Raw genomic sequence first — 55067 nt, forward strand, 5'->3', positions numbered from 1 at the left:
ATTCAGCCGAACCCAAGGGCTGAAACCATCCATGATGCGTGAAGACCTCTCGGTTCGGCCTGATGAACCTTCAGTTCGCGTGAACTCTGAGAGATCAGCGGGTGCCACCGGAATACGGCGGAAACGGGTCGGAACGGCGGGCGTCGTGACGCCCTGCTTGAACGATCGCTGCTCGAGCAGGTCGAGCTCGATCGGCACGTCGTAGTCGTCGGACAGCGGCCTGCCGAAGCCGAGGATCGCGGGATGGGTGAAGAGCGGCAGCTCGTCGAGAAGCCCCGCCCGGAGCAGCTGCGTCGCGAGCGCCGCGCCGCCCACACTGATGCTGCCGTCGGTTCCGGCCCGCAGGGCGGCGAGCTGCTCGATCGTGTCGTCTCCGCCGATGATCCGCGCGCGATGAGGGCCCGGCGTTCGTCGAGGAGCTCATGGACGAGCTTCGCGTCCGCCACCTCGGCGCCCCGCCGAAGCCGCACAACGGTCCAGGCCCGTTCGAGCGCCTCGACGCCGCGGCTGCTGAGCAAGAACACGTCGATCAACGGTGACGGAACGGCCCCCCGCCCTACCTTCCTGGGCTCAGGCCCGCACCGCCGCCCAGGGCGCGCGGAGCCCCTCGGATGCGGGCGGCCAGGGAGGAGTGCGGGGCGTGACGTACGGAGATAGGCGAGGCCGGCCGGTCACGACGTGACGGAGAGAACGATCTTTCCCGTAGTGTGGCCGGCCTCGCCCAATGTGTGGGCGGCGGCGGCGTCCTCCAGCGGGAAGACCGCGTCGGCGATCACCCGCAGGCGGCCGTCCTCGACCAGCTTGGCGATCTCGCGCAGGCCCTGCTGGTCGGGCTCGACGAGCATGAACCCCGCCCATACCCCGGCCGCCTCGGCCTCCTTGTAGGGGAAGGTGTCGTCCGGAGGCAGCAGCGAGACCAGCTTTCCGCCTGGTCGCAGGGTGCGCAGGGAGTCGGCCCAGCCGGCGCCGCCGATCGTGTCCAGGACGACGTCGGCGTCGCGGATGGTCTCGGCGAAGTTCTGGGTGCGGTAGTCGATCAGTTCGTCCGCGCCCAGGGAGCGCAGCAGGTCGTGCTTGGCGGCGCTGGCGGTGCCGATCACATGGGCGCCGCGGGCCTTGGCGATCTGAACGGCCAGGTGGCCGACGCCGCCCGCGGCAGCGTGGATGAGGACGCGCTGACCGGGCCGGACCCTGGCGGTGTCGACGAGGGCCTGCCAGGCGGTGAGCGAGGCCAACGGCAGGGCGCCCGCCTCGATGTGGGTGAGGCCCCGGGGGCGGGGGGCGAAATGGCGGGCCGGGGCGACGACGTACTCGGCGTAGGCGCCGGCCGGGTGCGGGAAGCACGGCATCCCGAAGACCTCGTCGCCCGGCTGGAAGAGAGTCACACCTTCGCCGGTCTCCTCGACCACCCCGGAGACGTCGAATCCCAAGGTGAAGGGAAGCTGCGTCCCGTCGGGGAACACCCCCCGCTCCCGGGTCTTCCAGTCGGCCGGATTCACGCCGGCCGCGTGCACCTGGACCAGGATCTCGCCCCGGCCCGGCTCCGGTCGCCTGGTCTCGATGACCTTGAGGACGTCGGGGGCTCCGGCGATCTCTTGGGAGACGGCACGCATGGTGAGGGCGCTGGTCTGGGACATGATGACGTTCTCCTTCTGGGTGCTTTTCCAGCGGTTTGCGCCGGTTCTCTCGGGCGCGTCACAAGACTGCCGGGGCCCAAGGGTCCCCAGTAGCGGCGTGATGGCCACCTCCTGAAAAGATCTGGCCATGCACCACGTTGGCGTTCTGGCACTGGACGGCGTCGTCCCCTTCGAGCTCGGAATCCCCGCCCGCATCTTCGGTGCCGCCCGCGACCGGGCGGGCAACCAGCTCTACTCCGTGACCACGTGCAGCCTCGACGGTGGCCCGGTACGGGCCGAGGCCGACTACGGCCTCACCGTCACCCATGACGCCTCCTTGCTGGCCGGCGTCGACACGGTCGTCATCCCGCCCTCCCACGCCCTCGGGCCCATCCGCGAGGAGGGCCGCCTGCCCGCCGCCTTGCGCGACGCCCTGGCCGCCATCCGCCCCGGCACTCGGATCGTGGGCATCTGCACCGCCACGTACGTCCTGGCCGCCGCGGGGCTCCTCGACCACCGTCGCGCCACCACGCACTGGCGCGAAGCGGAGCGCCTGCAGCGGATGTTCACCACCACCCGCATCGACCCCGACGTGCTGTTCGTCGACGACGGCGACATCCTCACCTCCGCCGGCGTCGCCGCCGGGATCGACCTATGCCTGCACCTTGTCCGCCGCGACCACGGCAGCCGGATCGCCAACGACGTGGCCCGCTCCTGCGTGGTGCCGCCCTGGCGAGACGGCGGACAGGCCCAGTACATACAGCGCCCCGTCCCCGACCCGACGGCCACCGGCACCGCCCCCACCCAGGCATGGGTCATGGAACGACTCACCGAACCCCTCACCCTGGCCGACCTCGCCGCCCACGCCAACATGAGCGTGCGCACCTTCACGCGCCGCTTCCGCGACGAGACCGGCACCACTCCCAGCCAATGGCTGATCCGCCAGCGCGTCGACCTGGCGCGCCACTATCTGGAGACCACCGACTGGCCCGTCGACCTCGTCGCCCACCGTGCCGGGTTCGGCACCGGCGTCTCCCTGCGCCGGCACCTCCACGCCGCTATCGGCGTCACCCCCCAGGCGTACCGCCGCACCTTCCGCCCCGCCACCACGGCCGCAGCCGGCTGAACGGCGAGTGGCGGGTCAGGTGGCGTGCTGCTGCATCCCGCAGCACGACCCGCACGCAGGAGTCTCCCACGACAGACGGATGATCACGTTCCGGATCCCCGGCTCATCCTCGGACAACATGACGCCGCCCTGGCCCTTGCTGTCACGGCGTGCCGTTCTGCCCCGGATGCGCCCCCTGTGGCGCATCCGGGGCGGTCGCCGTCAGGCCAGTGCCGGGTCGAAGGCCGCCGCGCGGTGGGCGGCCCACTGGGCGTAGGTGAACGCCGGTCGCCCGGTGACCTCCTCGACCGCGGGTGAGATCTCGGCGGTCCTGCCGTCCCTGGCGGCGAATCCATCGATGAGCTCGTCGGCCACCGGCGCGGGCATGCCATGGCGCAGCAGCTGCTCCCGGAACTGCTCCCGGGGTACCTCCTCGAACCGCAACGGCCGCCCGATGGTCTCCCCGATGATCCGCACGCGCTCGACCTGGGTCAGCGACTGCGGCCCGGTGAGCAGGTATGCCTCCCCGGCACGCTCGTCGAGCAGGGCGCGTACGGCCACCGCGGCGATGTCGCGCGGATCGACCGGGGCCAGTGCGGCATCGCCGTACACCCCGTGGACGACCCCGCCGTTGATGATCTGGGGCGCCCAGGAGAGGTCGTTCGTCATGAACGCGTCGGGACGCACGAAGGTCCACGGCAGCCCGGACGCTTCGACGGCCCGCTCGAGCCGCAGGTGCTGTTCGCCGATCAACCCCGGTGTGGAGTACGTGACGGACGAGGACGACAGCAGCACGACATGCTGCAGGCCGGCTTGCCGTGCCGCGTCGAGGAATCCGTCGACCCCGGTGAAGACGGGGAACAGGAATGCCCGTTCGATGCCGGACAGCGCCTCCGGCAGGGTTTCCGGCCGGGTGAGGTCGCCCGGCACGACCTCGACGCCGTCCGGGAATGAGCGATCGCTGGGGTTACGGGTCATGACGCGTACCTTCTCGCCCGCGTCGAGCAGTTGGCGGACGACGTTGGCGCCGACGTTTCCGGTGCTACCGGTGACCAGAATCATGGTGGAGATTTCCTTCTCTTCTTTCCTTTGGTGGCAGAGCGGTCCAAGGGCCGGTGCCACAGGCCCGGATCGAGCCGGCCGTCCCCGGGCCCGGATGGGGTGGTCATGGTGCCCCGACCTTCCTTGGTGCGTCTGCTCTCGAGAGATTGACGAGGCAGGCCTGTGGGATGTGAGGCCGGCGCCTCGCCTCACATTCCACGGTGCTGTGTCGTCGTCCTGCTGAAGGCGAACAGCATCCAGCTAGCAGGAACGCTCGATCGACACCATGACCGGCATCACCTCACCGGCCCCACGCCGTGGGCTGCCACCACCGTCCCGCAGACAGCCTGCGTGGCCGACATCGATGAGACGGACACCCATGACCGATATTCAAGCCATCGTTGACCGCGTCGAGATCGAGGCGCTGCGCGGCGAGTTCACCGACGCGGGGATGATGCGCGACCACGACCGCTTCGCGTCGCTGTTCACCCAGGACGGCGCGTGGCGGATGCCCCACATCGGCGTCGAGTTCGTCAGCAGAGAGGAGATCCGCGCCGCGATCGAGCGGCTGCAGGGCCTCTGGGAGTACTTCGTGCAAACGGTGCACCCAGGCACGATCCAGCTGGACGGCGACACCGCAGCCGGCCGTACCTACATCGCGGAGTTCGGACGCATGCGCGACGGCCGCTCGCACCTGAACTACGCCCTCTACCACGACCGCTACCAGCGCACCCCGGACGGCTGGAGGTTCGCCGAGCGCGTCTATGAGGTCAAATACCTCGACTCCACTCCCCTGGCCGGATCCGCGCCGCAGGACTGACCACCTCATTTCCCTTCAGGAGTGACCAAGCATGTCAACCACGACCAGGCTTAGCGAGCTGACCGGCGATTACGTCCTCGACACCGCCCGCACGCGAATCGGGTTCGTCGCCCGGCACACGATGGCCACCAGAGTGCGCGGACAGTTCGACGAGTTCGAGGGCGGCGCGTACCTGGACGGCGACGACCCGTCGAAGTCCCGCGTCCGGCTCACCGTCCAGGCCAAGAGCATCCAGACGCGCAATCGGCAGCGCGACGACTACCTGCGCCGCACGTTCTTGAACGTGGACGACCACCCGGCCCTCATCTTCACCTCGACCAAGGTGGAACAGACCGGTGGAACCGGCTTCGAGGTCACCGGTGACCTCACCATGCGCGGCGTGACCAAGCCGGTGACCGTGAACTTCGAGCTGACCGGCGTCGAGAACGACCCGCGCGGCGAGCTCCGGGTCGCCTTCAAGGGGGGCATCACGATCAACCGCAACCACTGGGGCGTGAACTGGAACGCCGCGACCAAGGCCATGGTCAGCCCCAACGTGGTGCTGGAGCTAGACGTGGCCGCGATCCGGCGGTCCTGAGACGCTCAGCCGTTCCTGCGGCTCGCCATTCCCCTGCTTGATCGCCGCCCGTGTCCGGCCCGGACGGGAGCGCTTCCCCGCCCGGGCCGGGCCGCGCATCACCGTCAATCACCCGCCTCCCCCGGAGGTGAGGTGCGTACCCGTACAGCCACGACAAGGAGACGGAAGGTATGGCACAGGAGAGTGACCAGCGGTCCAGGCCGGGAAGGCGCTGGGTCCGCCGGACGCTGACGACCCTGGTGACGTTGCTGGCTCTCGCCGTCACCGCCACGTCGCTGATCGCGTATGTGTGGCAACCTGCAGAAACACGCGGCTCGCGCGCCTCCCCGCTGAGCCAGTCGCGTTATGTCGACACCGCCGTCGCCCGTTTCCACTACACCAGGACCGGCGACGGGCCCCCCGTCGTCCTGCTTCCCGGTGGCACGCTGTGGATCCACACCTACCGCGACGTCATCCCCGCACTCGCGGTCGACCACACCGTGTACGCGGTGGACCTGCCGGGCAACGGATACACGACCGTTCATGACGACGACTTCAGCTACGACCTTCCGGCGATGACCGGCGCGCTGCGGGAGTTCATGGACGCCGTGGGGCTTCCTCGTGCCTCCGTCGTCGCCCACTCGCTGAACGGTTCGGTCGCGCTGTCCTTCGCCTGGCAGGAACCGGAACGGGTGGACCGGCTCGTGCTGATGGCGCCATTGGCGCTCGACACCGATCTCAACCCGAACCTGCGGCTGATGCGCATCCCGATGATCGGGGAGGCGATGACCAAGCTGATCACTGAGGACCTGTACGTCTCCGGGCTCAAGGCGGCCTACGTCCATCGTGAGCGGCTCACCCCCGAAACCGCCCACGCCTACTGGGTGCCGCTCAGTCGCGCACAGAACCGCGAAGCGATGTGGAAGCAGGTCCGCAACCTCGACCTGTCGCTCGTCGACCGGCACCTGGGGCAGATCAGCGCGCCCACGCTGGTGCTGTGGGGCGAGCGAGACACCGTCGTCCCCCCGTGGCAGGCGAAGGTGCTCGGCTCCCGAATCCCCGGCTCTTCGGTGTACGTCGTTCCGGGCGCGGGGCACAACGTCCATGAAGACGATCCCGTCACGGTCGACGCCCACCTGACCGCCTTCCTGCATCCCACGCCCACGCGACGAATTGGGTGACCGGTGGAGGCGCAGGGGGCCCGATGACCTGATTTCGGCGGCACTGAAATCATCCAGTCCCTGCAGGACATGTGTGGGTGTCGGATACCCCTGGTCCTGTGGAGAGGAAGTGAGTTCGTGCGACCACCTGACACCAGGCGTCGCCGCTTCGAGGAGTTGTACCAGGCCAACCATGATCCGGTGCTCGGGTACGTGGTACGGAGGACGGCGAACGGCCATGATGCGGCGGACATCTTGGCCGAGACCTTCATGACCGCATGGCGGCGGCTGGACGACGTGCCTGCAGGCGTAGAAGGCGCGCCCATGGCTGTTCGGAGTGGCGCGCCGGGCCCTGGCGAATCATCACCGTGGTGAACGGCGGCACACGGCACTGACCGCCCGGCTGGCATCCGAGCTGAGCGCCGTCCAGCGGCAGCCGAGGGAGGAGCCGGCCGACATGGATGCCCTGGCGAAGGCATTCGCGGACCTGTCCGACGGCTACCGAGAAGTGCTGTCGCTTGCGGATTGGGAGGGCATGTCCATCGCCGAGATCGCGGTTGTGCTGGGCTGTTCGGCCAACGCCGTACGGATCCGCCTGCATCGGGCCCGTCGCCGCCTGGCCCGCGCTCTCTCGGTAGACCCTCCACGGCGTGCAGCGCGCACCCAGGTACCGGAAGGAGACTCCGCATGACCAAGATTTCGATCAGCCGTCTCAACCCCGTCACCGACGACGAGATCGCCGCGCTGGTGAGCACAGGGGCCAGGGACGAGCTGGCAGAGCACATCACGGCGGCCCTCCCGGAACCTGCACCCCGGTCTTGGTGGCGCCGGCGCCTGATCGTCGGCATTCCGCTCATGGGGGCGGCGACGGCCGCCGCAGTGGTCGCGTTCTCGTCCGGCTGGGTCGGGCCGCAGCGCGCCGAAGCGGCGGCCCTCTCCTTCCAGCGAGAGGGCGCATACCTCGTCGTCCGCGTGCAGGACCCGAACGCCGATCCCGAGCGTTACCGGGAGGAGTTCCGGCAGCGAGGAATGGACATCGACCTCAAGCTAACGCCCACCAGCCCGGACAAGGCCGGCAAGGTCCTGTTCATGGAGGACGGCGACGACCCGGCCGGCCGGCTCGAGGTGGTCGAGGGCTCGTGCGGGGAGCGCGCCTGCGCGGTGGCCGTCAAGGTGCCGGTCAGCTACCGGTCCCACGCCAGCATCGTCTTCGGCCGTGCGGCGGAGCAAGGGGAGATGTACGACACGGGTGAGGGCGACGAGCCAGGCGCGGGCATCGGCCTGCCCGGCATCGACAAGTACACCGTGGCGGAGGCGACCGCCATCCTCCGCGCGCGTGACGTGCCCATCGAGTACCGCTACGAATACAGAGGTTCCGACCGGCCGTATCCAGATGGGATCCCCGCCGACAAAGTCGATCCCCACTGGTACATCCACGACGGTCTGCGGGGCTCGGAGAACCAGGCCATTCTTTTCGTAGGCCCGGAACCCAAGGGTTGAGGCCGCCGCCGATATCGTCATCGATGCCCCAGTCCCGCGGGAGCTGTAGGCGGCCATGATGGACTGGCAGGTCGCCGATGCTGCCGCAGTCGCGGGCGGGGCCGGTGATCCGACCGTCCGGTCGTCTTCTCGGTTCCTGCCCGCGGTCTACGCTCGATCAGCCGATCGGTGGTGCGAGGTACTCCAGCGCGTAACCGTCGCCGGAGGCGGTTACGCGGGCGATGCCGGGTGAGTCGAGGTGGGCGCCGGCTACGAAGTGGTGTGGTCGGGTCAGTTGCTCGAGGAGAGCCGCTCGCGCGGCGCGGGCCTGGGACTGGTTGCCGTCGAGCTCCCAGGACACGTTCGGCTGATCGAATTGGAGCGTGGGAACGTGAACGGTGTCGCCCCAGGCGAGAAGGTGGCCGATGCCGCTCCTGACGTCGTAGATGGTGTGACCGGGTGTGTGGCCCGGTGTCGGGATCGCCGTGATCCAGTCGTTGATCGCGACCTTCTCCGACACGGGCACGACCCGGTCGCGGATCGGCTCGAGCCGTCCGGTGAACACCGAGGTGTCGCCCGCGCCGATCCACACACGCTCGAGTTCGGTGAACGCCTCTGAACCGTCCGGCGCGATCAGGCCGCTCACGTGGTCTTCGTGCCTGTGGGTGATGGCCACATCGGTGATATCCGCGCGGTCGATTCCCGCTTCGTCGAGCGCGTCGTAGATCAATCCCATGGTGGGGTCGTGCCAGTTGTCGGACGCGCCGGTGTCGATGAGCACCGATCGCGTGCCGTCGGTGACGAAGAAGGCGTTGACCGACAGCCGCAAGTTGTCGCCGGCCAGCGGGACGGCGGCCGGCAGCTCGTCGAGCGTGCACCCATCCTCGTCGCGGAGCCGTGTCGGCGGCATGTCGATGTACCCGTCTCGCAACGAGATCACCTGCAGATCACCGAATTCGAACGTGGCATGGTGCCGGCCACTCGAGATCAAACGCATGGAACCTCCGTCATGTCGGGCGCCCAGCGCGCCCGTCTTCGATAGAAGACTATGTCTTCTTTAGGAGAAACCATACACTGTGGGCGAGCGAGGTACTCATCGATCGAGGAGCACGGTGGTCGAGCAAGACGGGAACGCGGCCGAACTACAGCACGGTGACGACCTGGCCGGCGCGTTCGGCGGTAACGTGCGGCGACGCCGCGAGGAGGCGGGTCTGACGCTGGAGCAGCTGTCCACACGAGCGTCGGTCAGCCGGGCGATGCTGTCCAAGGTCGAACGCGGTGAGAAGAGCCCGACGATCGGCGTCGCGTCCAGGATCGCCCACGCGCTGGACGCGTCGCTCTCGGAGCTGGTCGGTGCGCCGGCTGCTGCCGCGTCTGGTGTGGCCATTGTCATGCGCAAGAACGATCGCCCCGTTTTCCGTGACCCGGAAACCGGCTTCGAGCGGCACATGGTGTCCGCGGCCCCGGGCGCGGGAGGAGCCGAGATGATCGTCCACTACCTCCCCGCGCAGGTCTCCACCGGGCTGCTGCCCGCGTATCCGCCGGGCACGGAGAAGCAGCTCGTGGTGCTCAAAGGCACCCTCACCGTCGCGATCGGCGGGATCAGCGAGACCTTGGACGCAGGCGACTCCCTGTTCTTCCAGGCCGACGCGGACCACGGCTTCGCCAACCGGACGAACGCTCCCTGCGAATACATCATGTTCATCTCGCGCAGAACCTGATCGGCCGCACCAGAGTGCGCGCGAGGTCATCCCCGCGCCGTTGCGGTGTATCCGCGGGTGCCGAGTTCGTACAGGTCGGCGTACAGGCCGTCCAGGGTGAGCAGGTGCTGGTGGCTTCCCGTCTCGCGGACCCGGCCGCCTCGAGGACGACGACGAGATCGGCCGTGCGGACCGTCGCGAAGCGGTGGGACACCAGCACCGTGATCGGCGCGTCCCGGTCGCGGGGGGCAGCCGAGGCCTCCCGGTCGCCGCCGGCGACCGTGGCGTAGGGGGCGAACAGGGCGTGCTCGGACGCCGCGTCGCGGCTCGCGGTCGGCCCAGCCGGCCGCCCGGTGGACGCTGCGCATGGAGACCGGCCCGCCGAACAGGAACTCGTCCGGCTCGTAGGCGCCGCCGTGCCAGTCGGTCAGCAGGCCGTCCCGCCGCCAGTCCCCCGGGCGCCGGCGCAGCAGCTCGTCGAGGGCGTCGGCCCGGTCACCGTCCGTCTGGAACCGCACCCGAAGTCCTGGAGGCTTGTGCATGAAGAAGAACTCCGTGGCGTCCCCCGCCTCGGGCGCCTCCACGGCCGTGCCGCGCAGCTCGCCGTACAGGGGTGTGTGCCGCCCCCGCGCCGGGACCACCCCGTAGTGCACCCACGTGCCGAGAAGCCGCTGCGGGGTCGGTACCACCATGTCGTACCCGCCTCTGGGTTCATGCTCATGCCGCACACCCTTGAGGCGTTCCATCCAGTTACATCCGGGGACTGGATGGTTCACGCCTCGGCGGGCGCGAGGACTGCTCGCCACGGTGATGCCGCCGCCGCGCTTCCCCCCGGGCGCTGCGGGTGCCCGACCGTCTTGGCCCGCTGCTCAGCGTGTCGAGGCCGGTGGTCTGGCGCACTCTCCACTCAATAGGCTCGGATGCGTCGCTCTACGCCGAGAACATGAGGGAGCCCACATAATTGGTGATCATCAATCAGGAGACGTCGTTCGACGAGGCAGAGGTGTTCGAGCTCTACGACTCGGTCGGCTGGGCCCCGTGGACTCGCGACGTCGCCCGGGTGTGCCGGAGCCTGGCCAACTCGCACCTGGTCGTCACCGCCAGGGACGAGTCGGGACGACTGCTGGGCCTGGCACGGACGGTGTCCGATGACGAGATCGTCTGCTACGTGCAGGAACTGCTGGTCAACGCCCGACACCACGGCGAGGGCGTCGGTCGTCGGCTGCTGGAGCACCTCAAGGACCGGTACGCGCATTGCCGCTACTTCGTCCTCACCACCGACCACGAATCCACCTCGGAAGGCGCCGCCAACCACGCCTTCTACCGCCGCCTCGGTCTGATCGAGCACCACGAGCAGGGCTTGTCGGCCTTCGGCCTGCGGGTGCGCGACCCGCGGAGCCTCTAGCCGTATTGAGCCCTGGCCACCAGCCGCGGTCGCCGGCGCTGCGGGGTCACTCCCGATGGGCGACGTAGACGGAGATCGAGCCGGTGGCCGTGGGCACCATCTCGGCCTCGCGTACGTCGTGGAAGCCGGCCTCGGACATCAGGCCGGGAAGGGCGCCGTCGGCGTTGGGCTGGGTGTCCTCCTTGCCGTCCGCGAACTGCACGAACCGGAACGCCAGGCGCATCGGCCGCGTCCGCTGCAGCCCGCAGTCGGCGATCACCAGCTTCCCGCCCGGCCGCAGCACCGCCGACATGGACGCGAGCACCGCCCGTTTCACCGCGACCGGGCACTGGTGGAGCCAGCACGTCAGGATCGGGATCCAGGCCCACTATCCTGGCGTGCCGCTCCACACGGGCCAGCAACAGCGCCAGTGAGCCGGTGCCGCACCCCACGTCGAGGATCACCTCATCGGGGCGCGGCGCCACGTACATGGCGGCGAGAGCCCGCCACAGACGCTCGCGCGTCAGTGCGATCACGTGGTCGTAGAACCGGGTAGGGGCGAAGCGGCCCAGGGCGGGGGTGAAGGTGTTCTCGCTCATGCCCGCAGTCTCGACCGCGCGACGGAGCCCGGTCTTGAACGAACCGCTCGTCCTGGCCGGCGGTAATCCCGGGCGTGAGGAACGGTGAAGCCGGTGCCGCGCCGGCGGAGACGGATTCCGAACAGAGCCCGCGGCGCCATGTCGAATTCCGTCATCGGGACGTCGGTGGCTGGAATGCACTGGAGTGCGCCAGCAGCCTGTGAGCCATGAGCGAACGCGACATCGACCGGATCGACCACTCCGTCCTCTACACCACTGACATGGACGCCACCGCCACGACATACGAGGCACTCGGTTTCACTCTCACGCCGCTGTCCATGCACATGGGCTCCGATCGCCCCGGCGGCGAGCGCAAGCCGATGGGCGCCGGCAACCGGTGTGCGCTGTTCGGCCGAACCTATCTGGAACTGCTCGGCCTCTTCGGGGACGGCTCGGCCGATCCGTGGAACATCCGCCCCCTGATCGCCAAGTACGAGGGCCTGCACGGCTGTTCGTTCGGCTGCGGCGACGCCGAAGCCGTCGAGAAGCGGCTGCGCGAGGCGGGGCTGTCGTCGTCCGGAGTGCTGCCGTTGCAACGGGACGTGGAAACCCCCGACGGGACGGCGACGGCGCGGTTCCAGGCGATCCACCTCGACCGCGCGCTCACTCCCGAAGGCCTGATCCACATCGCGCGCCACCTGACGCCCGAGGTGATCCACCAGCCCCGCTACCTGGACCACGCCAACGGCGCCACCCACCTGCACAGTGTGCTGCTCGTCGTGGACGACGCCGACCTTACGGCCACCGTCGCCCGCTACGCCCGCACCCTGGACATCGAGCCGGTGACCGAGGGGCCCCGGCACGTCCTTTCCCTTCAGGTGGGCCGGATGGAGATCGTCCAGGTCTCCGCTTTCGACGAGGTCCTGCCTGGCGAACCGGTGCCCGCGCTGCCCTACCTGGCGGGACAGGCGGTGGCGGTCCGAGACGTCAGTGCGGCCCGCGCCCTCGTGGAAGGCAACGGATTCGCCGTCCGTGGGCTGCCGGACGGATTCTTCGTCGGGGCCGGTCAGGCCCGTGGTGCGGCGATCGCCTTCCTGAGGGCCTGACGGATGACCGGCCTCGTTCACGCGCCCGCCGGGGCACCGCGCGGCGTGCCCACGGCACGGTCACGGCGTATCGGGTATCCCGCACGGCAGCGCCGGGCGGTGACCGCCCCAGGACGAGGACTGCCTGTCCTTGAACGTCTGGACTCCGGGCGGTGCCCGGTTGCCGGTGCTGGTCTGGCTGCACGGCGGCGGCTTCCGGCATTCCCCTGCTGATCGGTACGACCTGCGACGAGGCCTGGGCGTTCTTGCCCGGCGCACCGGCCGAGGTGACCGCACGGCTGTTCGGCGAAGGCAGCCTGCACCTGGCCCGGCGGGCCCGTTCGGCCGTCGTCTTCCCGTTCGACCGGTCGCCACCTGGCAGCCCCTTCGGCGCCTGCCAGGCACTTCACCTGAGCACGAATACCCTGAAGTGGGTGAATTCCCTGATCCTGGACGAGCTCGACCGCTCGATCGTCCACGCACTGCACATCGACGGGCGTGCACCCTTCAGCCGCATCGCGTCGGTGCTGGGCGTGTCCGATCAGACGGTCGCCCGGCGCTACCGCAGACTTCGCTCCGCCGGATCGCTCAGAGTGATCGGCCTGCCGAACGCGCGGCCCCTGGGCTGGGTGGAATGGTTCGTCCGGGTCCAGGTGACACCCGACGCGGCGGTGCCCGTCGCCGACGCGCTGGCCCGCCGCCCGGACACCTCCTGGGTCTGCCTCACCTCCGGTGGCACGCAGATCGTCTGTGTCACCCGGGCGCGCAGTTCGCACGAACGCGACGCGCTACTGCTCGGACAACTACCCAGGACACCGCGAGTCACCGGCGTCACGGCGCACTGCCTGCTGCGCGTCTTCGCAGGCGGCCCGTCCGGCTGGCACGGCAGAGCCGACTCGCTCACCCCGGAGCAGGCCTGCGCCCTCGCCCCCGAACCACCCCAGCACCCGCAGCAGCGGGTGGTCCTGCAGGAAGGCGACGAGCAGATGCTGGCCATCCTGGCCCGGGACGGCCGCACGACCTATCCCGACATGGCCAAGGTGACCGGCTGGTCGGAGGTGACGGCCAAACGCAGACTGGCGCACCTGGTCCGGCGCGGCGCGCTCTTCTTCGACGTCGACATCGACCCGCTGCTGCTGGGATTCGAGACGCTCGCCATACTCTGGCTGACCGTCGACCCGGCCCGGATGCGCCGGACAGCCGAGGTGATCGCCGCGCGTCCCGAAGTCGCCTTCGCCGCCGCCACCACCGGCCCGACTAATCTGCTGGTCTTCGTCGCCTGCCACGACGTGGATTCCCTGTACGACTTCCTGGAAGACGGGATAGGCAACCTGCCGGGGATCCGCCAACTGGAGAGCGCACCCGTCATCCGCAGCAGCAAGCGTGTCGGCGCGGGTGACGGCGCGACGACACCCGTCGGCCGGCGTCCCGCTACGACACGATGACGGCCTGGCACCGGGCCGGTCATGCGGCGCCGAGCGAGATCCCTCCGTCCACGACGAGTTCGATGCCGGTGATGTACTCGGACCGGTCGTCGAGCCCGGTTTCGTTGAGCAACTGGAAGCGGATCGGCGGCCCCTGCCGGTCGCAGGCCCGCAACGCCACCTGCGCCGCGAGCCCAGCCAGATCGCGAGGACCCTGGGCATCGACCTCACCGAACCCACCGGGCTCGCACGGGCCGGACTCGCCCTCACCGCCTGGCGGCCACTTCACGACTGAGGCACCATCGGGACGCGTCCGGGTGGCCCGGCGTCGCCGGCGAAGTGCGGCAGGACCATCTCGGTCAGGGCGGTGACGTCGGCGTCGGCCATCGGCTCGCCGGTCATGCCCATCCGGTGGAGCAGGGTGCCGACGACGACGTCGATGAGGAACAGGATCCGGTTCTGCGGCTCACCGAGCGCGTCCTGGAGCGCGAGCCGGTAGGGGTCCTGCAGCCGCGCGGACAGGACCTGGCGCAGGGCCGGGTCGCTGACGGCGTCACTGAACACGCCGGCGAAGGCGTCGCCCACGCCGGGCTCGCCGATCTTCGCCGCGATCCAGCGGATGGCCGAGGAGATCAGCTCGGCTCTGCCGGTGCCCTCCAGCGGCACCGGGCCGAACGCGTCGAGGAGGCAGTCCACGATCAGTGCGCCCTTGGACGGCCAGCGACGGTAGATCGTCGTCTTGGCGACGCCGGCCGCGGCGGCGATGCGGTCGACGGTGGCACGCGCGTAGCCGAGTTCGTGGACCGTGCTCAGCGTCGCGGCGAAGACCACGGCGTTGACGCCGGTGCGCGGGCGGCCGGGAGGTCGGGCGGATGTGGGCGCTGGGGTCATGCCCCACACGATAGCCGGTTACGCTACTGTAGGTATCGATACCTCCGGTAGCGAAATAGTAGATCGAGGAGCGACATGAGCGAAGTCACCGGTAGGGAACGGCCGCCACTGGGCATCCGATTGCTGAGTGCTCTGGGAAAGGAACCGGACTGGCTGGCGATGACGGCCGAGGAACTGGTCGCCTTGCGTGAGGCGGAGAACCGCAAGCGAGCATCCCGTCTGGCACGGGTGATCACCGGGTTTCCGGACCGCGGCGCCGAGATCCAGTGGCAGGAGCTGGCGCTGCCCGGCCGCAGGCTCCCGGTCCGGGTGTACCGGCCCTCGGGCGAGCGCGCCGCCCTGCCGCTCGTGCTCCACGTGCACGGCGGCGGGTTCGTGGGCACGGCGGTACAGAGCGACTGGGTCAACAGCCACCTCGCCGCCCGGCTGCCCGCGGTCGTCGTCTCGGTCGAGCACCGCCTGCTCGACGCGCAGACCCCGCTGCCGGCCGCTGTCGACGACGGCTGGGACGTACTCCAGCATGTAGTGCGGCACCCCGCACCGTGGGGGATCGACCCGACACGGACGGCCGTCTTCGGCGAGAGCACCGGCTCGATGGTCACCGCCCTGGCCGCGATCCGGGCTCGAGAGTCCGGCCTGCTCCTGCGGGCGCAAGTGCTGGTCAACGCCGCCGTCGACCTGACCGAGACGATGTTCGAGCACGACTCGGTCACCCGGCACGCCCACAGCCCGACCCTCACCATGCCGCAGATGCGGTTGCTCCACCGGTTCGCCGTCCCGCCGGGGACCGATCCTCGTGAGCTGTCACCGCTGTATGCCGACGACCTGAGCGGGCTGGCCCCAGCGCTCGTGGTGGTTCCGACCATCGATCCGGTGGCCGACCACGGCCGCACCTACGCAGAACGGCTACTGGCGGCCGGGACGCCCGCCCGGCTCGTCGAGTACCCCGGAGCGACACACGCGTTCCTCAGCATGCCGGGCCTGGTGCCGCAGGCGAAGGCCGCGCGAGCGGAGATTTTCGAGTTCCTCCGCGGGACCCTCACCGGGCGATGAGCGGTTCAATACCGGAAACCATCCCATCTGTCGACGTAAGGAATGCCTCGATGACCGACCAGGCGCACGCCACCACCACTGCCGCTGCCGAGCACTCCCGGCTCACCGCCTTCGGCGACCATCTGATCGCCCTGCACGACGAACTCCGCCGCGACATCGCAGCCCTGCGCGAGGAGGCGTCACACCTGCCCGCCGACGGAGAGACCGCCGGCCCGCTCACCCTGCCCCAGCGGCTCCACAGCCACTGCCTGTCCTTCTGCGAGGCCCTGGACGCCCACCACACCACCGAGGATCGGACGGTCTTCCCCTTCCTGGCCCAGGAACACCCCGAACTGTCGGAGGTACTGGACCGCCTGACCTCCGACCACCGGGTCATGGCGACCCTCCTGACCGACCTTCGCGAGGTCGCCGCGACCCCCTCCGCCCCCGGCTTCCACGCGGACCTGGAACGCCTGTCGGTCGAACTCCTCACGCACCTCGACCGTGAGGAGCACTACCTCGTCCCGGTCCTCAACGCCGTGACACACTCCCCGACCACTGAGACGCCACTGGTCCGCCACGCACCCGCAGCCCTCGGCGGGCAGATCCCGCAGGCGGGGGCGGGATCTCGCGAGATGGGCGATGTGCGACTTTTCCGTGAACGGTCCATGCGGACAAGCGACGACGGCCCGGCAAAGTTCACCTGCGGGGCAGGAGCCCGACCACCGAGAGACCGACTCAAAGATCACGCAGAAACTCGAGGCCCAACCGCAACCGCACGGGTCAAGGCGGCATTCGACCGCGGGTCGGGATGAGGAGTACCCGACCGTGGATAATTTTGGACGCGCTCGATCAAGTGGCGAGGGGCCTGCCCGCCCCCACCGCCTGACCGTCCGACTTCCACTTGGCCGACCGGTGCTGCCGGTCGGCCAGACGTACCTGAATCACCCGAGCTTCCCGCCCGCCCGATGCGCTTCCTCGGTCACGCACCGCGACCATCGCCGCGGCTGCGTCACTCGCGCTCGCCATGCCAGGCCGCCTCCGCGGCCGGCGGCTTCCCAAGTAATCCAGAAAGGACCACAGATGGACATCGCTACCGGCACGGTGCACACCGAAGGCGCCGACATCGTCTACGACTATCAGGGCGACGGGCCCCTGCTGCTGTTGATCGCGGGCGGCGGCGGGCACGCCGCCCGGCACTACCGCCTGATGAACGTGCTGGCCGAGCGGTACACAGTTGTCACTTACGACCGCAGAGGCAACTCCCGCAGTGTCGTCGACACCGAAACCGACCTGGACATGGCCCAGCAGGCGCGGGACGCGGCCGCGGTCATCAAGGCCATGGGACACGACAAGGCCTTCGTGTTCGGCAACAGCGGCGGCGCGAACATCGCCCTGGAACTAGCCGCCGACCACCCGGAAATGATCACCGCCATGGTGGCGCACGAGGGACCCACCCTGCTCATCCTGCCCGACGCGGAGGCGTGTCTGGCGTGGGCCGAGCGGGTGCACAAGACCTACCTCACCGAGGGAGCCACAGCGGCCATGGAGGTATTCAACGAGTGCCTGGTCGGCTTCGACCCGCTCCCTCCCGCCGGCGCCATGCAGAACGCGGACTTCTTCATGGCCAGGGAGTTCCTGCCGATCAGCACCTATCGGCCGGACTTCGACGCCATCCGCGGCAACCGTGTACCGCTGGCCACGGCGGCCGGACACGACAGCGCGGACGCCTACTACGCCCGAACCGCCCGCCTCCATGCGGACCTTCTCGGCTGCGAGTACGCCGAGTTCCCCGGAAACCATCTTGCCTTCATCTTCGACCCACCGGCCTTCGCCACCGCCCTCACCGATCTCCTGCACAAATTGGCGGGCGACCGGACCGAGTAGCCTCTCCCGCCGAATGCCCGTCGGCTCCACATGAGCCCTCGGACCGTTTCATGACGGCGGCCCGGGACGAGGCTCCACGCTCCCCCGCTGCCACCTTCGGCCTGCGCGGGCTTCCCGGGGACCGTTCATGACGACTGCGTCCCACTGCATATCGGCCCGGTGCCCAACCGTCCTGGTCACGATCACTCGCCTCGAGTACTCCATGGTTCCCCGTGCCATCGCTGTGCCCTGGCCACCCGATGCGCATCCAGCACCGGCATGTCCGCGGAAATCTCCCACGAAATCGACGGCGTCGTGCAAGGCGGCGCTGGAGTAGGTCTCAGCCGCGTGCAGCGTAGCGTTCGATGGCGGTGATGAACAGGTCCTCGGCCAGGGCGTAGAGGTGGTCGATCTCCTGCGGGGCGGCGGTGAAGCGGCCTCCCGCCTCGGAGGCGGCCAGGCCCATGCCGACCGTGTCCAGCAGGCGCTGGAGCGGGCGGACGATCTCCTCCGGCACGCCGGCGTCCCGCAGCATCGCTTGGACGGCGTGGCGCGGGCGCCGGGCTTCGGGTGTGACCGTCGGGCGTGTGAACAGCAGCAGGAACAGTTCCGGGTGGCGCCGTGCCACCTGGCGGACGCCCACGCCGAACGCGCGCAGCCGGTCCTGCCAGGGCAAGGCGGGATCGTCGTCCGGCATCTCCCGCAGGAGCCGTTCCACGAGGCCGTCCAGGAGCCCCTGCTTGTCACCGACGTATCGGTAGAGCGCCATCGGGGTGACGCCGAGCCGGTCGGCGACCGCACGCATGCTGACCGCGTGCAGGCCGCGCTCTTCGGCGAGTTCGAGGGTGGCGTCGAGCACCTCGTCACGGGTCAGCCCGCGGGTGCCGCGACCGCGCGGGGCCGGGGTCTTCACGGACCACAGTCTAACCGTTAATCTACGCCGTATATCTACACCGTATATTAACGTGCCGATCAAGGAGGCCGGAGTTGCCGAGCCCTGCCGTCCGCCGTCCCGGCTGGACCCTCGCCATGGCGGCGACCGCCGGCTACCTGCTCGTCCTGGACCTCACCGGGGTGAACGTCGCCCTGCCCGCCATGCAGCGCGATCTCGGTGCGGGGCTGGGCGAGGTGCAGTGGGTCGTCGACGCCTATGCCCTGACACTGGCCGTCCTGCTGCTGACCGCGGGCGCGCTGGCCGACCGGGTGGGGCGCCGCAGCCTCTTCCTGGCCGGCCTCGCCGCCTTCACGGCCGCGTCCCTGGCGTGCGCCCTGGCGCCTGGCGCGCTCGCGCTGGACCTCGTCCGCGCCGCGCAAGGCTGCGGGGCAGCGGTCCTGTACGGGACCGCCTCACCTCTTCTGGCGGCCGCCTACCCATCGGGCCGCCAGCGCGACCGCGCCCTCGGCACGTTCGCGGCGGCCTCGGGCGCGGCCATCGCCACGGGCCCGCTGCTCGGCGGGACGCTCACCGAGATGTTCGGCTGGCGTGCGATCTTCTTCATCAACGTGCCGGTGGGCACGCTCGCCCTCGTCGTCGCCCCGCGGGTGCTGGCCGAGTCCCGTGATGCCCGGCGCCGCCCCCTGGACCCGGTCGCGACGGCCTGCCTGACCGCCGGACTCGGAGGCGTCATGTGGGCACTGATCGAAGGACCGCGCATCGGCTGGACGGCGCCCGAGACGATCATCTGCATCGCCGCGGCCACGGCGGCCACGGCCGTCCTGGCACTGCGCCGCATCCCGGACCCCATGATCGACCTGTCGCTGTTGCGCGACCGGCTGTATGCGGCGAACACCGTCGCCGCGTTGGCCTTCCACGCCGCCGGCGCCGGCGCCCTGGCCTACTTCTCGCTGTACGTCCAGGGACCCATGGGCGCCCGCCCCGGCGAGGCGGGCCTGTGGTTCCTCACCTTCAGCGTTCCCGCCCTGGCCGCACCGGTGCTGCTCGGACGGATCATGCACCGGCTCCCCTCCGCCCTGCTGGTCGCGGCCGGACCCGCGCTGGCCGCTGTCTCCTCGCTGTTGCTGGCCGCCACCTACCGGCTCCACTCCTGGCCCGCGATGGTGCCCGGATTCGTGGCCGGCGGGACGAGCATCGGGATCGGCAACCTTGTCACCGGTCGAACGGCGCTGGCGTCGGCGCCCGCCGAACGCGCAGGCGTGGCGGCGGGCATCGCCAACACGGCCAAGCAGATCGGGATCGCCGTGGGCGTGGCCGTCCTCGGCGTCCCCTACCAGCTGGGCGGCCTGGGCACGATGCTCCTCACGGCCGCGGCCGTCGGCGTCCTCGGCGCGCTCCCGGCACTCCACTTCGTGATCACGCGTTCACGGCGCCAGGGCGGTTCTTCAAGGGCTGCGGTGCCGGCCGAGCGGCCCCCACATCAGGACTCGGAGCACCCCACGCTTTTGTAGGCGACTCCGGATGTGGATCGGCAGTCACCCAAGCGAACGAACGTTGCCGCTTCTCGCGGTCACGACCGCCGCCGCACAAGGTCAATCCAGCGCTGCGCCGGTGGTCTGCGCCATACGAGGACGGGGCCTAACTGGGGGGAGTTTCCCGGGCGGCGGCGCGTAGTTCGGCGGTCACGGCCCGTTCCCGCAGGCCGGCCGACTCGGCGCGAAGAGCCTCCACCTGCGCCCGCAGGTCCGCGACCCGGGCGCGTTCGACTTCCAGCAGGGCCGCCACCCGGTCGCGTTCGGCCAGCGCGGCCCGCTGGACCTGTGCCGACTCGGCGCTGACCGACGCCACCTTTTCTTCCGCCTCCCGTACCCGGGCCGCCGACTCGCGTTCAACGGTCGCGGCCCGTGAGGCGGCCTGCTCGGCGTCGGCCTGTGCGCGTGCGGCCTCGGCCGCCGCCTGCGCCCGCGCCTCCTCTGCCGTCTCGGCGCGGGCCTGGGCCCTGCCCCGTTCGGCCTCGGCCGCCTGGGCGCGGGCGATGGCCGCGGCCGCCGCTTGCTCGGCCTCGATCCTGGCCCGCCGGGCCAGTTCGGCGTCGGTGCGGGCCGCGTCGCGTTCGGCGGACGACCGCTCGGCGAGTTTCTGTGCCGTCAGCGCGTCCTCACGCGCCTGGGCGGCCTCGGTGGTGGCGGTTTCGACGCGTTCGTTCATCTCGCGTACCGCCTGGTCGCGGGCCGCCTCCGCCCGCGCCGCCCGCCTGGTGGCTTCCTCGGCCGCCTGCTTGGCCAGCCGTTCGGTGGTGGCGGCCTCGCGCAGGGCGGCCAGTGCCTGCTCTCGCGCGGTCTCGGCGTCGGCCAGCGCGGTGTCGCGTTCGGCGAGGGCTTCGCGTACCTGCTCGCGCATGTTCTCGCGTTCGCGGCGGGCGTGCTCGGTGGCCTCGCGTGCCAGCCGTACCTGCTCGAACGCCTGCTCCCGCTCGGTGCGGGCGATGGCGACGCGGGTGTGCGCCTCAGCCTGCACGGCGCTGAGCTTGGCCTCGATGCCCGCGGGGCTCAGTTCCTGGGCCAGGACGTCGGCCAGCGGGGCGATCGCGGCGGCCAGCCCCTTCTCCATGCGGTCGTACAGCTCTTCGGCTCGGGCCAGCGCGCCTTCCAGCCCGGGGGTGGCGCGGCGCAGCTCGCGTTCCCTCTTGGCCGCGGCCTGGCAGTCACTCTGCGGGCAGTACTCCTTGGGCCGTCCACGCCCGCCACGCCGCTCGATCGCGGCCCCGCAGTGCTTGCAGGCGGTCACCCTGCCCCCTCCCGCTCCCCCGGCTCCCGCGCCGCCGGACTCCTCGGCGCCACCCGCGGCGCTCTCCTCGCGCTCACCGATCACCTCAGCCATGATCGCGATCTTAGCATTTTTTATTTTCCAGAAATTGAAATCCAGAAACAGCGATCCGTTGCGTCGCCGGATCGTGAGGTAACTAACGGGAATGGAACTTCCCGCAAGCTATCTTTGAAAGGGCAGCGCGATGTGTGGATCTTGCCCAGGCCGAAGAGGACAGGGCCGAGCTGAAGACGCTGCGCGCCGAACTCGATGGCAAGACCAGCGCCGCCGGCAGACAGTAGAGCCTCGTATCGGGGGCGACTGGACGACCGGCGAGCACCAGGCCGCCGTCGACCCCGCCGTTGGCGCTGGCGTCGAGCCCGACAGGGCGCTGCACGCGAGCCTGCCGCCGGACTGACTCAGCTGGCCAGGCCTCACCGCATGAGCTGGAGCCCCAACCAATCCCGCAAACCGCTGGCGGCTAAACCTTTCTCGTGGCTCTCCCGGGCCCGCCCTGCCTGCACCGACCGGTACCCGGGGCGTCACAACCAGCGGAGGCCGGCTGGCCCTGTACGGCGACAGCACCGCCGAGGGGGCGACCGCCATCACCCTGCGCGACCCCGCATGGAACTACCGCACCGAGGTCTGGGAGAGCGACTCCACCTGGCAGGCCGACGAGACCGGCACCTGGACCACCGTGCTGAAGAACCAGGCCGCCAACAAGTGCCTGCAGCCCGCGGCCGCCGCCCCCCAGCGCGGCACCACCATCATCGTCAAGACCTGCGACGGATCCGACCTGCAAAAGTGGATCCTGCAGGGCGAGAGGGTCGACGGGAAGTACACCGGCTGGTGGATCTGGCGACCGAAGGTCAACAAGAACCTGGCCATGAAGCTGAACAGGTACAACGACGGCAGCTGGGACACCCTGCACCTGAACACCCCCTACCCCAGCTCCGACCGCCTGTGGCGCATCGCCCCCAACGACGCGCCCTGGCACCTCTGAGACTCCCACTCACCCTGCCGTTAACGCCTCGCCGCCCCCGGCTCGTTGCTGGCCACAGCTCGGCCAGTGCCCTGAGCGCAGGCGCTGTGGCTGGCCCAGTGGTCGGGTGGCGGCCTTGGATGACGGCGGTGGTGGCGGCGTAGGTGGCGTGCACGGCGTGGGGTGAGCGGCCCATGGCGCCTTCGTCCTGCTCGTCGTCCAGGTGGAACAGCCAGGTCACCCAGCGGGCGAACACGCATCCATCCCCGGTCCCCGCCGTTGGTCGGACCGGCCTGTGCGCCGTTCCGCGACCGTCGGCGAATGAATGCGGCATCGCCAGGAGTTCGCTGCCCGGCGCTTCCAAGATCTTCCGCTCGACGTTTGCCCAGTTCAGCCCGTGTTTTGCCGGGCAGACGGGGCGCTAGGAGACGGGCCGCTCCATCGGAGCGAGACGTTAAGAAGCTGTTCTCAATCGACGTAAGTGATCTTCGATGATCCTGATAATGAACCAAGTGATAGGGCGGCGGACCGATGAATCTCCGGTACTCCAGGGGTCGGTACCGGCGACACATCGACTACGCGTGGAGGACGACATGGCGCGAGACCTCTTTGCCGGCATCCCCGTCACCGACTATGCCACGGCGTTGCCATGGTACGAGCGACTCTTCGGCGAGCGGCCCTCGTTCCTGCCGAACGACATCGAGGCAGTGTGGGAGATGGCCGAGAACCGGTACATCTACATCGTGCAGGAGCCGGAACGGGCGGGGAACGCCCTGGTGTTGTCGTTCGTCGACGACCTGGACGACCGGGTCGCCGAGATCGCCCGGCGGGGCATCGAGCCCGCCAAGCGCGAGACGTACGGAGGTGGCGTGACCAAGGTGACCTACCGGGACGCGGAAGGCAATGAGATCAGCTTTGGCGGTGGCCCGGGCTGACGCCCCACGGACGCTGATGAGGTAGGTGAACAACCGAGACCGCCCTCGCCGCGCTGGCGGCCCAGCTCGCCGAGCTCACCGCCGGTCACGCCCCCGCGCTGCAGCAGCTGCTCACCGGCGTCACCGCCGAGCTGAACGTGCTGAGCAAACTGCGCGAGGAGCTGCTGCGCCGCAACGCCGAGCTAGAACGCGAGGCAGCCGGGGCAGCCGCCGAGGCCGCCGACGCCGAGCGCCGGGCCGAGACGGCCGAGCGTCGCGCCGTCGCCGCCCGGGAGCAGGCTCGCGCCGACCGTGAGGCGCGCGCCGCCACGGAGGGGCAGGCCCGGCAGGCGCGCGCCGAGGCCGAGCGCGTCCAGGAGCAGGCCTGGCAGACCGTCGCCGAGCACGAGCGTGAACGCGGCAAGGCCGAACAACGCGCCACCGCCGCCGACGCCGCCCGCGACCGGATGGCCGGCGAACTGGAGGCGCTACAAGGGCGGTGGCCACCGAACGCCAGGAGACCCTCGCGCGGCAGGCCGAGCAGGACCGGCGGATCGCCGACCTGCAGAACACCCTCGCCAGCCGAGACGGCGAACTGGCGCTGACCCGCGAGCAGGCCCGCACCGCCGCCCAACGCGCACAGGCCGCCGAGGCCGACCGGGACCGCGCGGTCGCGCAGGCCGAACGCAGCGTCCAGGCCGCCGAGCGCCACGCCCAGCAGGCCGAACAGGCCGCCCAGCGGGCGCGCACCGACGCCGAGCAGCAGGTGGCCGCGCTGACCACCGCCTACCAGGACCAGATCGCTGCGGTCACCGCCCGTGCTGAGGATGCGTCAGCCCGCGCGGCCCGCGCTGAGAGCCAGGCCGAAGAGGACAGGGCAGTGCTGAAGGCGCTGCGCGCCGAACTTGACGGCAAGGCCGGTGGCGCCGGCACACAGTAACGCCCCGCCGGGAGGACTCGACGCCCGGCGCCGAGGCCACGACTGGCCAAGGGCCAGGTGTGACCGAATGGTGCTCCCCCGCAGGCCTCGTGTTGCGAGGAACGGGAACCGAGGAACAGCGTCCTTGTGGGGCGTGTCGGTCACAGCGGCAGGCCGCGTCGAGCGGATCACCGCCCAGCTGCCTGCCACGCTGCATGACGACGTCGCGGCCTGGTCGACCACCACCCGGCTAACCGCCGCCGTGGTGGCCGCGCTGTCGATCCGCTTTGAGACGACTGGCAAGGGACCGGTGACCGAGGTGACCGATCTGCTGGTCTAGGCGCCTGGCGGTGCAGGCATTGCCCACCAGCGTGCGCCGTCCCCGGTGGGCGTCGCCCTCGACGTCGGCGCCGCCGCTGCCGGAACACCGCGGGCTCGTCAGGCCGCCAGCCAGCCGCCGTCCACCGGCACGATGGCGCATGAGGTCGGCGGTGAGGTTCGGCCGTTACTTCGGCGGGCTCGGATCCGTCAGCACTGTGACGGGCCACGGGTGCGACCACCCCCGGCCCTGACCTGAATCAACGTAAACTTCGCACATGTGCCGTTAGCGCATGGGTATGATCACATGGAGTGCCGGTGGAGCTGCGGGACATTGAGATCTTCCTGACCTTGGCCGAGGAGCTGCACTTCGGCCGGACAGCCGAGCGGCTGCGGGTCTCCCAGGCCCGAGTCAGCCAGGCGATCAGCCAGCAGGAACGCCGCCTGGGCGGTCTGTTGTTCGACCGTTCCAACCGCCGCCAGATCCGCCTGACACCACTCGGGCGACAGCTCCGTAACGACCTGCGCCCGGTCTACGCGGGCCTGCTCGACAGCCTGGAACGCGCCCGTCTGGCCGCCCAGGGCATCACCGCCACACTGCGCGTCGGCATGCTGCCGTTCAACGTCGCCGACCTGCACCCTTACTGGAAGGCATTCCGCTCCCGCCACCTCCAATGGGGACTGCAGATTCGCCGAGCCCCCTTCGTCGACCCGTTCTCCGGGCTCCGCGACGGCGGGCTCGACGCTCTGGTCGCGTGGTTGCCCGTGGAAGAGCCCGACTTCACCGTGGGCCCGGTCCTGTTCACCGACCCTCGTCTGCTGGCGGTGTCCGTCGAGGATGAGCTGGCCGGGCGATCCTCGGTGTCCCTGGAAACGCTCGCCGACCGTCCGCACGCCATGGCCCCTCGCATGCCCGACTACTGGGAGGACCGGTACCTGCCGTTCCAGACCCCGCAGGGCCGCATCATCGACCGCAGCCGGATGATCACCAACGGCGACGACCTGATCAACCTGGTGGGCACAGGAGAGATCGTCCACGGCTTCCCCTCTCACGTCACCAGATACTGGGCCATGCCGAACATCCGGTGGATGCCCATCCGTGACATGCCACCCCTGTCCTACGCCATGGTGTGGCGCACCGAGGCCGAGAACGCCCCCATCCAAGCGCTCGCCCAGGTCGTGAGGGACCTCGGACCCCTGCTCCCCTACGCCACCTGAGTGGGAAGACGCGTACCGGGATGGCCGGTGCGTCGGGGTAGGCGGCGGGGAAGCGGGCCTGCGACACGCGCAGCCGTTCGGCGGTACGGCCGAAGCGCGACTCCTCGGCCAGGACCAGGAGGTCTCGACGTCCCGCGGTTCTACCCGCGCCTCGTCTCACTGATAACCCTCCCGTTATCGATTGGCGCATGAACTTGCCGTTGATCAAGGTCAACGCCGCGATGCAGAGTTGGGGTCGTTCCCACCTGCCGCCTGTCACCGCTTCGACGAAATCGAGTGCTTCGAGGTGACAGCCGGCCGGCCATCCCCCTGGAAGGAATCGACCATGCATGCGCGAACGAGGAACCCTGCCGGCGCGACCTGGGACCGGCCGTAGCCCACCTGCGGTCTCGGGAAGTTGAGGAGATGCCGTGAGCGACGCGCTCGACATGACGGCGATGTACGTGATGCACGGCGCGCTGCGGCGGGAGCTGGAACAGCTGGCCAAGGTGACGGCACGGGTCGATGACGATCCCCGCAGCGTCCTGCGTACGGCGGCCGGCTGGGAGCTGTTCAAAACGTCCCTGCACGTCCACCACACCGCGGAGGACGACGCCCTGTGGCCCGCGCTGCGCCGGACCCTGGCCGACCGGCCTGACGAACTGGTGTTGCTGGAGGCGATGGAGGCCGAACACGCCGCCATCGACCAGGTGATCGACGCGATCGACGCGGTGCTGACCGCTCCCGAGACCCATGCCGGGGCCGGCCTGAACGGGCTCAGGGACCTCACCGAGGCCCTGGTCGTCGGCCTGGCCGGCCACCTGAGGCACGAGGAGGACCAGGCACTCCCGCTGGTCCGAGCCTTCGCCACGCCGCGGCAGTGGGCGCACTTCGGCCAGGTACACGGCCGGCGGATCGGCGCTGACATTCCCCGGCTGCTGCCGTGGCTGCTGGAGGGAGCCGACGAGCAGACGGTGGCGACGCTGCTCACCCCCCTGCCCGAACCGGTTCGCGCCGCCTACGCCGCCCAGTGGCAGCCCGCCTACGCCGCCCTGGACCGGTGGAGTGTCGGCACCACCGCCGCAACAGGATCGGGCCGGGCGGTCACCTCCGCCTGACCCCGATCGTCACATAACCGAAATACAGATGATGGAGGAAGAAAGATGAATTCTCGCCTGCCCAACCCGCTGGGCCTGATTCCCGAGCTGAAGGACTTGACCAGGGCACTGTTCCAGGTCACCGGCAACGGCTCGGTGCCGCAGACCACGATCGGCCTGATGCAGCTTCGCGCCGGTCAGATCGTCGGCAACACCTACCTGACCGTTCTGCACACCGGCGCCCTGCGCAGGGCCGGGGAGTCGGAGGAGCGAATCACCGCGGTGGCCTCCTGGCAGGACGCGCCGTACTTCACCGAGCCCGAGCGGGCGGCTCTGGCACTGGTGGAGGCCGTGCTCAAGCCGTCGGCCGGAGGCGAGCGGGTCTCCGACGAGCTGTACGCCCAGGCGGCGAAGCACTACGACGACAAGGCGCGGGCCACGCTGGCGATGGCGATCGGCCAGGTGACCTTCTACATTCCCCTGGCCCTCATCGGCAAGCCGCTGCCGGGCAAGTCGCCCGCCGAGCAGTGGGCGCCGGCCACGGGCGCGTGATTCCGCAGTGACCCGGGTCCAGGGGCAGGTGAAAAGCGCCCCGCCCCTGGACCCGCGCCGCATCGCGGACGTATGCGCACATATGGCGAGCGCATCAACGCCTTCACCAACGCTGATCTCACAGCCGAAGACGGACGTAAGCGTCACGTTTCCCCGTCCGGGTTCGTCATCCGGCTGAGTACAACGATTTCGAGGAGCACGTGTCATGGAAGCACGCATGAAGAACCCGGCCATGGTCCTGCCCGGCGCCATGCAGGCGCTGCTGAGCCTGGGCAAGGCGATCGACCAGGCGGGCCTGCCGAAGGTGACGGCGGACCTGGTGCTGCTGCGGGCCAGCCAGATCAACGGGTGCAGTGTCTGTGTCGACATGCACGCTCGCGACCTGCGCAAGGAGGGCCAGAGCGACGAGCGGCTGTTCGCCGTCGCCGCCTGGCGGGAGACGCCGTACTTCACCGACGCCGAGCGCGCCGCGCTGGCGCTGGCCGAGGAGGTCACCCGGCTCGCCGACGGCGGTCAGGTCAGTGACGAGGTGTGGGACGCCGCGGCCGACCACTACTCCGAGAGCGAGCTCGCCGCTCTGATCATGTCCATCGCGAGCGTCAACCTGTGGAACCGGCTCAACGCCACCGTCCGCCAGATCGCCGGTGCGGCGTGGTAAGCGTCGCGCTGGTCACCGGCGCCACCAGGGGCATCGGCCACACGACGGCCAGGCTGCTGGGCGAGCGCGGCGTCACCGCGATCATCGGTGCCCGTGACGAGGAACGCGGCAGAGCCGCCGCCGAACGGCTCGGACTGCCCTACGTGCAATTGGACGTCACCGACCCCGCCAGTGTCCGCTCGGCGGCGAAGTGGATCGAGCAGGAGTACGGCAGGCTGGACATCCTGGTCAACAACGCCGGGATCATGGTCCCGGACGGGCCGCCGAGCCAGAGCTCGGTGCAGGAGGCCCGGCACGTCTACGAGACCAACGTGTTCGGCGTCATCGAGGTGACCAACGCGCTGCTGCCGCTGCTGCGCCGCTCACCGGCGGGCCGCATCGTCAACGTCTCCAGCGAGCGCGGCTCGATCGCAGGCTCCCTGGACCAAAACCACCCCCTGTGGCCGATGCTCAACCTGGCCTACTGCTCGTCCAAGGCCGCCCTGAACATGATCACCGTCTCCTACGCCAAGGAGCTCTGGGACACACCGATCAAGGTCAACGCGGTCGACCCCGGCTGGGTGAAGACCGACATCAACCACAACACCGGCATCAAGACCGTCGAGCAGGGGGCCGCGCCGATCCTGGCCATGGCACTGCTGGACGCCGACGGGCCGACCGCGACCTTCGTCCAGGACGAAGGCCCCCTCCCCTGGTGACCTCGGAGAACCCCGCCAGGCCTTCCTCCTGACACCGGTCCTCGAAAGCGGTCGCCGGTGTTCTCCCGGCCGGCTTCTCCTGTCCTGGACTTCCCGCAATACAAGAAAGTGCATTGAAGTGCTGAAAATCGCAACCATCGCCGCCCTGGCCACCGCGCTGACGGTCTCGGCGGCACCCGCCGACGCGCAGACCGGCGGGTGGACGGGCGCGTGGGCGACCGCGGCCCAGCAGCCGTCGCCCGATGTCTGGTATCCCACATGGGCCGAAAAGGGCTTCTCCGACCACTCGGTGCGCCAGGTGGTCCGGGTCACCGCCGACGGCTCGGCGCTCCGGATCCGGCTGTCCAACGCCTACGGCAGCACCCCGCTCCGGCTGACGGGGGCCAGCGTGGGGAAGGCCGGTGGGGGCGCCGCCGTGCTGCCGGGCACGCTCCGGCAGCTGACCTTCGCGCGCTCCGCCTCGGCGAGCATTCCGGCCGGTGGGCGGACCGCCAGCGATCCCGTCCGGCTGCGGGTCAAGGCGGGAGAGCGTTTGACGGTAACGCTGTACTTCCACGGCGACACGGGCCCCTCCACCTACCACAACCTCGCCGTGGCCACGTCCTACCGTGCCACGGGGGACCACACCCGCGACACCGGCCAGGCCGCCTTCGCCGAGACCAACACCTCCTGGTTCTACCTCTCCGGCGTGGACGTCCTCGCCGGCGGGAAAGCGGTCGCCGCCTTCGGTGACTCCATCACCGACGGGCTCGGCGCCACCCAGGACGCCGACGACCGCTACCCGGACGCGCTGGCCCGCAGGCTCGGCGGACGGCGACCGGTCCTCAACCTCGGCATCGGCGGCAACCGCCTGCTCAACGACTCGGCGTGCCTGGGCGAGCGAGGCGTGACCCGCTTCCGCCGGGATGTACTCGACCAGCCACACGTCAAAACGGTGATCGTGCTGGAAGGCATCAACGACATCCTCCTGGGCCTCCAGCAACCCACGCCGTGCACCATCCCCGCGGTCAAGGTCAGCGCCGGCGATCTGATCGCCGGGTATCGCAAGCTCATCCGCGCCGCCCACGAGCGAGGCGTCCGGATCATCGGCGGCACCCTGCTGCCCATCAAGGGCGCCCAGTACGACTCCGAGGAAGCCGAGCGGATCCGCGACGAGACCAACGCGTGGATCCGGAGCAGCGGCGAGTTCGACGCCGTCGTGGACTTCGAGCGGGCGGTCGCCGACCCCGGCGACCCCGATCGGATCCGGCCGGCCTTCGACAGCGGCGACCACCTGCACCCCAACGCCGCCGGATACCAGGCGATGGCCGACGCCGTCGACCTGACCGCCCTGTAAACCGGCACCCGGATCCGGATGTGGACGCGGTTCTCCGGGCCTTTCCCGCGGCCCGGAGAACCGTCTGGCGAGATCCTTTTGGAAAGGGAATCATGTCTGTGCGCACGACCTCCAGGGACACCTCCCCGCGTAGAGGCGCTCTGGCGCTGCCGGTCATCGCGGCGGCCCAACTCCTGATGGTGATGGACGGCACGATCGTCACCGTTGGCCTGCCCAACATCGGCCGCGGCCTGGGCATGGCAGAAGCCGATCTGAGTTGGGTGCTCACCTCCTACTCACTGGCCTTCGGCGGGCTGCTGCTGCCGGCAGGGCGGGCCGGCGACCTGTTCGGCCGCCGCCGGCTGTTTCGCGTCGGGCTGGTGATGTTCATCGGCGCGTCCCTGCTCGGTGGGCTCGCCCCGAACGGCGAGGTGCTGATCGCCGCCCGTGCGTTGCAGGGGATCACCGCCGCGATGATCGCACCGGCCGCGCTGTCGCTGCTGGCCGACGCCTTCCCCGCCGGACCGCGACGCGACAAGGCCCTGGGCCTCTACGGCGCCATGGGCGGGCTCGGGTCCGTGGTCGGCCTGCTGCTGGGCGGCGCGCTCACCGAGTACCTGGGCTGGCGCTGGATCATGTTCGTCAACGTCCCGATCGCCCTGGCCATCCTGCTGGGAACGACGGCCCTGCCTCCCGGCACCCGAGATCGCGGTGGCCTCGACCTGCCTGGCGGGATCACCGCCACCCTCGGCCTGGTCTCGCTCATCTACATGATCAACCGGGTCGGCGGCCACGGCTGGGGCGAAACGCTCACCATCGCCTCCGCCGTCACCGCCGCGGCGCTCCTGCTGGTCTTCGTGGTCATCCAGCGCCGGGCCCGGCATCCGATGCTCCCCTCTGCCGTGCTCGCGGACCGCGGACGCCTGGGCGCCACCCTGATCATGTTCCTGATGGGCGGCGGCATGCTCGCCACCTTCTACTTCCTCACCCTTTACATGCAGGCGATCAACCATTACCCGCCGATGCTCACCGGCGTGGCGTACCTGCCGATGGCCGTCTCGATCGGTGTCGGCTCCGGTGTCATCGGACCCAACCTCCAGGCCGCCACCTCCGCCAGGACTCTGACCGTCACCGCCATGGCGGTGTCCGCCCTCGGCATGGCCTGGTTCAGCCTGCTCGCCCCCGGCCAGAGTCCCTGGGTCGTGCTGCTGCCCGCGCAGGTCGTCGTCGGTGTCGGCCTCGGCATGGGTTTCGTCGCCTGTACCATCGCCGGCGTCCGCGGTGTCGCCCGGCAGCAGACCGGCATCGCCTCCGGTCTGATCAACACCAGTCAGCAGGTCGGCGGCGCCTTCGGCCTGGCCCTCCTCGCGGGCCTCGCGACGAGGGTTTCCAGCGGGCGGCCACCCGGCACTCCGGCGCCCGAGGCCCTCACGGCCGGTTACACCGCCGGGCTCCTTGCCGGCGTGGTCGCCTACCTCACCGCCACCCTGGTCGCCACTCTCACCCTCACCCGGCGAGAAGCGGAGCACTCTCATGAGGCGGTTCGCCTGAGTGCAGGAATCAACGGTAGCCCGCAAGGCTCTTGACCCGGGCAGAAGGGAGGCCGTACCAGCGAACGCGACGGGCCGGAGATCAGGCGCCTTGGCACCGAGCGGTCGCCGCCGAACGCGAAGAGACGGCCGCGCGGCTGGGCGAGCAGGACCGGCGGATCGCCGACCTGCAGAACATGCTGGCCACCCGGGACGGCGAGCTGGCGCTGACCCGCGAGCAGGCCCGCACCGCCGACCAGCGCGCGCAGGCGGCCGAGGCCGACCGGGACCGCGCGGCCGGGCAGGCCGAACGCAGCATCCGAGCCGCTAAGCGGGCCCGGCCGCGGGCTGCTGGTGCGCCCGCCGCGCTGGTTCACCCTTCAGCCGGGGATCAACACCATCCGGGTGCAGGGCGAACCGGTGGCGGGGCGGACGGGGACGCCACGCCTGACGGTGGTCACCCGAGACTGCTGGTAGCCGAGAATCCGCCCGCCGTTTTGATCACCAAAGCCGGCGGTCCTCGTGGGATGCCTCAAAAGCAGTCCCGCGAGTACACAACGACCTGGCCGATCGGGGGGATCATCCCCGCCTTGCCGTCGGGGTTGGACGACACTCGCAGCATCGCGAGTTCGATGTTTTTTCGGATCGTCTCGTCGTCCTCGGGCGGTTGCCAGCCACAAACCAGGTGGCGCGAGGTGGCCGAACTGATGGCTGGGAGAGCCACCAGCGCCATGACCAGCAAGACACCTATGGAACGTCGCCCGGCCACTTGCCACCCTCGTCCCTTTTCGCACGTCACTTTCGCGGCAGTATCGCAGCTTTGCGATCAACGGCGATCAGCGTTCCTACGACTGGCGTGACCATGTGCCGCTGGATGCGCTGCCGTTGCAGGCTGCGCCCAGCAGGCCGAACAGGCCGCCCAGCGGGCGCGTACCGACGCCGAGCGGCAGGTGGCCGCGTTCACCACCGCCTCCCAGGACCAGATCACCGCAGTCACCACCCACGCTCAGCAGGCCTCGGCCCGCGCGACCCGCGCTGAGACCCAGGCCGAAGAGGACAGAGCCGAGCTGAAACTGGTGCGGGCCGAACTGAAGGCACTGCGCGCCGAACTCGACGGCAAGGCCGACGGCGCCAGCAGACAGTAATGCTCCCTTCCGGGGGGCGACTCGACGCTCCTCGAGCATCAGGCCGCCGAGCACGTCCGCCAGCGAGGCATCGATCTGGAGGCCGACGGCGACACCTGGCCTGATGCTGGACGGCAGTCTTCGCCACGACAGTGAGGCCACAGGCCTGGCGACGAAGGGCGCGGAACCGTTCGAAACGGTCGTCCATCGGGTTCATCGGGCGCGCACTTCCAGTCGTGCGGGGACCCGCAGGTTGGCGGACGGCTCGTGGTCGATGTCCGGGTCGGTCAGTTCGTAGCCCGCCAGCACCACCTCGACCACCCCGCAGGCCAGCGCGAGAGCGTGATCGGCCCCCGGACAGGGCCGCACCCCGTACCCGAACGTCAGGTGGCCGCGGGCTTCCGGCGGAGGAGGTCCGGCCGCCGGCTCTCCAGCAGTGGCGGGAGCCGGGAGCTGCCCGTGGCCGGGGTCGAAACGGTGAGGATCGGGGAACACGCGGGGGTCGCGGTTGGCGGCGGCGATGTCGAGCACCAGCCGCGTCCCGGGGGTGACCGTCCGGCCCGCCAGCTCGGCCGCCTGGGCGCACACCCGCCGGGTGGAGCAAACAGGCGGATCGAGGCGCAGCGTCTCCGCCACCAGGGCCTCCACCGGCCACCCGTGCGACAGGGCCCGAGGGAGCCGCAGGACGACGGCGAGCGTGTTGCCGACCAAACCGGCGGTGGCGTCGCAGGCCTGCACGAGCAGGCCGATCCGGTTGGCCACGAGCTCCGGATCCCCCGGCCCGAGCAGGGCGACGAGCTCGCGCACCGGCGCGTCCGCGCGGGCCACCTGGTCACGGGTCGCCGCCGGATGATAGGCCGCCGCGACCGCCGTCACCGCTCGTACGAGCGCCTCCAGGTCGCGGCCGGCGACCCCGAGGGCGCCGCCCAGCACGGATACCGGCACGGCGCGCGCGAGCCTCGCCATGACGTCGACCCGCACCGGTCCGCCGTCCGCGTGCTCACCGGCTTCACCGCGGAGCACGGCGATCGTCCTGTCCCGGGCGGCGGTTCGCAGCGCGGCCGGGTCCAGGCGGCGCAGATCGGCGGTCACCAGGGCCCTGCGTCTCTCGTGCGGGGCCCCTGAGCTGAAGCGGGACACCGTCCGCCGCAGCCATTCCATGTCGCGCTCCCCTTCGGGGAGGTCCCGGGGGGAGAGCGGCGGGACGACGAAACGCGGGTCGCCGAGCACGGCCCGCACCTCGGCGTACCCGCTGATCGTCACCTCGGCGCCGGGGGCCGCCTGCTGGGTCCCCGCGCCGCCGCCCGCCGGCGGTCGTACCGGCCCTACGTCCTGTCCCGAAGAGAACTCCATGGAGCCCGACGCTATGACCGGATCATTTAGACGCCCGACGAAACATGACGACCCGAGCGAGCTCGGCGGGCGCGGCATCACCGGCCGGACGGTGCCTCCCGGCCCGGTCGCCATGGGACCGGATGGTCTCGGCGGTGCGCCGATCGCCTTCGTCCGACCGCGGAGTACATCACCCTCCGCTGACCGCGTACCGGTGGATAATCGGGGTTGAGGAACCCAGGAACAGCCGTTGGCGCCGAGAATGATCTTGAGCGAAGAGTGACGCCCAGCGCCGGTGTCTGATCGCTTGGGGCGGGGGAGATGATCGCGTTCCACGTGGAGGTTTCTGGTCGGTGGATGGTGGAGCGTCCGACGCTGTACTCGGTGGCCAGGTCGGCCAGGGACACCCCGCCCTCGGCGTATCGCCGGCGGATGGAACACCGGGCGGGTTCGGGCAGTTCGGGTTGCTTGCCCTTGAGCTTGCCGTTCTTCATGGCCGGCGCCATGCCCTCACGGGTGCGCAGGTTCCCGAGGTTGGCCTCGAACTCGGCGACCATGGCGAGGGTCTGCAGGAACAGCCGCCCGAACGGGTCGTTCCAGTCGTAGACCGAGCCGCCGAGTCCGAACAGGACGCCGCGTCCGGACAGGTCGGTGAGGATCTCGTTGGCTTCGGCCATGTTGCGGGCGAACCGGTCGAACCGGTCGAACTTGGTGACGGTGAACACCGACCCGTTCCAGACGGCGGCGAGGGCCTGGTCGAGGCCGGCGCGGTTGCGGCGGGCGGTGCCGGAGAAGCCGCGGTCGATGTAGATGCGGTCTTCGGGGACGCCGAGGGTCAGGAGTTGCTCGGTCTGGATCACGACGTCTTGTTCGTCGGTGGAGCAGCAGGCGTAGCCGACGCGGGTTCCGTTCACGCGCTCCCGTGTTCCGGATAGGGGGCCTTCACCGGAACAGTTCGCGGAACAGTCTTACGGAACACCTGGACCTGGGGCTTTGTCTCGGCTGGTAGGTGTTCCGGTTAAGAATCCCCTTACGGAACACCAGGTCATCCACCCCTCCACGCTTCACATGGGGTGTGCAGGTCGTCGGGTCCGAGTCCCCTGCTGATCCGGGTGCGCAGGGAGCGCAGGGCTTGCCGGAGTTCGGCTGGTTCGATGTCGGTGAGGTCGGCGTCGAAGGTGAGGAGCAGGCCGGCGAGTCCTGGCCATGACCAGGCGCCAAGGGTGAGGCGGCAGGTGGTTTCGGTGTCGTACTTGACTGTTGATCCGCCGGGTGCGAACCGGGCGACGGTGGAGGCGTTCAGGGCGAGAGTGGCCGAGCCGCGGCATGGCCAGTCGGCAGCGGCGTCTCCGCGGTCGGGTGCGGTCATGACGAAGGTGACGGGATCGCCGTGCGGGATGTCGCGCCGGTCGAAGGGGGTGTGCGTGGGCAGGTGCGCCTGGATGCGATCCATGCGCATGGCGCGCCATCGACCCGCGTCCAGGTCGAAGGCGACCAGGTACCAGCGTGCGGCCCACACCACGAGGTCGTGCGGTTCCAGCGTGAGCGTGACGGGTTCTCCGTCCCCGGTGTAGCCGACGCGTACGAGGTGCTGCCGGTTGATCGCGCTGCCGACGGCGCGGACGGTCTCGGCGTCGATCGGCGGGGCGGGGAACTCCCAGTAGTTGCGGGCAGAGGAGACGGTGAACGCTTCGGCGTGCAGGCGGCTGCGCGCGGGCATCGCCTGGTGCAGCGTGGCGAGAGCGCGTGCCGCGTTCTCGCGGATGCCGGACAGGACCGCCGGGACGGTCTGCAGCGCGACGGCCGTGGCGACGGCCTGGTCCTCGTCGAACACGACCGGCGGCAGGCGGGCGGCGTGACCGAGCCGGTAACCGCCACCCGCGCCGCGGACGGCCTCGATCTCGTACCCGAGGTCTCGGAGCGTGTCGATGTCGCGGCGTACGGTTCGCACCGACGTGCCGAGCCGGGTGGCGAGTTCTTCCGCGGTCAGGGTCGCGCCGATCCCGAAGATGGACAGCAGTTTGAGCGTCCGCGCGGAGGTGGCAGCCATGATTCTCCGATTCTCTCGCCGATAGCGGTCACTCAATGGCAACTATGCCCGACAGGGTGACCGGCATGACCGCTTCACCAAACTCCCGAAAGGGCACCCTCAGCCCTGAGGTTCCTCCCGTACCCATCGCCGGCGCCGGCGCGACCGCGGCGCTGCTGGTGGTGCTCTTCGGATCCTTCATGGACCTTCTCGATGCGACGATCGTGACCGTCGCGGCCCCGGCGATAGCTCGGGACCTGGGTGCCGGCGACGCTCAGATCCAGTGGACGATCGCCGCCTACACCCTCGCCCTGGGCGCGGGCCTGATCACCGGTGGACGGCTCGGCGATCAGTACGGCCGCAAGCGGCTGTTCATGATCGGGCTGGCCGGGTTCATGCTCACCTCGGCGCTGTGCGCGCTGGCCGCCAATCCGGCGATGCTCATCGGCATGCGGGCCGCGCAGGGACTGACCGGCGGCATCATGGTGCCGCAGGTGTTCGGGATCATCCGGGCGTCCTTCGCGCCGGGTGAGCGAGCCAAGGCGTTCGGCGCGTACGGAGCGGTCCAAGGTCTCGCCTCGGTCGCAGGTCCGCTGCTGGGCGGGCTGCTCGTCGAGGCCGACCTGTTCGGCCTGGGCTGGCGTACGATCTTCTGCATCAATGTGCCCGTCTCGGTCCTGGCCCTCGTCATCGGCGCGAAGGTGTTGCCAGAGTCCCGCTCTGCCTCGACCGCGCGGCTGGACCTGGCGGGCGCGCTCCTGGCAGCCACGGGCATCCTGCTCCTGCTGCTGCCGATCATCCAGGCCGAGACCTGGGGGTGGACCTGGGGCAGCTACGCCCTCCTGGCGGCCGGGATCGTCGTGCTCGCGATCTTCCTCGCCTACGAGCGCCGCCTTACCGGACGCGGGAACGAGCCCGTCTTCGATCCCGCTCTGCTGAGAATCCGGGCCTTCACCGTCGGCCTGGCCGCTTCGGTGCTGTTCTTCGGCGGCCTCGGGTCGTACTTCCTCACCCTCTCGATCTACCTGCAGAACGGGACCGGCCGGACCGCGTGGGAGGCCGGCCTGGTGATCCTCCCGTACGCGCTCGGCTCGATCGTCACTTCCGGCCTCGGCGTCGCGCTGGCCGCCAAGGCGGGCAGAACGCTGCTGATCGCCGGCTCGCTCACGATTGCGGCATCGCACCTCGTCCTGTGGTACGTCGTCAAGGACGGCGACGATCCCGGATACTGGCTGCTCGCCCTGGCACTGTTCATCGGTGGCCTCGGGCTCGGTCTCGCCGCGCCGATCCTCGTCAACGTCGTCCTGGCGGGTGTCCCCGGGCGCAACGCGGGCGCCGCGGGCGGGGTACTGTCCACCGTCAACCAGATCGGCGGCGCCGCCGGCATCGCCGTGCTCGGCACGGTCTTCTTCACCTCCGTCACCGGTTCATCCGCCGGGGCGCCGGTGCTGCCCGACTACAGTCACGCGCTCGGCATCGTCCTGATCGTCTCAGCCGCGCTCTACCTGATCACGGCACTCGTGATGCTCGCGCTCCCGAAGGCCGCGGCCGAGCACGCCGAGTAGAGAAGCATGCCGCTTGTCAACCGGCATCTTGAGCGCACCGCCTGTCACCAGGGCAACGGCGCAGGCGAAGGGGGCGCCCTGCCTGCACATCGAGACAGGCTGACCAGGAAGGGGCCAGGAAGAGATGCGGCCCAGAACGGGCCGGGGCGTGGGGGGGCGCCCGCCCCCCCCCCCCCCCCCGGGGCAACCCCCCCCACTCCCACAAGGGGGGGGGGGGGGGGGGGGGGGGGCCCCCGGCCCCCCACCCCCCGACAGGTCCTACGCCCCCTTCTCCTCAAGGTCGTCGCTGTGGGGGAAGTCGGGCAGGTCGGGGATCTCACCGAGCTGCCGCAGTCCTTCGGCCGGTGTGGAGGAGGAGATGGAGTAGCGGCCCAGGACGTTGAGGTGGGCGTGGCCGAGCGGGCGGATCTGCCCACCTGCGCCGTGGCAGATCTTGCGGGCGAGCCGGTGCCGGGACTCCTGGACGGTGAGCTGCTTGTTCAGCTTGCGGCGGTGGGTGTCGTCGATCGGGTCCAAGATGGATAGCAGGTGGAGGGTCTTGTCGATCCGCCCGTACTCGGCGAACGCCTGCCCGAGCGGGGTGGGCCGCCCGTTACGGGCGAACATGCGCAGCAGGTCTTAGGCGCGGACCTGGCTGGTCACCAAGGATCCGGCGACCCGGGTCATATCCGACCACTGGGTGTGGATCTTCTGCCGGTTGATCTTGTTGCGGGCGATCGCCTCCAGCGGCCCGTACGTCGGTGCCGTCCCGTCGGGCAGCTCGGCGCGCCAGAACCGCCGGTCGCCCAGGTCGGCGAAGCGGGGCGCGAACCGGTAGCCGAGCATGGAGAAGATCCCGAACACCGTGTCCGAATCGGACGCCTGGTCGGTCGTGACGACCTCGGGCTGCGGCCCGGCGTCGATGTTGATCAGGGTGTCCAGGATGTGCAGCGAGTCGCGCGGCGTGCCGGGCACGACCATCTGCCCGATCCCCATGACCTGGTCATTGACGGCGTTCAAGAGCGTCAGACCGCGCTTGTAACCGAAGTACTTCGGCGAGGGGGCGGCGTTGATCGTCTGCACCGGGACGACGAACCGCGTAGTTAAACAATAACTGTTCGTGATTGAGTGGCGGCCGCTGGTCACGTTGATGAGCAGTGCAGTGGTGGCATCGCCTGCGGCCAGGTCATGGAAGTTCGACAGCGGTCCGTGGCCTCGCTTGACCTTGACACTGTGAGGAGGTCTTCACTGGCGCCAAGGAGGTGGTCCCGATGGCTATGCCGAACAGGACACGGATGCGTTCCCAGCTTTGCAGGGACTGGAGGCCGGTGACTCGTCAGTGCGGCTGCGGGCGGCGCTGGCGCGCCGTTCCGACGCTCATCGACATGGTCGTCGAGGGGACTAATGACGTCGATGCGGCCGATGCCCTGAGCGCGCTGGCGAGTCGTCCCGCGTCGGCGGATCGGATCGCTTCCATGCTCGTCGATCGCCTCGCCCATGACACCGTCGAATCGTCGGCAACGCCCACGGCTGACACAGGCGCTCGCGGACATCCCTGGAGCCACAGCGTCACGGGCCCTCGCGGATCTGTCACGTGACGAAGACCGTGCCGTTGCGCTTACCGCGGCATACATCCTCGGGATACGCCAGGAGGCGTCATGACCATGATCTACAAGTCCGAAGCCGGTGGACGCGAGCTCCTCGAGCACTACCGGCAGGCGCTGGAGGCCTGGCCGGTTCCCGCCGAGCAGCTACGGGTGCCGACCCGTCAGGGCGAGACCTTCGTCCTCGTCTCCGGCCCGCACGACGCGCCGCCCCTGGTGCTGCTGCACGGTTCGGGCGCGAACGCGTCGATGTGGCGAGGAGATGTCGCCACCTGGTCTCAGAACTTCCGCACATACGCCGTCGACCTCGTCGGCGAGCCGGGTCTGAGCGCGCCCTCGCGCCCCGCCCTGGACTCCGACGCCGTGGCACTCTGGCTGGACGACGTGCTGGAAGGGCTCGGGATCATCGACGCCGCGTTCGTCGGCACGTCCCTCGGCGGCTGGACGGCCCTGGACTACGCCATCCGCCGTCCAGAACGGGTGACCCGCCTGGCGTTGATGTGCCCAGGCGGCGTGGGACGGCAGAAGGTCGGCTGGATGTTCAAGGCCCTGCTGGCCCGCCTGTTCCGGCGCGGCGGACTACGCGAGTCGGCGATGGCGGTCGCAGGACTGGACGGGGACAGGGACCGGCAGGCGCTCGACGCCGTCATCCTGACGTTCACGCACTTCAACCCGCGCAGGGAGAGGCTCCCGGTGTTCCCCGACGAGGCGTTGCGCGCTCTCACCATGCACGTCCTCGTCATCGTCGGCGGCCGTGACGTGATGTTGGACTCCCACCAGACCGCGCGGCGCGTGCGTGAGTGCATCCCGCGCGCGACCGTGCATCTGCTGCCCGAGGTGGGTCACGCTGTCTTCGGCCAGGCCGAGCCGATCGCCGCGTTCCTCCGGGCCTGAGGGTCGCCCGAGGGGATCTCACCCTCGGGCTCCGGGGTTGACCGGTAGGAGTCATTGATCAGGGTGGTCTGTGTCCGAGCCAGTATGGCCTCCGGTGTTGATGCGCACCATGCCTGACCGTTGCCGCCGGCCGGGTCGCGAAAACGCATCAGCCTGTGGGCATGCCGATCTGGTCGCGTTCCAGGACGGTGCGCAGCTCCGAGAGGGTCTGCGCGGCGGCCGTCATGGGGGACGTCTGGAGCGTATCTGCGATCAGCTCGGCCAGCCGCTCGGTAAAGGTCCTTTCTGCCGCGTCCGCCAGTCGCAGGCCGTCGGCGGTCAGGGCCAGCAGTGAAGACCGGCGATCCGAGGGATTCGGCTGACGGGCAACCCATCCCTGCCTCTCCAGACGGTCGATGCTCTTGCTGGTGGCCCCGATGCCGACGGCGAACTCGGCGGCCAGGTCCGCGACCCGGGCGCCGGGGTGGTCACGGAGGTAGTGCAGGAACTCGAACTGGGAGGTGACGATCCCGTGGCGCTCGCGCAGACGGTCGTTGAGGGCGTTGTACAGACGCGTCTCGCATCGGACGAGGTCGGCGAAGAAGCCCGGGAGGTCGACCTTCTCACTTGCTTTGGATGCCACGGCATGTAGTCTACGATAAATGCCAAGGCATATAGTTCTTGGGCATGCATCTGTGACAGGAGCACACACATGAGCAAGGAACAGCGAGCGCACCTCAACGCGATGCTGCGGCAGCCACGCCCCGAGGGCCCCTCGTCGGTCCAAGCGATCCGAGCCGGATTCAAGGCGATGATGGCCCAGATGATCGTCCCGGACGGCCTCCGCACCATGGAGACGACGCTCGGCGACCGGCCCGCGCTGCGCATCGAGCCGGGCGACGGCCCGCGCACCGGGACGATCTTGTACTTCCACGGCGGCGGCTTCGTGTTCGGCTCCCCCGAGACCGCGCTGTCGCTGACGGGGAACCTTGTGTCCAAGACCGGGTTCAGAGCGTTCTCGGTGGACTATCGGCTCGCCCCCGAGCACCCGTTCCCGGCCGCGATCCAAGACACACTGAGTGCCTACCGTGCCCTCCTCGACAGCGGCCAGGACCCTTCGACCATCGCGTTCGCCGGGGACTCCGCCGGCGGCGGCCTCACCGTCACCACCTGCCTCGCCGCCCGCGACGCCGGTCTCCCGATGCCCGCCGCGATCGTGGCGTTCTCCCCTGGCCTCGACGCCACCCGGACGGGCGAGAGCATGGACACCAAAGCGGGCATCGACCCGTTCTTCACCCGCGAGAGCCTGGGACACACCGGAACCATGTACCTCGCGGGAGCGGACCCGCACCAGCCCATGCTCAGCCCGGCCATCCTCGCCGACCTGACCGGCTTCCCACCGATGCTCCTCCAGGCCGGCACGGACGAAATGCTCCTAGACGACTCCACCCGCATGGCCGCTCGCGCCCGCGCGGCCGGAGTGGACGTGATCCTCGACATCACCGCCGACGTACCCCACGTGTTCCAGGCGTACGCCGGCGCTCTCGACGAGGCCGACCAGGCACTGGACCGCGCGGCCCTCTTCCTCACACAGCACGTCCACGTTCCCGCCTCGGCGTGACCTGGCTGGTCCTTGGTACACCGCGCTCGGCGCCGGCTGCCATCATGGCTGACGGAACCGCTGTGGGACCAATTCGCCGGTCGACCGGGGCAAGCCCGGCATGAAGCGTAGGGGCATGACCGACGCGTACGGCATCCCGCTCGGCCGGGTCCTGGCCGGCGCCGCACGTTTCGTACTGGCTGATGTCTGCAACGGGCAGCCCAACCGGCAGTGGACCATCGTCACTTGACGGCTCCTCCGGTGATCCCGGAGATGATCCGTCTTTGGGCGACGACGAAGACGACGACCAGCGGCAGGCTCATGAGCACGACGTAGGCGAAAACGAGGTTCCAGTTGTTCTGATACAGGTTGCTGCTCGCCACCGAGTACAGGTTCAGGGGAAGTGTCGAGTACGTCCCTCCGCCGAGCACGAAGAAGGCGTAGAAGACGTCATTCCAGATGTAGAGGCAGATGAGGATCGTGGCGGTCGCGATGACCGGGCGCAGCAGCGGTAGGACGACCTTGATGAAGATGCCGAGCGGCCGTGCGCCGTCCATGCGGGCCGCTTCCTCCACCTCGACCGGTATGGTCCGCACGAAACCGGTGACGAAGAAGATCACCAGGGACATGTACATGCCCATGTAGACCAGCACCATGCCGATCGGCGTGCTGGCCAGGTGGAGTTGCCGGAGCAGCAGCACGATCGTGACGACGGCCGGGGGCAGGATGATCCCGCTGATCGCAGCCGAGTAGAGCACAGCCATGAGGCGCCCTGCCCGCCGAGCCAGCACCCATGAAGCCAGCGAGCCGAAGATCAGCACCCCGGCGACGGACGGCACCATGACCAACAGGCTGCCGAACAGCGCCCAGAGCATGCGGCCCTGCGTGAACGCCTGGGAGTAGTTGTCCCACAGGTGCCACACCCGTGGAAGGGACAGGTCGGGCAGGTTCGCCTCGCCCTGCGACTTGGCGGAGGTCACCAGGGCCAGCCACAACGGGATTCCGATGACGACGGCGGTCAGGATGATGACGACGGCCGGGTGAACGAGGCGGGACCAGCCCCGGGCGGAGATCCTCACAGGACACGCTCCCTCTTGCGCAGGTAGCCGATGACAGGGAAGGCCAGCAGAGCGACCAGGAGAAGGAGGGCGAGGCTCATCGTGGTGGCCTGGGCGAACAGGCCGTTGCCGTAGACGCGGAAGATGTAGATGTCGAGCACCTCGGTCTGCTGTCCGGGCCCTCCCCCCGTGGTCGCGAGGATCGTGTCGAACCCGTTGAAGGAGCCCAGCAGCGCGGTCGCGACGTTGAAGGTCACCGCGGGGGCGATCAGCGGGAACCGGATCGATCGGAAGGTGTTCCACCTGCCGGCACCGTCGATCCTGGCCGCCTCCAACACGTCGGCCGGAATCGTCTTGAGACCGGCCAGGAAGATCACCATCGCAAGCCCCATCCACTTCCAGGAGTTCACGAAGGCCACCGTCACCACCGTCCAGGTGGTGCTGCCGAGCCAGGGGATCGTCACGTGCTGGCCGGTGAGAGCACCGAGGAGCCCGTTGAGCGGACCGTCGGGCTTGAGGAGTGCCTGGAAGGTGTACCCCACCGCCAGGGCGGACATCAGCACCGGGATGAAGAAGACGACCCTGGCGAACCGGTTGATGCGCGTGTCGCGCTCCAGGAGCAGGGCGAGCGCCAGCCCGAACCCCGTCTGCATGATCGCCACCAAGACCGCGTAGACGATGGTGATCCGCAGTGACGACAGCAGGGAGCCGTTGGACAACACCGCCTCGACGTTCGCCAGCCCCACAGGGCGGATGTCGTCATGGAAGGCCGACCAGTCCGTGAAGGCGTAGACGAAGTTGAAGACGGTCGGCAGGAAGAAGAACACGGCCAGCACGGCGAACGCCGGAGCGAGGAACGAGCTCGGGTACAACACCGCTCGCCGCGGCGAGCGAACGAAAGCGGCCGAAAGAGAAGGGATCATGGCGATCCTGCACACCTTTCAGTGTGGTGGCGGGGGGCGGGAGGGGGCCCGTGCCCCCGCCGCCGTCAAAAGCCCTGGATCCCGAGTGCCTGGGCGAGCTGGGCGAACTGCGATTGTGTAGTGGAGGTCACCTGTTCCGGGGTCATGGTCCCGTTGACCATGTTCGCCAGGTTCACGTAGAAGTCCGGGTTCACCGCGGCGTTCTGCTGCATCGAGCCGGCTGCGTCGTCCAGCGCGGCCGTGGCCTGCTTCACGACCTCCGGCACCCCGGCGGGAGCCGGAACGGCAGGCTCGATCGACACGGTGCCGGCAGACTTCACGTAGTCGGGGTAGTAGGTCTCCAGCCAGAACCGCAGGAACTGCCGGGCGCCCGACTCCCGCTTGAGATCTCCGGTCCTGAAGGCGACCAGGGCGTTGTCGCCGCCGGGCACCGACGTGGCGATGTCGCCGTCCTTGGAGATCGGGAACCAGCCGATCTCCCGGTCTATGGTCGCCGTGTCCGCCGTCGACCGCATCAACGACGCGAACGAGGTGAGCTGCAGCACCATCGCCGCCTCACCCTTGAGCAGTGCCGGGCCGGACTCGGTGTACTTGGAGGTCTTGTCGTCCTTGTTGAACAGCCCCTGCTTCACCATGTCGTGGAACTGCCGGACGGCGCCGAGGATCTCCGGATCGGTGAACTTCTCCTTGTTCTGGCTGACCCGCTCCCACAGGCCCTTCTTCGACGCCTCGGCCAGCAGGACCTGCGGCCACCACTGGGTGGGCCACTGGTCGCCGGCCGCGCCGAAGAACGGCGCCACCCCCTTGGCCTTGATCTTCTGGGCGTCGGCGAGCAACTCGTTGAAATTCTTGGGCGTGCTCGTGATCCCCGCTTTCTGGAACACCGACTTGTTGTAGAAGACACCGAGAACGGAGGGGACGTTGACGAAGGCCGCGTAGTGATGCCCGTTCACCAGACCCAGCTTCTGGATGGCCGGCGTCTGCTTGGCCAGCCACGGCGCGCCGTCCAGGCTCTGCAGGTCAGTGGCCGGCCTGAGCAGCGCGAGCATGCTGCCGGTCGGCTGCCAGGTGGCGAGGTCCGGTTTGGCGCCCGTGGCCAGCTTGGTCGGCGCGTTGGTCTCGTAGACGTCGGGAATGACGACCTTGTTGATCTTTGCTCCGGTCTTGGCTTCGAACGACTTGATGACGTTGTCAGCCATCGAGGCGGTCTGCGTCGACATCCACAGGGTGAGGGTCACCCCGTGCAGGCCGGCGCCCGGGTCGGGCCATGTCGCGGGGACCTGCCCGGCTGTGCTTGAGGACGTCCCGGGGTTGCCCGCCGAGCAGCCGGTCAGCAGCAGCGCCCCGCACGTGGCGACGGCTGCCGCATGGGAAAGGCCTCGCGTCTTCATGGATGGTTCTCCTCGTGTGTGGTGGGAGGTGAGGGCTGCCACGCTCGAAAGGGATCAGTTCTCCGGCCGGAGGCGGAGCAGGCGTGCGGACGGTCCGGGTGCGGCAGGACGGATCGTGAGCCGCGCGGTGGAGGCGTCCCACCGGTGCTGCCAGCCGGGTAGGGTCGCCGGATACTCGGTCTCCACCCGCAGCCGGCGGCCGCGCGCGCCGGGCAGGTCCACCTGGATGTCGTGCGGCCCGCCGTCGCGTTGCCATACGGCCAGGCGCACCGTGTCACCGGTACGCAGGCCCAGCGCGACGATCTCGTCGGACCAGGCGGGCAGCCCGAGCGGCCAGAACGGCTCGGCCCTGGCGAACTCGCCCCTGATCCGCTTGTGCACGGCCACTCCGTCCGCGACGAGCTCCCGCTCGGCCCGGCTCATCTTGTCGAGATGCCCCGACAGGTAGAGCCGCCCGGCCAGACCGTTGATCATGGTGAAGGCCAGCGCCTCCGCGGACATTCCCGGCTGGGGGTAGGCCCAGTTGGCTGCCTGCTCGGGGAGCATCGTGGCGGGCGCGGACGCCGCGATGGCGGCGTAGAGCCGCCAGTCCTGCTGGTCAGAGGTGGACTGGAGCTGGAGGCGGGACAGCATCGCGTAGTCGGCCCGCATGGCTCCCGAGGCGCAGTTCTCGAAGATCACCTCCGGGTGGCGGGCGAGCAGGTCGTCCAGCCACTGCAGGTGGGCCCGGTTGTGCTCGAGCAGTCCCTCTCCCGGTTGGAGCGCGCCCCGGTCGGTGCCCGGCCCCGGGGTGACGTTGTAGTCGAGCTTGAAGAATCTGGTGCCGTAGTCGTGCACGAGGCGATCGACCACCTCGTCGAGATGCTTCCTCGCCGAGGGGTGGCGCAGGTCGAGGAAGTACCGGCCGTGCTCCACGACCCGCTCGCTATTCCGGCTGAGGAACGCCTCGTCAGGCAGCATCGCGGCGACAGGGCTGCGCACCCCGACGACCTCCGGCTCCAGCCACAGGCCGGGGCGCATGCCCCTGGCCCTGATGTGGTCGAAGACCCGGGCGAGCCCGCCGTCCGCGAAGCGGCCGGTCGAGGGGCGCCACTCGCCGACGCTGTCCCACCATTTCCCGCCGTCGTCGTACCAGCCCGCGTCGATGCAGAAGTACTCGGCGCCGGTCTCCGCGGCGGCGTCGATGAGAGGCAGCAGGCGCTCGGTGGTCGGGTCGCCCATGAGGGTGTTCATGTAGTCGTTGAAGATGACCGGCAGCGTGTCGCCTGTGGGATGCGCACGGCAGATCGCCCTCCGCTGCCGGGTGAGGGCGGCCAGCGCTCCCTGGCACCCCTCGTCGGACATAGCGACGGACACGGGTACAGCGACGAAGCGCTCCCCCGGGAGCAGCCGGGTGCTCCACTGGTGGTCGAGGTCGGTGGGGCCGCTCAGCACGAGGGAGACGGCGTTCGCCCCGTCGCGGCGGCGGTCCACCTCCCAGCGCCAGGCGCCGTTGTGCTCGATCTGCCAGCCCCAGGCCCGGCCGGTGCGGGCGCTCGCCAGGACGCCGGTGGGCAGGTATTCGCCCGAGGACCAGGTGCTCTTGCTCACCGTGACGAGCGCGCCCCGGCCCTCGTGCTGGTGCAGTTCGCTGTTGATGTCCGCCAGCCCGTCCGGCCCGGACAGCGGGATGGCCGCCCACCTGCCCTCGGCGCACCAGTCGGCGCGCGCCCGCCACAGGGTCAGGTCACCGTCGTCGGCCGTCTCGGCCAGCGCGCCGGAGGCGAAGGACGACACCATCTGCAGAACCCGGGGCGCCTGCCCGGTGTTCGTGACCTCGGTCCAGGTCTGCAGGGCCGGGACGTCCGTCCTGGCGCGAAAGACACTGGTCGTCTCCAGCCCGGTCACCTCGTCACGCTGCCTCACCCGCAGCTCGCGCCAGTCGGCGTCGCCCTGCTCGACGGCGTCCGCGAACCGGAGCCGCGATCCGGCGGCGGTGTCAGTGAACCGGGTGTTGGACAGTCCCCGGCCCTCCCCCAGAACCATCAGCTCGACCAGCGGCTGCACCCGGAACGGGTCCACGGCGCTCGGTGCGGGCGACGTGGTCCCGAGCCTCGCGATGCGGACCGGAGCGTCTTCGGGCCGCTCGAGGAGCAGGTCGAGGGAGCCGGGACGCCACTGGATGGTTCTGCTCGTCATCACGTTCCTTAAGCCGGACATATGGTGCGGTTCAGCCATGAAAGCGTTTATCAAGCGATGTGACAAGGGGACCACGACAAATGCACTGATAACGCTTTCAACACGAGATGTCGGGAAGGAAGGTGACCACGCGTGCGCGGTCCAAGGGTTCCCAGGCCGAGGTCAGCGGGCGGGTGGAGCGCTGCTCTTGCGCACGACCAGGCGCGGCGTCGACCGCGCCGCCGCCACCGGCACGCCTGCCAGCCTGCCGAGCAGGAAGTCGACCGCCATGCGCCCCAGTTCGGCGAAGTCCTGGCTCATCGTGGTCAGCGAAGGAGTCCAGATCTCGGCCAGCGGGTGGTCGTCGAAGCCGACGACGCTGACGTCTTCGGGGACCCGCGAACCCTCGTCCTGCAAGGCCTTGATCACGCCGAAGGCGACCTCGTCGTTGCCGCACAACACCGCGGTCACGTCGCCGCGCCCTGCCAGGCGCGCGCCGGCCTGCAGGCCCGAGCGCGGGGTCCCGTCGCTCTCCACGATCTCCGGAACCGGGGCTCCCGCAGCCTCCAGCGCCTCCCGCCAGCCCAGCAGCCGCCCGCTCGGCCGGCCGGAGGCCGGTATTCCCACGTGGTGCACGGTGCGATGGCCCAGTCCGAGCAGGTAGTTCGTCGCATCCCGCGCGCCGGCGTAGTCGTCGAACAGGGCCCGCGGGACGCTCCTACCCTGCCCAGCGGAGGACACCGCCGCCACGGGGAGCGTGTCGGGCAGTGCCGCCAGCGCCCGGCTGCCCTGGATATCGAACTCGAGCACGATCATCCCGGCGAGCGGCTGGTCGAGCGCGAGGTCCACGGCCACCCGCGCCGACTCCTCGTCGTCGCCGTCCAGCATCGTCAGGGCGACCACCAGGCCGACCGCGCGAGCGGCCTCCTCGATCCCCCGGATCGCGCTGGCATAACCGTACCGGGTGGTGTCGCTGGTCAGCACGCTGATGATGGAGCGCCGGCCAGTCGCCAAGGCGCGCGCCGCGGCGTTGGGGCGGTACCCCAGCTCCTGGATCGCGCGCAGGACCTGCCTGCGCTTATCGGCGCTCACCGGCGCGGACCCGCTCAGCACCCGGGACACCGTGGGGACGGACACGCCGGCGACCCTCGCCACGTCCGCGAGGACGGGAGGGCGGGTGTGCGGGCGGCGGTTCACACCGGTAAGCGTACATACCAGGAGCTGAAGGCTCAGATGGGTGGCTCCTGCGGCCGGATACGGCATGCCACCCGCTCACGGCTGTCGGGACGGAACGTGGGAAGTGGTCGACAACCTGGCATAGGAACTGCCGCAGCTCATCTTCGCTCAGGAACATGAACAGGCTGTCGGCCACCACGATCGCGGGCTGGCCCGCCGGAATGTGCTCCAGCCGGCCGCGTCGGTGAGCTCGGCCCCCACACTGGTGTGATCGGGCCGGCTCGGGTAGAGGCGATCCCTGAGGATGATCATGCCGGCGAAGTCGACGTCGTACCAGTGGCGCCCGGGCGCAGGGTCGATGCGGAAGACCCGGCTCTCGAGGCCGCACCCTACGTCCAGCACCACCGCGCCGGGGTTGTCGGAAAGGAACCGCCGCACCCACTCATCATCTATGGCGGGCCGCGAGTGTTGGGACGCGAGGCCATCACCGACACCCTGTACCTGCACGTTGAGGATCTCGCCGAGATCCTCGCCGATACCGGGGGCGATGTGGCCACCGTGGCATGTTGGGTCTTGGAGATGACCCAACATCCCGGAGCCGAGGCGATCGCCTACTACGACGTCTTGGACGCCTGGGCGGCCTGGCGCCGCGCGGCGACGCTGCGATCATGTCAGGCTCGGGAAGCGATCTTCAACCCTCGGTTTCGTCCCAGATCAAGCCCACTCGTGAACACAGGTCAAAGGCCACTTCCCGTCACGGGAAGTGGCCTTTGACTCTTCGTGCGGGGGCGTCGTACAGCAACGGCTATCGGAGTTGTTCGCCGAGCTTCTTGAGCGCCTTCCGGGTGGCTTCGGACGACACCTCGCTGTGGATGTTCATCGTGACCGCCGGATCGGAGGAGCGGGGACGATTCCGCTCTGCGCGGATCCGGCCGAACTCGAAGGCGCCATCTACCTAAGGTGAGGCATGGCCTCTTCCATCCCGCCGCTCCGTCCAGCGATCGATCGGACCAACTCCAAGCCGTCTCCGGCTCGCGAGCCGCTGTGGCGGCACGCGCTCGGTGAGTGTCTCAGAGGCCTTCGTCACGAGCGGGGCGAGAAGTTGAGCGAGACGGCACGTCGCGCCGGAGTCTCGCCGCAGTATCTCTCCGAGATGGAGCGGGGCCTCAAAGAGCCCTCAAGCGAAATGATCGCCGCGGTCGCCGGGGCGCTGGATGTGACCCTGGTCGATCTGACCCTTGCCGTCGCCGAGAGCTTGCGGTCTGCTCAGAGCAGCACGTCGAGAGGCGCTAGCTGTTCGGCGGCGTACGCTCTGGCCGCGTAGCGTGACTTGCCGAGATCATCCACTGGCCTACGAACGCTCCTCGATGATCTGATCGAGGAGTCCGTACTCCAAGGCCGCGGCCGCAGTGAACACGCGATCGTGATCGGTGTCGGCGCGTAGGGTCTCGATTGTCTGGCCGGTGTGCCGTGACAATATGCGCTCGATGTCCGCTCGGACACGGACGACCTCGTCGGCTTGCAAGATGAGATCGGGGATCGCTCCGCGCCCCTGAGCGGCTGGTTGGTGCAGGATCACTCGTGCGTGCGGGAGAGCGGCACGTTTTCCTTCGGCACCCGCGGCGAGAAGGACGGCACCCACCGCGACGGCCTGTCCAACGCAGGTTGTCGAGACCCGCGGGCGGATATAGCGCATGGTGTCATATATCGCGAGCATCGCGCTCGGATCCCCGCCTTCACAGTTGATGTAGAACTGTATTTCGGCATCGGGATTGTCCGACTCCAGGAAAATCAGCTGCGCGATGAGCGCGTTCGCGACGCCCGCGTCGATTGCGGTGCCCAGATAGATGATTCGCTCGGTGAGCAGGTGCGAGTAGACATCCATGATCCGCTCGCCGCGAGAGTTCTGGGTGATGACGTTCGGAATCGTGTATGTGGTCACTGGCCGACTCCTTCGGTGACGCCGAACCCGAGCCGTGAGCGATTGCGCGGTGCGATTTCGTCGAAATTCTGTACGATTTTATCTATGAAGCCATAGTCCAGTGCCTCTTGAGCCGTGTACCAACGATCGTGCAGAGAATCCTCGAATATGCGCTCGACGGGCTGCCCGGTGTCGTCGGCGATAAGACCGAGAACCGTATCGCGAGTATGCCGAAGGTCGCCGGCCTGCAGTTCGATGTCGACTGCGGTGCCACCGATTCCCGCCGAGCCCTGGTGCATCAGGACACGTGCGTGCGGCAGAGCCCGGCGCTTCCCTCGAGCTCCTGATGACAGCAAGAACTGCCCGGCGCTGTAAGCAATGCCCAGCACGAGCGTCGAAACGTCACAGGGAATGAGCCGAATGATGTCGCGGATCGCAAGCATCGAGGGAACCGACCCGCCCGGCGAGTGAATCCACAAGGCGATATCCGTCGACGCGTCCTGCGTGGCTAGTGCTATCAGTTGCGTGGCCAGCAGTGTCCCGTTGTCGTCATCGAGAGGGCCATCGAGAACGAGAACACGCTGGTCGTAAAGCTCGCGCCTTACCTGCGCATTGAACAGTGGAAGATTCGATTCTCCGCTCATGCGTTCCATCATGAAAGGCCATCCGGGCCGGCGTCGACTTGATCCGCCTGGGGCAGATCTGCTCTGAGCAGATGGAACCCCGGCTTCCGGCCCGGTTCGTAGCATTGCGGCCGGGAATCGAGTGAGCCCGGCGCGCCAGCGGGAGCCTCGTTCTCGGTCCCGTCATGATCGACAGGCTTAGCCCGTTCGATCCAGTCGACAGGCGTCGGTTCATGCCGCGTGCGTTTCGTGAAGGAAGCCCTCGGTCACCTCGGCGATGGCGTCAGTCACCCGCGCCCGGCATGCGCACGCTGCGCAAGCACGACGAACAAACCACCGAGCCACCGGCGTCGTAGGCGACTGGCTCCCACTCCATTTCCGGCGGAGGACCAAGATCATTCCTTAGCGTTCAATCCAGCAGCACTACCGGTGGTACCCCTCTACTGCTCATCGACGTCACGGCCCTGTCCCCCTTGTCGTACTTGTCCTCCAGGCCATACATACAGCGGGTGTCCGGTGAGCGAGGTGCGGCGCCGGTCGTAGCGCAGCGTGGTGTCGACCGAGGCGTGCATCGCGATGTCCTTGACCCGGTCGGCCGGAACGCCTTCCTCGAGCAGTTGGGTGAGCACGGTGGCGCGCAGCATGTGCGGGTGCAGGGCACGCGCCCGCTTCTTCGGGATGCCGCCGGCGATCTGATTTTCGCAGGTCACAAGCCATGCAGGGGGCAGACCAGGTACGAGAGAAAGGGATAAGCATGTCGCTGACGAGGGCGATCACGGCCCCGCCCAACGTGCGCCTGGCAGTAGATCCTCGGCCGGCCCCGAGGCGGTTGCGTCTGCTGATTTCGGCCTCATGACGGGTCGGCGCGCAGAATGGTACGTGGTTGCCTCAGCAGCGGGGCGAAGGCTCTTTCGGCTGCGCCCACGAGAGTGGCAGGTCGAAGGTCGCCTGTGACGATGCCGATCTGGCCGGCGCGAGCGACGGCGGAGGGCGCCATCAGCCCATCGCGCACGAAGTCCTTGGCGACCCGATACAGGTCGGCCAGAAAGCCCATGAGTACCACGCGCTCCGGGGCGAGCATATTGACGAGACTGGTCAACCCCGTCACAGATGGCCGACGGTGAGGCGGATCGCCTCCCGCGCGGCACGGTCACCGGCCGCGGCGTCATCGAAGATCTCGGTGACGGTGTCTTCATGGCCGGGATGACGGCGCCGACCAGCGGCACGTAGCAGCGCACGCGAGTCGGCGTACGTTCCCAGGCAGCCACGCGCAGACCGCATCGGAACCGCGTCCGCCAGTGCCGGTATGAGGGTGGCGGGGTCCGTCTCAGAGCCGTCCAGAGCGTGCTTGCGAACGTGAGTGATCCTGCGATCCAGACCGACGAGGCTGACCGTTATCCGGTCCGCACTCAACTGGACGGCGACGGCCACGGGCCCGTCGGGACGCACCTCGACGACCGGAGACGGCCTGCCGCGTCCGGTCGGGGCGCCATCGCAATGACTACTTCCTCGCACCGGACGTCAACGCGTTGCGGCCCCTGCTCGCCATCCGCACCGTTACCCTCGCCCCGAACTGGACGGCGGGATGGACCTCGTCCGCGAGGTCGTCGCCTCCGGCGCGGTAGTGGCGGTAGGGCACACCGAAGCCAGCTACGACGAAGTACACCAGGCGTTCGAGGCCGGCGCCAGCATGGCCACCCACCTGTTCAACGTCATGCGACCCTTCCACCATCGAGAACCAGGTCCGGTGAAGAGCTACTGGTCGTCGGGCGGCTGATGGTGGCCCTGTTGGCTCGCGGTTTGTCGTTTCCGCTGGTAGTGGGTTCGGCCTTTGGCCAAGTTCCCGCACGTGGCCATATCGCACCACCGGCGGTGCCCGCCTCGGGAGCCGTCGATGAACACCCAGCCGCATCGCAGACCAGGGCAGACGCGGGTGCGTTCCAGCGGCAGTGACCGGAGCAGGTCGAACGCCTGCAGGGCGAGTTCGTGGTTGAGGTACTCAAGCCCCGAGGTCTCAACGCTGACCCAGAGCTGCGGCGTTTTCCCGCGGACGGTGAGGCGAGCGCTGGCGACCGCATGCTTCCAATGATCCTCGACCTGGTCGACCGCCTCCGCAGGGACTGGAGCGCCTTGGTGGATCAGTACCGTGATGAGATCGTGCAGAGCCTCGCGTAGCTCGCGAGTGCGGTCCAGGGCCAGTGCGGCTCTGACGGGTTCGGTCTCGGCCAGCCGCCGCAAGTCCGTGAGGGTGGTGACGTCGAACTGACCAGTGAGGGCTGCCCACTCAAGCAGGCGCGGGTAGCCGTCGAGCCAGTCGATCGGCTCCGCGTCACGAGCCGTGACCGTGTTCAGCAGGTCGATGACGATGTGCCCGCCGACCAGGTCGCGGGGCCTGAAGGTGTGAGCCTGAATGGTCCCAGTCACGCATGACCGCCTTTCACGGACTTGCCTCGCTTCATCCAACCAGTGTAGACCTGTTATCCGGTTTGAACGTGAAAGGAGACGGCTATGGCTGCCGCCGTTGAGCTCATCGCGGCCCCCTCAAATCTCGGCCTGCGACCGCCCGCGCCGGGGCACGAGCCCGGAACGTGGCGAGCCCCGCAAGCGCTGCTGTCGGCGGGGCTGGAAGCGCGGTTGCGACCGGCCCGGGTAGTTGAGCTGGACCGTCCGCCGTACGAGTTCCAGGCCCAGCCGGCGACCCACATCCGCAACGGGGTGACCATCCGCGAGCACACGCTGCGGCTTGGCGAGGCGGTCCAGGCCGCGCTCGCCGCCTCCCGGTTCGCGGTCGTGCTGGGCGGCGACTGCAGCATCCTGCTGGGGTGCCTGCTGGGGGCCCGGCGCGACGGACGCTGCGGACTGGTTCACCTCGACGGGCACAGCGACTTCCGGCATCCCGGCAACTACGACGCCAGTTCGTCCCTCGGTTCAGCGGCGGGGATGGATCTGGCCCTGGCCACCGGCCGTGGCGAGCTGCTGCTCACCCACTGGCCGACGGTAGGCCGACCGCTGGTTTCAGACGAAGACGTGGTCCAGATCGGCGACCGGGACGATGAGGAGACGCCTCCGGTCACCCGGTTCACCGCCCAGGAGATCACCCGGATCGGCACCGCCGATCTGGTTGATCGGGTCGTCAGCCGCTTGGAGCTGCGTGGGCTGGATCGCGTCTGGCTCCATATCGACCTCGATGTGCTCGACGAACGCGTCCTGCCCGCGGTGGACTCTCCCGGCCGTCCCGGCCTGGACTTCTCCCAGCTCGCCGAACTCATCTCGGCCTTGGTCGGCACCGGCCGGGTGGTGGGACTCGACGTCGCCATCTACGATCCGGAACTCGACCCGGAGGGCGTGTACGCCGCTCCCATCGTCGACTGCCTCGCCTCCGCCCTGGCCCCTCTTGCGACCGTGGAGACACACGCATGAAAACGCTGCTCGCCGACGGCCCCAGCAACCTTTACGCGACCGAGATGGAGCAGTTCGGACGTCTGGCCGGACACTGGGCGACCCAGATCACCTACTACCCCGCCGACCGCTCACCAGCCCGCCGAGTCAGCGGTGAATGGGAGTTCGGCTACGCCCTGGAAGGTAGAGCAGTCCTGGATGTCTGGCGATGGCCCGGGCCCGAGGAACTTCCGGACACGGGTCGCTCTACCGACCGGCAGTGCGGCTTGTGCGTGCGAATCTGGGATCCGCGCCTGCAACTGTGGCGGTTCACATTCCACGGCACCGCCCGCGGCGAACTGGTGCACATGTACGCCCGCCAGGTCGACGATGAGATCGTCATGGAACGCGCCGCGGGCAGCGAACTCATCCGCTGGATCTTCACCGACATCACCGCCGACACCTTCTACTGGCGAAGCGAACGATCGGCCGACGGCGGACACACCTGGCGGCTCGACCAAGAGGTCAACGCCCGCCGCCTACAGTGAGAGCAACGCAACCGCCTGGCCCTCTTTCGGCACGGGCCCTACCAGGACTTTGTTGGCGGATACGACTTCATCGCCACGTGGAACTCCTCGTCTCCGGATCTCCATCATCCGGTACTCGAGGTGTCCACACATCGGGGCAGGGCCCGCCTACGTGCTGGGGGCCGGGCACT

Annotated in this window: 62 protein-coding genes and 4 pseudogenes; 36 read left to right on the forward strand and 30 right to left on the reverse strand. The window is 69.3% G+C overall.

Annotated features, from left to right (window positions below; all coding sequences use genetic code 11):
* Together KIK05_RS34250 and KIK05_RS34255 are read right to left on the reverse strand one after the other, a co-directional pair.
* Positions 1–384: dihydrofolate reductase family protein (locus tag KIK05_RS34250; RefSeq protein ID WP_308250228.1), on the reverse strand; the 384-nt coding region annotated here is incomplete at its 3' end.
* A 287-nt stretch (positions 385–671) separates the two neighbouring features.
* On the reverse strand, positions 672–1637 hold the full coding sequence (locus KIK05_RS34255) for an NADP-dependent oxidoreductase (RefSeq protein ID WP_250563936.1): 966 nt from the start codon (positions 1635–1637) through the stop codon (positions 672–674).
* Positions 1638–1764: 127 nt separating this feature from the next.
* On the opposite strand from KIK05_RS34255, the gene KIK05_RS34260 reads away from it, so the two are divergent.
* Positions 1765–2742 carry a GlxA family transcriptional regulator gene (locus KIK05_RS34260; protein WP_214414996.1) on the forward strand — a complete coding sequence of 326 codons (978 nt, stop codon included), beginning with the start codon at positions 1765–1767 and terminating at the stop codon, positions 2740–2742.
* A gap of 201 nt (positions 2743–2943) precedes the next feature.
* Here the strand turns inward: KIK05_RS34260 and KIK05_RS34265 are convergent, their stop codons facing one another.
* Positions 2944–3783 carry an SDR family oxidoreductase gene (locus tag KIK05_RS34265; RefSeq protein WP_214414997.1) on the reverse strand — a complete coding sequence of 280 codons (840 nt, stop codon included), beginning with the start codon at positions 3781–3783 and terminating at the stop codon, positions 2944–2946.
* A 358-nt stretch (positions 3784–4141) separates the two neighbouring features.
* On the opposite strand from KIK05_RS34265, the gene KIK05_RS34270 reads away from it, so the two are divergent.
* From KIK05_RS34270 to KIK05_RS34290, 6 genes are all read left to right on the forward strand, one after another.
* A complete protein-coding gene (locus tag KIK05_RS34270) occupies positions 4142–4582 on the forward strand; it encodes a nuclear transport factor 2 family protein (RefSeq protein ID WP_214414998.1) in 441 nt (146 codons plus the stop codon).
* Positions 4583–4613: 31 nt separating this feature from the next.
* On the forward strand, positions 4614–5159 hold the full coding sequence (locus tag KIK05_RS34275) for a YceI family protein (protein WP_214414999.1): 546 nt from the start codon (positions 4614–4616) through the stop codon (positions 5157–5159).
* A 170-nt stretch (positions 5160–5329) separates the two neighbouring features.
* Positions 5330–6319: an alpha/beta fold hydrolase gene (locus KIK05_RS34280; RefSeq protein ID WP_214415000.1), complete on the forward strand. Its 990-nt coding sequence runs from the start codon at positions 5330–5332 to the stop codon at positions 6317–6319.
* 69 nt (positions 6320–6388) lie between these two features.
* Positions 6389–6673 carry an RNA polymerase sigma factor gene (locus tag KIK05_RS47435; protein ID WP_250563937.1) on the forward strand — a complete coding sequence of 95 codons (285 nt, stop codon included), beginning with the start codon at positions 6389–6391 and terminating at the stop codon, positions 6671–6673.
* Entirely contained in the window at positions 6636–6989 is a 354-nt protein-coding gene (locus tag KIK05_RS47440; protein WP_308250219.1) for an RNA polymerase sigma factor, read from the forward strand. The genes KIK05_RS47435 and KIK05_RS47440 overlap by 38 nt, the downstream gene beginning before the upstream one ends.
* Positions 6986–7798 (forward strand): hypothetical protein, encoded by an 813-nt coding sequence (locus tag KIK05_RS34290; RefSeq protein ID WP_214415001.1) that lies wholly within the window; start codon positions 6986–6988, stop codon positions 7796–7798. The genes KIK05_RS47440 and KIK05_RS34290 overlap by 4 nt, the downstream gene beginning before the upstream one ends.
* Positions 7799–7955: 157 nt before the next feature.
* Here KIK05_RS34290 and KIK05_RS34295 read toward each other — a convergent pair whose 3' ends face one another.
* Entirely contained in the window at positions 7956–8774 is an 819-nt protein-coding gene (locus KIK05_RS34295) for an MBL fold metallo-hydrolase (protein ID WP_214415002.1), read from the reverse strand.
* Positions 8775–8889: 115 nt separating this feature from the next.
* On the opposite strand from KIK05_RS34295, the gene KIK05_RS34300 reads away from it, so the two are divergent.
* Complete coding sequence (locus KIK05_RS34300) at positions 8890–9498, forward strand: helix-turn-helix domain-containing protein (RefSeq protein WP_214415003.1); 609 nt, start codon at positions 8890–8892, stop codon at positions 9496–9498.
* A gap of 26 nt (positions 9499–9524) precedes the next feature.
* On the opposite strand, the gene KIK05_RS34305 is transcribed toward KIK05_RS34300, so the two are convergent.
* Complete coding sequence (locus tag KIK05_RS34305; protein WP_214415004.1) at positions 9525–10169, reverse strand: lantibiotic dehydratase C-terminal domain-containing protein; 645 nt, start codon at positions 10167–10169, stop codon at positions 9525–9527.
* Positions 10170–10441: 272 nt separating this feature from the next.
* Here KIK05_RS34305 and KIK05_RS34310 point away from each other — a divergent pair, with 272 nt between their 5' ends.
* Entirely contained in the window at positions 10442–10882 is a 441-nt protein-coding gene (locus tag KIK05_RS34310) for a GNAT family N-acetyltransferase (protein WP_214415005.1), read from the forward strand.
* A 46-nt stretch (positions 10883–10928) separates the two neighbouring features.
* Here the strand turns inward: KIK05_RS34310 and KIK05_RS47445 are convergent, their stop codons facing one another.
* Together KIK05_RS47445 and KIK05_RS49525 are read right to left on the reverse strand one after the other, a co-directional pair.
* A complete protein-coding gene (locus KIK05_RS47445; RefSeq protein WP_250563939.1) occupies positions 10929–11186 on the reverse strand; it encodes a hypothetical protein in 258 nt (85 codons plus the stop codon).
* A 46-nt stretch (positions 11187–11232) separates the two neighbouring features.
* Positions 11233–11742, reverse strand: a pseudogene (locus KIK05_RS49525) (class I SAM-dependent methyltransferase); the annotation flags it as partial.
* Here KIK05_RS49525 and KIK05_RS34320 point away from each other — a divergent pair.
* From KIK05_RS34320 to KIK05_RS34330, 3 genes and pseudogenes are all read left to right on the forward strand, one after another.
* Positions 11667–12545, forward strand: a complete 879-nt coding sequence (locus tag KIK05_RS34320; RefSeq protein WP_214415007.1) for a VOC family protein — start codon at positions 11667–11669, stop codon at positions 12543–12545. The pseudogene KIK05_RS49525 and the gene KIK05_RS34320 overlap by 76 nt on opposite strands.
* 121 nt (positions 12546–12666) lie before the next feature.
* Positions 12667–12756: pseudogene (locus tag KIK05_RS48400) on the forward strand (carboxylesterase family protein); the annotation flags it as partial.
* A gap of 202 nt (positions 12757–12958) precedes the next feature.
* Positions 12959–13969, forward strand: coding sequence for an Lrp/AsnC family transcriptional regulator (locus KIK05_RS34330; protein WP_214415008.1), 1011 nt, complete (start codon positions 12959–12961; stop codon positions 13967–13969).
* 19 nt (positions 13970–13988) lie between these two features.
* Here KIK05_RS34330 and KIK05_RS47450 read toward each other — a convergent pair whose 3' ends face one another.
* Both KIK05_RS47450 and KIK05_RS34340 read right to left on the reverse strand, forming a co-directional pair.
* The gene (locus KIK05_RS47450) at positions 13989–14237 is read right to left on the reverse strand and encodes an alpha/beta hydrolase (protein WP_250563940.1); all 249 of its coding nucleotides are present in this window, start codon (positions 14235–14237) and stop codon (positions 13989–13991) included.
* Entirely contained in the window at positions 14234–14839 is a 606-nt protein-coding gene (locus KIK05_RS34340; RefSeq protein WP_214415009.1) for a TetR/AcrR family transcriptional regulator, read from the reverse strand. Before KIK05_RS34340 ends, KIK05_RS47450 begins: the two co-directional genes overlap by 4 nt.
* A 75-nt stretch (positions 14840–14914) precedes the next feature.
* Here KIK05_RS34340 and KIK05_RS34345 point away from each other — a divergent pair, with 75 nt between their 5' ends.
* From KIK05_RS34345 to KIK05_RS34355, 3 genes are all read left to right on the forward strand, one after another.
* Positions 14915–15892, forward strand: coding sequence for an alpha/beta hydrolase (locus KIK05_RS34345; protein WP_214415010.1), 978 nt, complete (start codon positions 14915–14917; stop codon positions 15890–15892).
* A gap of 50 nt (positions 15893–15942) precedes the next feature.
* Positions 15943–16686: a hemerythrin domain-containing protein gene (locus KIK05_RS34350; RefSeq protein ID WP_214415011.1), complete on the forward strand. Its 744-nt coding sequence runs from the start codon at positions 15943–15945 to the stop codon at positions 16684–16686.
* A 268-nt stretch (positions 16687–16954) separates the two neighbouring features.
* The gene (locus KIK05_RS34355) at positions 16955–17758 is read left to right on the forward strand and encodes an alpha/beta fold hydrolase (protein WP_214415012.1); all 804 of its coding nucleotides are present in this window, start codon (positions 16955–16957) and stop codon (positions 17756–17758) included.
* A gap of 319 nt (positions 17759–18077) precedes the next feature.
* Here KIK05_RS34355 and KIK05_RS34360 read toward each other — a convergent pair whose 3' ends face one another.
* Complete coding sequence (locus KIK05_RS34360; protein WP_214415013.1) at positions 18078–18650, reverse strand: TetR/AcrR family transcriptional regulator; 573 nt, start codon at positions 18648–18650, stop codon at positions 18078–18080.
* Between the two features lie 74 nt (positions 18651–18724).
* On the opposite strand from KIK05_RS34360, the gene KIK05_RS34365 reads away from it, so the two are divergent.
* On the forward strand, positions 18725–20143 hold the full coding sequence (locus tag KIK05_RS34365) for an MFS transporter (RefSeq protein ID WP_214415014.1): 1419 nt from the start codon (positions 18725–18727) through the stop codon (positions 20141–20143).
* A 127-nt stretch (positions 20144–20270) separates the two neighbouring features.
* On the opposite strand, the gene KIK05_RS34370 is transcribed toward KIK05_RS34365, so the two are convergent.
* A complete protein-coding gene (locus tag KIK05_RS34370; protein ID WP_250563941.1) occupies positions 20271–21512 on the reverse strand; it encodes a coiled-coil domain-containing protein in 1242 nt (413 codons plus the stop codon).
* Between the two features lie 622 nt (positions 21513–22134).
* Between KIK05_RS34370 and KIK05_RS34375 the strand changes: the two genes are divergently transcribed.
* On the forward strand, positions 22135–22440 hold the full coding sequence (locus tag KIK05_RS34375; protein WP_214415015.1) for an RICIN domain-containing protein: 306 nt from the start codon (positions 22135–22137) through the stop codon (positions 22438–22440).
* 560 nt (positions 22441–23000) lie between these two features.
* Positions 23001–23354, forward strand: coding sequence for a VOC family protein (locus KIK05_RS34380; protein WP_308250220.1), 354 nt, complete (start codon positions 23001–23003; stop codon positions 23352–23354).
* A 182-nt stretch (positions 23355–23536) separates the two neighbouring features.
* Here KIK05_RS34380 and KIK05_RS34385 read toward each other — a convergent pair whose 3' ends face one another.
* The gene (locus KIK05_RS34385; protein ID WP_214415016.1) at positions 23537–23767 is read right to left on the reverse strand and encodes a hypothetical protein; all 231 of its coding nucleotides are present in this window, start codon (positions 23765–23767) and stop codon (positions 23537–23539) included.
* Positions 23768–23832: 65 nt separating this feature from the next.
* On the opposite strand from KIK05_RS34385, the gene KIK05_RS34390 reads away from it, so the two are divergent.
* From KIK05_RS34390 to KIK05_RS34430, 9 genes are all read left to right on the forward strand, one after another.
* Positions 23833–24273 (forward strand): hypothetical protein, encoded by a 441-nt coding sequence (locus tag KIK05_RS34390; RefSeq protein WP_214415017.1) that lies wholly within the window; start codon positions 23833–23835, stop codon positions 24271–24273.
* Positions 24274–24406: 133 nt separating this feature from the next.
* A complete protein-coding gene (locus KIK05_RS34395; protein WP_214415018.1) occupies positions 24407–24592 on the forward strand; it encodes a hypothetical protein in 186 nt (61 codons plus the stop codon).
* Positions 24593–24888: 296 nt separating this feature from the next.
* Complete coding sequence (locus KIK05_RS34400; protein ID WP_214415019.1) at positions 24889–25788, forward strand: LysR family transcriptional regulator; 900 nt, start codon at positions 24889–24891, stop codon at positions 25786–25788.
* A 410-nt stretch (positions 25789–26198) separates the two neighbouring features.
* Positions 26199–26885, forward strand: coding sequence for a hemerythrin domain-containing protein (locus tag KIK05_RS34405; RefSeq protein ID WP_308250221.1), 687 nt, complete (start codon positions 26199–26201; stop codon positions 26883–26885).
* A gap of 45 nt (positions 26886–26930) precedes the next feature.
* Positions 26931–27416 carry a carboxymuconolactone decarboxylase family protein gene (locus KIK05_RS34410; protein WP_214415020.1) on the forward strand — a complete coding sequence of 162 codons (486 nt, stop codon included), beginning with the start codon at positions 26931–26933 and terminating at the stop codon, positions 27414–27416.
* 205 nt (positions 27417–27621) lie between these two features.
* Positions 27622–28074: a carboxymuconolactone decarboxylase family protein gene (locus KIK05_RS34415; RefSeq protein WP_214415021.1), complete on the forward strand. Its 453-nt coding sequence runs from the start codon at positions 27622–27624 to the stop codon at positions 28072–28074.
* A complete protein-coding gene (locus tag KIK05_RS34420; RefSeq protein ID WP_214415022.1) occupies positions 28068–28772 on the forward strand; it encodes an SDR family oxidoreductase in 705 nt (234 codons plus the stop codon). Before KIK05_RS34415 ends, KIK05_RS34420 begins: the two co-directional genes overlap by 7 nt.
* A 118-nt stretch (positions 28773–28890) precedes the next feature.
* Positions 28891–30108: an SGNH/GDSL hydrolase family protein gene (locus tag KIK05_RS34425; RefSeq protein ID WP_308250222.1), complete on the forward strand. Its 1218-nt coding sequence runs from the start codon at positions 28891–28893 to the stop codon at positions 30106–30108.
* A 92-nt stretch (positions 30109–30200) separates the two neighbouring features.
* Positions 30201–31673, forward strand: coding sequence for an MFS transporter (locus KIK05_RS34430; RefSeq protein ID WP_214415023.1), 1473 nt, complete (start codon positions 30201–30203; stop codon positions 31671–31673).
* A 475-nt stretch (positions 31674–32148) separates the two neighbouring features.
* Here the strand turns inward: KIK05_RS34430 and KIK05_RS34435 are convergent, their stop codons facing one another.
* Complete coding sequence (locus KIK05_RS34435; protein ID WP_214415024.1) at positions 32149–32358, reverse strand: hypothetical protein; 210 nt, start codon at positions 32356–32358, stop codon at positions 32149–32151.
* Between the two features lie 208 nt (positions 32359–32566).
* Here KIK05_RS34435 and KIK05_RS34440 point away from each other — a divergent pair, with 208 nt between their 5' ends.
* A complete protein-coding gene (locus KIK05_RS34440) occupies positions 32567–32761 on the forward strand; it encodes a hypothetical protein (protein ID WP_214415025.1) in 195 nt (64 codons plus the stop codon).
* A gap of 192 nt (positions 32762–32953) precedes the next feature.
* Here KIK05_RS34440 and KIK05_RS34445 read toward each other — a convergent pair whose 3' ends face one another.
* From KIK05_RS34445 to KIK05_RS34455, 3 genes are all read right to left on the reverse strand, one after another.
* Positions 32954–34093: a cytochrome P450 gene (locus KIK05_RS34445; RefSeq protein ID WP_214415026.1), complete on the reverse strand. Its 1140-nt coding sequence runs from the start codon at positions 34091–34093 to the stop codon at positions 32954–32956.
* Positions 34094–34170: 77 nt separating this feature from the next.
* Positions 34171–34986, reverse strand: coding sequence for a recombinase family protein (locus KIK05_RS34450; RefSeq protein WP_308250223.1), 816 nt, complete (start codon positions 34984–34986; stop codon positions 34171–34173).
* 131 nt (positions 34987–35117) lie between these two features.
* Complete coding sequence (locus KIK05_RS34455; protein WP_214415027.1) at positions 35118–36122, reverse strand: helix-turn-helix transcriptional regulator; 1005 nt, start codon at positions 36120–36122, stop codon at positions 35118–35120.
* 65 nt (positions 36123–36187) lie between these two features.
* Between KIK05_RS34455 and KIK05_RS34460 the strand changes: the two genes are divergently transcribed.
* Positions 36188–37666, forward strand: coding sequence for an MFS transporter (locus KIK05_RS34460; protein WP_214415028.1), 1479 nt, complete (start codon positions 36188–36190; stop codon positions 37664–37666).
* A 258-nt stretch (positions 37667–37924) separates the two neighbouring features.
* On the opposite strand, the pseudogene KIK05_RS34465 reads toward KIK05_RS34460, so the two are convergent.
* Positions 37925–38743 (reverse strand): annotated as a pseudogene (locus tag KIK05_RS34465) (Tn3 family transposase); the annotation flags it as partial.
* A gap of 560 nt (positions 38744–39303) precedes the next feature.
* Here KIK05_RS34465 and KIK05_RS34470 point away from each other — a divergent pair.
* The gene (locus KIK05_RS34470; protein WP_214415029.1) at positions 39304–40143 is read left to right on the forward strand and encodes an alpha/beta fold hydrolase; all 840 of its coding nucleotides are present in this window, start codon (positions 39304–39306) and stop codon (positions 40141–40143) included.
* A gap of 148 nt (positions 40144–40291) precedes the next feature.
* Here the strand turns inward: KIK05_RS34470 and KIK05_RS34475 are convergent, their stop codons facing one another.
* A complete protein-coding gene (locus KIK05_RS34475) occupies positions 40292–40765 on the reverse strand; it encodes a MarR family winged helix-turn-helix transcriptional regulator (protein ID WP_214415030.1) in 474 nt (157 codons plus the stop codon).
* Between the two features lie 69 nt (positions 40766–40834).
* On the opposite strand from KIK05_RS34475, the gene KIK05_RS34480 reads away from it, so the two are divergent.
* Both KIK05_RS34480 and KIK05_RS34485 read left to right on the forward strand, forming a co-directional pair.
* Positions 40835–41743: an alpha/beta hydrolase gene (locus KIK05_RS34480; RefSeq protein ID WP_214415031.1), complete on the forward strand. Its 909-nt coding sequence runs from the start codon at positions 40835–40837 to the stop codon at positions 41741–41743.
* A 73-nt stretch (positions 41744–41816) separates the two neighbouring features.
* Positions 41817–41906 (forward strand): annotated as a pseudogene (locus KIK05_RS34485) (IS5/IS1182 family transposase); the annotation flags it as partial.
* A gap of 58 nt (positions 41907–41964) precedes the next feature.
* Here the strand turns inward: KIK05_RS34485 and KIK05_RS47455 are convergent.
* From KIK05_RS47455 to KIK05_RS34515, 6 genes are all read right to left on the reverse strand, one after another.
* Complete coding sequence (locus tag KIK05_RS47455) at positions 41965–42801, reverse strand: carbohydrate ABC transporter permease (RefSeq protein WP_214415032.1); 837 nt, start codon at positions 42799–42801, stop codon at positions 41965–41967.
* Entirely contained in the window at positions 42798–43655 is an 858-nt protein-coding gene (locus KIK05_RS34495) for a carbohydrate ABC transporter permease (protein ID WP_214415033.1), read from the reverse strand. The genes KIK05_RS47455 and KIK05_RS34495 overlap by 4 nt, the downstream gene beginning before the upstream one ends.
* Positions 43656–43768: 113 nt before the next feature.
* The gene (locus KIK05_RS34500; RefSeq protein WP_214415034.1) at positions 43769–45094 is read right to left on the reverse strand and encodes an ABC transporter substrate-binding protein; all 1326 of its coding nucleotides are present in this window, start codon (positions 45092–45094) and stop codon (positions 43769–43771) included.
* A 54-nt stretch (positions 45095–45148) separates the two neighbouring features.
* Positions 45149–47272, reverse strand: a complete 2124-nt coding sequence (locus KIK05_RS34505) for a glycoside hydrolase family 36 protein (protein WP_214415035.1) — start codon at positions 47270–47272, stop codon at positions 45149–45151.
* A 162-nt stretch (positions 47273–47434) separates the two neighbouring features.
* Positions 47435–48448 (reverse strand): LacI family DNA-binding transcriptional regulator, encoded by a 1014-nt coding sequence (locus tag KIK05_RS34510; RefSeq protein WP_214415036.1) that lies wholly within the window; start codon positions 48446–48448, stop codon positions 47435–47437.
* A gap of 147 nt (positions 48449–48595) precedes the next feature.
* The gene (locus tag KIK05_RS34515) at positions 48596–49018 is read right to left on the reverse strand and encodes a hypothetical protein (protein ID WP_214415037.1); all 423 of its coding nucleotides are present in this window, start codon (positions 49016–49018) and stop codon (positions 48596–48598) included.
* Between the two features lie 376 nt (positions 49019–49394).
* Between KIK05_RS34515 and KIK05_RS34520 the strand changes: the two genes are divergently transcribed.
* Positions 49395–49751 (forward strand): helix-turn-helix domain-containing protein, encoded by a 357-nt coding sequence (locus tag KIK05_RS34520; protein WP_214415038.1) that lies wholly within the window; start codon positions 49395–49397, stop codon positions 49749–49751.
* A gap of 27 nt (positions 49752–49778) precedes the next feature.
* Here KIK05_RS34520 and KIK05_RS34525 read toward each other — a convergent pair whose 3' ends face one another.
* From KIK05_RS34525 to KIK05_RS34545, 5 genes are all read right to left on the reverse strand, one after another.
* Positions 49779–50369 (reverse strand): ClpP family protease, encoded by a 591-nt coding sequence (locus KIK05_RS34525; RefSeq protein ID WP_214415039.1) that lies wholly within the window; start codon positions 50367–50369, stop codon positions 49779–49781.
* Complete coding sequence (locus tag KIK05_RS34530; RefSeq protein ID WP_214415040.1) at positions 50366–50992, reverse strand: ClpP family protease; 627 nt, start codon at positions 50990–50992, stop codon at positions 50366–50368. The genes KIK05_RS34525 and KIK05_RS34530 overlap by 4 nt, the downstream gene beginning before the upstream one ends.
* 419 nt (positions 50993–51411) lie before the next feature.
* Positions 51412–51681, reverse strand: a complete 270-nt coding sequence (locus tag KIK05_RS34535; RefSeq protein ID WP_214415041.1) for a site-specific integrase — start codon at positions 51679–51681, stop codon at positions 51412–51414.
* 140 nt (positions 51682–51821) lie between these two features.
* Complete coding sequence (locus KIK05_RS34540; RefSeq protein ID WP_214415042.1) at positions 51822–52052, reverse strand: hypothetical protein; 231 nt, start codon at positions 52050–52052, stop codon at positions 51822–51824.
* A gap of 23 nt (positions 52053–52075) precedes the next feature.
* Positions 52076–52402, reverse strand: a complete 327-nt coding sequence (locus tag KIK05_RS34545) for a hypothetical protein (RefSeq protein ID WP_214415043.1) — start codon at positions 52400–52402, stop codon at positions 52076–52078.
* A 154-nt stretch (positions 52403–52556) separates the two neighbouring features.
* Between KIK05_RS34545 and KIK05_RS34550 the strand changes: the two genes are divergently transcribed.
* On the forward strand, positions 52557–52748 hold the full coding sequence (locus KIK05_RS34550) for a hypothetical protein (RefSeq protein WP_214415044.1): 192 nt from the start codon (positions 52557–52559) through the stop codon (positions 52746–52748).
* Here the strand turns inward: KIK05_RS34550 and KIK05_RS34555 are convergent.
* The gene (locus tag KIK05_RS34555) at positions 52727–53395 is read right to left on the reverse strand and encodes a CGNR zinc finger domain-containing protein (protein ID WP_214415045.1); all 669 of its coding nucleotides are present in this window, start codon (positions 53393–53395) and stop codon (positions 52727–52729) included. The two genes, KIK05_RS34550 and KIK05_RS34555, sit on opposite strands and share 22 nt — an antisense overlap.
* Before the next feature lie 84 nt (positions 53396–53479).
* On the opposite strand from KIK05_RS34555, the gene KIK05_RS34560 reads away from it, so the two are divergent.
* Positions 53480–54391 (forward strand): arginase family protein, encoded by a 912-nt coding sequence (locus tag KIK05_RS34560; RefSeq protein WP_214415046.1) that lies wholly within the window; start codon positions 53480–53482, stop codon positions 54389–54391.
* The gene (locus KIK05_RS34565) at positions 54388–54897 is read left to right on the forward strand and encodes a hypothetical protein (RefSeq protein ID WP_214415047.1); all 510 of its coding nucleotides are present in this window, start codon (positions 54388–54390) and stop codon (positions 54895–54897) included. Before KIK05_RS34560 ends, KIK05_RS34565 begins: the two co-directional genes overlap by 4 nt.
* Positions 54898–55067 lie beyond the last annotated feature (170 nt).

Origin of the sequence: Sphaerisporangium fuscum (assembly GCF_018531465.1) — a bacterium.
GTDB lineage: Bacteria > Actinomycetota > Actinomycetes > Streptosporangiales > Streptosporangiaceae > Sphaerisporangium > Sphaerisporangium fuscum.

Bases quoted from the DNA above. Each gene is read 5' to 3' on its own strand.
- KIK05_RS34255 (WP_250563936.1), bottom strand. From the start codon at position 1,637: ATGTCCCAGACCAGCGCCCTCACCATGCGTGCCGTCTCCCAAGAGATC.
- KIK05_RS34260 (WP_214414996.1), top strand. From the start codon at position 1,765: ATGCACCACGTTGGCGTTCTGGCACTGGACGGCGTCGTCCCCTTCGAG.
- KIK05_RS34265 (WP_214414997.1), bottom strand. From the start codon at position 3,783: ATGATTCTGGTCACCGGTAGCACCGGAAACGTCGGCGCCAACGTCGTC.
- KIK05_RS34270 (WP_214414998.1), top strand. From the start codon at position 4,142: ATGACCGATATTCAAGCCATCGTTGACCGCGTCGAGATCGAGGCGCTG.
- KIK05_RS34275 (WP_214414999.1), top strand. From the start codon at position 4,614: ATGTCAACCACGACCAGGCTTAGCGAGCTGACCGGCGATTACGTCCTC.
- KIK05_RS34280 (WP_214415000.1), top strand. From the start codon at position 5,330: ATGGCACAGGAGAGTGACCAGCGGTCCAGGCCGGGAAGGCGCTGGGTC.
- KIK05_RS47435 (WP_250563937.1), top strand. From the start codon at position 6,389: ATGTGTGGGTGTCGGATACCCCTGGTCCTGTGGAGAGGAAGTGAGTTC.
- KIK05_RS34290 (WP_214415001.1), top strand. From the start codon at position 6,986: ATGACCAAGATTTCGATCAGCCGTCTCAACCCCGTCACCGACGACGAG.
- KIK05_RS34295 (WP_214415002.1), bottom strand. From the start codon at position 8,774: ATGCGTTTGATCTCGAGTGGCCGGCACCATGCCACGTTCGAATTCGGT.
- KIK05_RS34305 (WP_214415004.1), bottom strand. From the start codon at position 10,169: ATGGTGGTACCGACCCCGCAGCGGCTTCTCGGCACGTGGGTGCACTAC.
- KIK05_RS34320 (WP_214415007.1), top strand. From the start codon at position 11,667: ATGAGCGAACGCGACATCGACCGGATCGACCACTCCGTCCTCTACACC.
- KIK05_RS34340 (WP_214415009.1), bottom strand. From the start codon at position 14,839: ATGACCCCAGCGCCCACATCCGCCCGACCTCCCGGCCGCCCGCGCACC.
- KIK05_RS34345 (WP_214415010.1), top strand. From the start codon at position 14,915: ATGAGCGAAGTCACCGGTAGGGAACGGCCGCCACTGGGCATCCGATTG.
- KIK05_RS34350 (WP_214415011.1), top strand. From the start codon at position 15,943: ATGACCGACCAGGCGCACGCCACCACCACTGCCGCTGCCGAGCACTCC.
- KIK05_RS34355 (WP_214415012.1), top strand. From the start codon at position 16,955: ATGGACATCGCTACCGGCACGGTGCACACCGAAGGCGCCGACATCGTC.
- KIK05_RS34370 (WP_250563941.1), bottom strand. From the start codon at position 21,512: ATGGCTGAGGTGATCGGTGAGCGCGAGGAGAGCGCCGCGGGTGGCGCC.
- KIK05_RS34410 (WP_214415020.1), top strand. From the start codon at position 26,931: ATGAATTCTCGCCTGCCCAACCCGCTGGGCCTGATTCCCGAGCTGAAG.
- KIK05_RS34415 (WP_214415021.1), top strand. From the start codon at position 27,622: ATGGAAGCACGCATGAAGAACCCGGCCATGGTCCTGCCCGGCGCCATG.
- KIK05_RS34430 (WP_214415023.1), top strand. From the start codon at position 30,201: ATGTCTGTGCGCACGACCTCCAGGGACACCTCCCCGCGTAGAGGCGCT.
- KIK05_RS34445 (WP_214415026.1), bottom strand. From the start codon at position 34,093: ATGGAGTTCTCTTCGGGACAGGACGTAGGGCCGGTACGACCGCCGGCG.
- KIK05_RS34455 (WP_214415027.1), bottom strand. From the start codon at position 36,122: ATGGCTGCCACCTCCGCGCGGACGCTCAAACTGCTGTCCATCTTCGGG.
- KIK05_RS34460 (WP_214415028.1), top strand. From the start codon at position 36,188: ATGACCGCTTCACCAAACTCCCGAAAGGGCACCCTCAGCCCTGAGGTT.
- KIK05_RS34470 (WP_214415029.1), top strand. From the start codon at position 39,304: ATGACCATGATCTACAAGTCCGAAGCCGGTGGACGCGAGCTCCTCGAG.
- KIK05_RS34480 (WP_214415031.1), top strand. From the start codon at position 40,835: ATGAGCAAGGAACAGCGAGCGCACCTCAACGCGATGCTGCGGCAGCCA.
- KIK05_RS34500 (WP_214415034.1), bottom strand. From the start codon at position 45,094: ATGAAGACGCGAGGCCTTTCCCATGCGGCAGCCGTCGCCACGTGCGGG.
- KIK05_RS34505 (WP_214415035.1), bottom strand. From the start codon at position 47,272: ATGACGAGCAGAACCATCCAGTGGCGTCCCGGCTCCCTCGACCTGCTC.
- KIK05_RS34515 (WP_214415037.1), bottom strand. From the start codon at position 49,018: ATGTTGGGTCATCTCCAAGACCCAACATGCCACGGTGGCCACATCGCC.
- KIK05_RS34520 (WP_214415038.1), top strand. From the start codon at position 49,395: ATGGCCTCTTCCATCCCGCCGCTCCGTCCAGCGATCGATCGGACCAAC.
- KIK05_RS34530 (WP_214415040.1), bottom strand. From the start codon at position 50,992: ATGAGCGGAGAATCGAATCTTCCACTGTTCAATGCGCAGGTAAGGCGC.
- KIK05_RS34540 (WP_214415042.1), bottom strand. From the start codon at position 52,052: ATGCTCGCCCCGGAGCGCGTGGTACTCATGGGCTTTCTGGCCGACCTG.
- KIK05_RS34550 (WP_214415044.1), top strand. From the start codon at position 52,557: ATGGACCTCGTCCGCGAGGTCGTCGCCTCCGGCGCGGTAGTGGCGGTA.
- KIK05_RS34560 (WP_214415046.1), top strand. From the start codon at position 53,480: ATGGCTGCCGCCGTTGAGCTCATCGCGGCCCCCTCAAATCTCGGCCTG.
- KIK05_RS34565 (WP_214415047.1), top strand. From the start codon at position 54,388: ATGAAAACGCTGCTCGCCGACGGCCCCAGCAACCTTTACGCGACCGAG.